At 72.6% G+C, this 50,742-nt stretch carries 52 protein-coding genes and 2 pseudogenes; 31 read left to right on the top strand and 23 right to left on the bottom strand.

Going from position 1 to position 50,742, the window contains the following annotated elements:
* Positions 1 to 556: pseudogene (locus IEZ00_RS36610) on the top strand (cytochrome bc1 complex cytochrome b subunit); the annotation flags it as partial.
* Between the two features lie 192 nt (positions 557 to 748).
* On the opposite strand, the gene IEZ00_RS14175 reads toward IEZ00_RS36610, so the two are convergent.
* Positions 749 to 2,554, bottom strand: a complete 1,806-nt coding sequence (locus IEZ00_RS14175; RefSeq protein ID WP_306344675.1) for a LamG-like jellyroll fold domain-containing protein — start codon at positions 2,552 to 2,554, stop codon at positions 749 to 751.
* Positions 2,555 to 2,842: 288 nt separating this feature from the next.
* On the opposite strand from IEZ00_RS14175, the gene IEZ00_RS14170 reads away from it, so the two are divergent.
* Together IEZ00_RS14170 and IEZ00_RS14165 are read left to right on the top strand one after the other, a co-directional pair.
* The gene (locus IEZ00_RS14170; protein ID WP_189223679.1) at positions 2,843 to 3,463 is read left to right on the top strand and encodes a hypothetical protein; all 621 of its coding nucleotides are present in this window, start codon (positions 2,843 to 2,845) and stop codon (positions 3,461 to 3,463) included.
* On the top strand, positions 3,463 to 4,695 hold the full coding sequence (locus tag IEZ00_RS14165) for an MFS transporter (protein ID WP_189223678.1): 1,233 nt from the start codon (positions 3,463 to 3,465) through the stop codon (positions 4,693 to 4,695). Before IEZ00_RS14170 ends, IEZ00_RS14165 begins: the two co-directional genes overlap by 1 nt.
* Before the next feature lie 19 nt (positions 4,696 to 4,714).
* Here the strand turns inward: IEZ00_RS14165 and IEZ00_RS14160 are convergent, their stop codons facing one another.
* The gene (locus IEZ00_RS14160; RefSeq protein ID WP_229795623.1) at positions 4,715 to 5,911 is read right to left on the bottom strand and encodes an Acg family FMN-binding oxidoreductase; all 1,197 of its coding nucleotides are present in this window, start codon (positions 5,909 to 5,911) and stop codon (positions 4,715 to 4,717) included.
* 365 nt (positions 5,912 to 6,276) lie between these two features.
* On the opposite strand from IEZ00_RS14160, the gene IEZ00_RS14155 reads away from it, so the two are divergent.
* Positions 6,277 to 7,209 carry a bifunctional DNA primase/polymerase gene (locus IEZ00_RS14155; RefSeq protein ID WP_189223677.1) on the top strand — a complete coding sequence of 311 codons (933 nt, stop codon included), beginning with the start codon at positions 6,277 to 6,279 and terminating at the stop codon, positions 7,207 to 7,209.
* Between the two features lie 172 nt (positions 7,210 to 7,381).
* Positions 7,382 to 9,865, top strand: a complete 2,484-nt coding sequence (locus IEZ00_RS14150) for a M6 family metalloprotease domain-containing protein (RefSeq protein ID WP_189223676.1) — start codon at positions 7,382 to 7,384, stop codon at positions 9,863 to 9,865.
* Positions 9,866 to 9,888: 23 nt separating this feature from the next.
* Here the strand turns inward: IEZ00_RS14150 and IEZ00_RS14145 are convergent, their stop codons facing one another.
* From IEZ00_RS14145 to IEZ00_RS14135, 3 genes are all read right to left on the bottom strand, one after another.
* The gene (locus IEZ00_RS14145) at positions 9,889 to 10,512 is read right to left on the bottom strand and encodes a TetR/AcrR family transcriptional regulator (protein WP_189223675.1); all 624 of its coding nucleotides are present in this window, start codon (positions 10,510 to 10,512) and stop codon (positions 9,889 to 9,891) included.
* Positions 10,513 to 10,584: 72 nt separating this feature from the next.
* Positions 10,585 to 11,448, bottom strand: a complete 864-nt coding sequence (locus tag IEZ00_RS14140) for an oxidoreductase (RefSeq protein ID WP_189223674.1) — start codon at positions 11,446 to 11,448, stop codon at positions 10,585 to 10,587.
* 103 nt (positions 11,449 to 11,551) lie between these two features.
* Complete coding sequence (locus IEZ00_RS14135) at positions 11,552 to 12,583, bottom strand: LLM class flavin-dependent oxidoreductase (RefSeq protein WP_189223673.1); 1,032 nt, start codon at positions 12,581 to 12,583, stop codon at positions 11,552 to 11,554.
* 96 nt (positions 12,584 to 12,679) lie between these two features.
* On the opposite strand from IEZ00_RS14135, the gene IEZ00_RS14130 reads away from it, so the two are divergent.
* Positions 12,680 to 13,162 (top strand): MarR family winged helix-turn-helix transcriptional regulator, encoded by a 483-nt coding sequence (locus IEZ00_RS14130; protein WP_189223672.1) that lies wholly within the window; start codon positions 12,680 to 12,682, stop codon positions 13,160 to 13,162.
* Here the strand turns inward: IEZ00_RS14130 and IEZ00_RS14125 are convergent.
* The gene (locus tag IEZ00_RS14125) at positions 13,159 to 13,539 is read right to left on the bottom strand and encodes an anti-sigma factor antagonist (RefSeq protein ID WP_189223671.1); all 381 of its coding nucleotides are present in this window, start codon (positions 13,537 to 13,539) and stop codon (positions 13,159 to 13,161) included. The two genes, IEZ00_RS14130 and IEZ00_RS14125, sit on opposite strands and share 4 nt — an antisense overlap.
* 516 nt (positions 13,540 to 14,055) lie before the next feature.
* Here IEZ00_RS14125 and IEZ00_RS14120 point away from each other — a divergent pair.
* The 5 genes from IEZ00_RS14120 to IEZ00_RS14100 all read left to right on the top strand — a co-directional run bounded on the left by IEZ00_RS14120 (position 14,056) and on the right by IEZ00_RS14100 (position 19,578).
* Positions 14,056 to 14,646, top strand: a complete 591-nt coding sequence (locus IEZ00_RS14120; protein WP_189223670.1) for a TetR/AcrR family transcriptional regulator — start codon at positions 14,056 to 14,058, stop codon at positions 14,644 to 14,646.
* An 86-nt stretch (positions 14,647 to 14,732) separates the two neighbouring features.
* Positions 14,733 to 15,278: a VOC family protein gene (locus IEZ00_RS14115; protein WP_189223669.1), complete on the top strand. Its 546-nt coding sequence runs from the start codon at positions 14,733 to 14,735 to the stop codon at positions 15,276 to 15,278.
* Complete coding sequence (locus IEZ00_RS14110) at positions 15,275 to 16,930, top strand: FAD-dependent monooxygenase (RefSeq protein ID WP_189223668.1); 1,656 nt, start codon at positions 15,275 to 15,277, stop codon at positions 16,928 to 16,930. The genes IEZ00_RS14115 and IEZ00_RS14110 overlap by 4 nt, the downstream gene beginning before the upstream one ends.
* Before the next feature lie 103 nt (positions 16,931 to 17,033).
* Positions 17,034 to 17,915, top strand: a complete 882-nt coding sequence (locus IEZ00_RS14105) for a fumarylacetoacetate hydrolase family protein (RefSeq protein WP_189223667.1) — start codon at positions 17,034 to 17,036, stop codon at positions 17,913 to 17,915.
* Between the two features lie 118 nt (positions 17,916 to 18,033).
* The gene (locus tag IEZ00_RS14100) at positions 18,034 to 19,578 is read left to right on the top strand and encodes a class I adenylate-forming enzyme family protein (RefSeq protein WP_189223666.1); all 1,545 of its coding nucleotides are present in this window, start codon (positions 18,034 to 18,036) and stop codon (positions 19,576 to 19,578) included.
* A gap of 93 nt (positions 19,579 to 19,671) precedes the next feature.
* Here IEZ00_RS14100 and IEZ00_RS14095 read toward each other — a convergent pair whose 3' ends face one another.
* Positions 19,672 to 21,057 (bottom strand): KamA family radical SAM protein, encoded by a 1,386-nt coding sequence (locus IEZ00_RS14095; protein ID WP_189223665.1) that lies wholly within the window; start codon positions 21,055 to 21,057, stop codon positions 19,672 to 19,674.
* A 107-nt stretch (positions 21,058 to 21,164) separates the two neighbouring features.
* Between IEZ00_RS14095 and IEZ00_RS14090 the strand changes: the two genes are divergently transcribed.
* Genes IEZ00_RS14090 through IEZ00_RS14075 form a run of 4 tightly spaced genes read left to right on the top strand, consistent with a single transcriptional unit; the run spans position 21,165 to position 24,460 of the window.
* Positions 21,165 to 21,644: an FxsA family protein gene (locus tag IEZ00_RS14090; protein WP_189223664.1), complete on the top strand. Its 480-nt coding sequence runs from the start codon at positions 21,165 to 21,167 to the stop codon at positions 21,642 to 21,644.
* Positions 21,645 to 21,683: 39 nt separating this feature from the next.
* The gene (locus IEZ00_RS14085) at positions 21,684 to 22,643 is read left to right on the top strand and encodes a TIGR03885 family FMN-dependent LLM class oxidoreductase (protein ID WP_189223663.1); all 960 of its coding nucleotides are present in this window, start codon (positions 21,684 to 21,686) and stop codon (positions 22,641 to 22,643) included.
* Entirely contained in the window at positions 22,640 to 24,202 is a 1,563-nt protein-coding gene (locus IEZ00_RS14080; protein WP_189223662.1) for an alpha-amylase family protein, read from the top strand. The genes IEZ00_RS14085 and IEZ00_RS14080 overlap by 4 nt, the downstream gene beginning before the upstream one ends.
* A 27-nt stretch (positions 24,203 to 24,229) precedes the next feature.
* A complete protein-coding gene (locus IEZ00_RS14075) occupies positions 24,230 to 24,460 on the top strand; it encodes a DUF2188 domain-containing protein (RefSeq protein WP_189223661.1) in 231 nt (76 codons plus the stop codon).
* 140 nt (positions 24,461 to 24,600) lie between these two features.
* On the opposite strand, the gene IEZ00_RS14070 is transcribed toward IEZ00_RS14075, so the two are convergent.
* From IEZ00_RS14070 to IEZ00_RS14055, 4 genes are all read right to left on the bottom strand, one after another.
* Positions 24,601 to 24,777, bottom strand: coding sequence for a DUF397 domain-containing protein (locus IEZ00_RS14070; RefSeq protein ID WP_189223660.1), 177 nt, complete (start codon positions 24,775 to 24,777; stop codon positions 24,601 to 24,603).
* The gene (locus tag IEZ00_RS14065; RefSeq protein ID WP_306344674.1) at positions 24,774 to 24,986 is read right to left on the bottom strand and encodes a DUF397 domain-containing protein; all 213 of its coding nucleotides are present in this window, start codon (positions 24,984 to 24,986) and stop codon (positions 24,774 to 24,776) included. The genes IEZ00_RS14070 and IEZ00_RS14065 overlap by 4 nt, the downstream gene beginning before the upstream one ends.
* Before the next feature lie 211 nt (positions 24,987 to 25,197).
* Positions 25,198 to 25,449, bottom strand: a complete 252-nt coding sequence (locus tag IEZ00_RS14060; protein WP_189223659.1) for a DUF397 domain-containing protein — start codon at positions 25,447 to 25,449, stop codon at positions 25,198 to 25,200.
* Between the two features lie 34 nt (positions 25,450 to 25,483).
* Positions 25,484 to 26,332, bottom strand: coding sequence for a helix-turn-helix domain-containing protein (locus IEZ00_RS14055; protein ID WP_189223658.1), 849 nt, complete (start codon positions 26,330 to 26,332; stop codon positions 25,484 to 25,486).
* Between the two features lie 276 nt (positions 26,333 to 26,608).
* Here IEZ00_RS14055 and IEZ00_RS14050 point away from each other — a divergent pair, with 276 nt between their 5' ends.
* Both IEZ00_RS14050 and IEZ00_RS14045 read left to right on the top strand, forming a co-directional pair.
* Positions 26,609 to 26,860 carry an HC3 family zinc finger protein gene (locus IEZ00_RS14050; RefSeq protein WP_189223657.1) on the top strand — a complete coding sequence of 84 codons (252 nt, stop codon included), beginning with the start codon at positions 26,609 to 26,611 and terminating at the stop codon, positions 26,858 to 26,860.
* 41 nt (positions 26,861 to 26,901) lie between these two features.
* Entirely contained in the window at positions 26,902 to 27,663 is a 762-nt protein-coding gene (locus IEZ00_RS14045) for a helix-turn-helix domain-containing protein (RefSeq protein ID WP_189223656.1), read from the top strand.
* On the opposite strand, the gene IEZ00_RS14040 is transcribed toward IEZ00_RS14045, so the two are convergent.
* The gene (locus tag IEZ00_RS14040) at positions 27,648 to 28,319 is read right to left on the bottom strand and encodes a response regulator (protein WP_189223655.1); all 672 of its coding nucleotides are present in this window, start codon (positions 28,317 to 28,319) and stop codon (positions 27,648 to 27,650) included. The genes IEZ00_RS14045 and IEZ00_RS14040 overlap by 16 nt on opposite strands.
* Entirely contained in the window at positions 28,316 to 29,890 is a 1,575-nt protein-coding gene (locus IEZ00_RS14035) for an ATP-binding protein (RefSeq protein ID WP_229795621.1), read from the bottom strand. Before IEZ00_RS14035 ends, IEZ00_RS14040 begins: the two co-directional genes overlap by 4 nt.
* A gap of 152 nt (positions 29,891 to 30,042) precedes the next feature.
* Between IEZ00_RS14035 and IEZ00_RS14030 the strand changes: the two genes are divergently transcribed.
* Genes IEZ00_RS14030 through IEZ00_RS14020 form a run of 3 tightly spaced genes read left to right on the top strand, consistent with a single transcriptional unit; the run spans position 30,043 to position 33,018 of the window.
* Positions 30,043 to 31,014, top strand: coding sequence for a Bug family tripartite tricarboxylate transporter substrate binding protein (locus tag IEZ00_RS14030; RefSeq protein ID WP_189223653.1), 972 nt, complete (start codon positions 30,043 to 30,045; stop codon positions 31,012 to 31,014).
* Positions 31,011 to 31,505 carry a tripartite tricarboxylate transporter TctB family protein gene (locus IEZ00_RS14025; protein WP_189223652.1) on the top strand — a complete coding sequence of 165 codons (495 nt, stop codon included), beginning with the start codon at positions 31,011 to 31,013 and terminating at the stop codon, positions 31,503 to 31,505. The genes IEZ00_RS14030 and IEZ00_RS14025 overlap by 4 nt, the downstream gene beginning before the upstream one ends.
* Complete coding sequence (locus tag IEZ00_RS14020; protein WP_189223651.1) at positions 31,498 to 33,018, top strand: tripartite tricarboxylate transporter permease; 1,521 nt, start codon at positions 31,498 to 31,500, stop codon at positions 33,016 to 33,018. The genes IEZ00_RS14025 and IEZ00_RS14020 overlap by 8 nt, the downstream gene beginning before the upstream one ends.
* 77 nt (positions 33,019 to 33,095) lie before the next feature.
* Here IEZ00_RS14020 and IEZ00_RS14015 read toward each other — a convergent pair.
* A pseudogene (locus IEZ00_RS14015) lies at positions 33,096 to 33,353 on the bottom strand (ArsR/SmtB family transcription factor); the annotation flags it as partial.
* Positions 33,354 to 33,558: 205 nt separating this feature from the next.
* On the opposite strand from IEZ00_RS14015, the gene kdd reads away from it, so the two are divergent.
* From kdd to kal, 5 genes are read left to right on the top strand one after another with little or no spacing between them, the layout of a single operon-like run.
* Positions 33,559 to 34,578 carry an L-erythro-3,5-diaminohexanoate dehydrogenase gene (kdd, locus tag IEZ00_RS14010; protein WP_189223649.1) on the top strand — a complete coding sequence of 340 codons (1,020 nt, stop codon included), beginning with the start codon at positions 33,559 to 33,561 and terminating at the stop codon, positions 34,576 to 34,578.
* The gene (locus IEZ00_RS14005) at positions 34,575 to 36,131 is read left to right on the top strand and encodes an amidohydrolase (RefSeq protein ID WP_229795620.1); all 1,557 of its coding nucleotides are present in this window, start codon (positions 34,575 to 34,577) and stop codon (positions 36,129 to 36,131) included. Before kdd ends, IEZ00_RS14005 begins: the two co-directional genes overlap by 4 nt.
* Positions 36,132 to 36,133: 2 nt before the next feature.
* Entirely contained in the window at positions 36,134 to 37,699 is a 1,566-nt protein-coding gene (gene kamD, locus IEZ00_RS14000) for a lysine 5,6-aminomutase subunit alpha (RefSeq protein WP_189223648.1), read from the top strand.
* The gene (gene kamE / locus IEZ00_RS13995; RefSeq protein ID WP_229795619.1) at positions 37,696 to 38,439 is read left to right on the top strand and encodes a lysine 5,6-aminomutase subunit beta; all 744 of its coding nucleotides are present in this window, start codon (positions 37,696 to 37,698) and stop codon (positions 38,437 to 38,439) included. Before kamD ends, kamE begins: the two co-directional genes overlap by 4 nt.
* On the top strand, positions 38,436 to 38,828 hold the full coding sequence (gene kal / locus IEZ00_RS13990) for a 3-aminobutyryl-CoA ammonia lyase (protein WP_189223647.1): 393 nt from the start codon (positions 38,436 to 38,438) through the stop codon (positions 38,826 to 38,828). The genes kamE and kal overlap by 4 nt, the downstream gene beginning before the upstream one ends.
* Before the next feature lie 43 nt (positions 38,829 to 38,871).
* Here kal and IEZ00_RS13985 read toward each other — a convergent pair whose 3' ends face one another.
* Positions 38,872 to 39,285, bottom strand: coding sequence for a permease-like cell division protein FtsX (locus tag IEZ00_RS13985; protein WP_189223646.1), 414 nt, complete (start codon positions 39,283 to 39,285; stop codon positions 38,872 to 38,874).
* A 160-nt stretch (positions 39,286 to 39,445) separates the two neighbouring features.
* Here IEZ00_RS13985 and IEZ00_RS13980 point away from each other — a divergent pair, with 160 nt between their 5' ends.
* Positions 39,446 to 39,799 carry a GntR family transcriptional regulator gene (locus IEZ00_RS13980; protein WP_189223645.1) on the top strand — a complete coding sequence of 118 codons (354 nt, stop codon included), beginning with the start codon at positions 39,446 to 39,448 and terminating at the stop codon, positions 39,797 to 39,799.
* 51 nt (positions 39,800 to 39,850) lie between these two features.
* Here IEZ00_RS13980 and IEZ00_RS13975 read toward each other — a convergent pair whose 3' ends face one another.
* Complete coding sequence (locus IEZ00_RS13975) at positions 39,851 to 40,039, bottom strand: PspC domain-containing protein (RefSeq protein WP_189223644.1); 189 nt, start codon at positions 40,037 to 40,039, stop codon at positions 39,851 to 39,853.
* Between the two features lie 283 nt (positions 40,040 to 40,322).
* Here IEZ00_RS13975 and IEZ00_RS13970 point away from each other — a divergent pair, with 283 nt between their 5' ends.
* A complete protein-coding gene (locus IEZ00_RS13970; RefSeq protein WP_189223643.1) occupies positions 40,323 to 41,114 on the top strand; it encodes a polyprenol monophosphomannose synthase in 792 nt (263 codons plus the stop codon).
* 69 nt (positions 41,115 to 41,183) lie between these two features.
* On the opposite strand, the gene IEZ00_RS13965 is transcribed toward IEZ00_RS13970, so the two are convergent.
* From IEZ00_RS13965 to IEZ00_RS13955, 3 genes are all read right to left on the bottom strand, one after another.
* Complete coding sequence (locus IEZ00_RS13965; RefSeq protein WP_189223642.1) at positions 41,184 to 41,528, bottom strand: RNA polymerase-binding protein RbpA; 345 nt, start codon at positions 41,526 to 41,528, stop codon at positions 41,184 to 41,186.
* Between the two features lie 445 nt (positions 41,529 to 41,973).
* A complete protein-coding gene (locus tag IEZ00_RS13960) occupies positions 41,974 to 42,504 on the bottom strand; it encodes an NUDIX hydrolase (RefSeq protein WP_189223641.1) in 531 nt (176 codons plus the stop codon).
* A 27-nt stretch (positions 42,505 to 42,531) separates the two neighbouring features.
* Positions 42,532 to 43,245: a thymidine kinase gene (locus tag IEZ00_RS13955; protein WP_189223640.1), complete on the bottom strand. Its 714-nt coding sequence runs from the start codon at positions 43,243 to 43,245 to the stop codon at positions 42,532 to 42,534.
* Between the two features lie 182 nt (positions 43,246 to 43,427).
* Here IEZ00_RS13955 and IEZ00_RS13950 point away from each other — a divergent pair, with 182 nt between their 5' ends.
* Positions 43,428 to 43,757, top strand: a complete 330-nt coding sequence (locus tag IEZ00_RS13950; RefSeq protein ID WP_306344673.1) for a PadR family transcriptional regulator — start codon at positions 43,428 to 43,430, stop codon at positions 43,755 to 43,757.
* Complete coding sequence (locus tag IEZ00_RS13945; protein WP_189223639.1) at positions 43,754 to 44,512, top strand: hypothetical protein; 759 nt, start codon at positions 43,754 to 43,756, stop codon at positions 44,510 to 44,512. Before IEZ00_RS13950 ends, IEZ00_RS13945 begins: the two co-directional genes overlap by 4 nt.
* Here the strand turns inward: IEZ00_RS13945 and IEZ00_RS13940 are convergent.
* Entirely contained in the window at positions 44,475 to 45,872 is a 1,398-nt protein-coding gene (locus IEZ00_RS13940) for an MFS transporter (protein WP_189223638.1), read from the bottom strand. The two genes, IEZ00_RS13945 and IEZ00_RS13940, sit on opposite strands and share 38 nt — an antisense overlap.
* Before the next feature lie 76 nt (positions 45,873 to 45,948).
* The gene (locus IEZ00_RS13935) at positions 45,949 to 46,797 is read right to left on the bottom strand and encodes a glycerophosphodiester phosphodiesterase family protein (RefSeq protein WP_189223637.1); all 849 of its coding nucleotides are present in this window, start codon (positions 46,795 to 46,797) and stop codon (positions 45,949 to 45,951) included.
* Between IEZ00_RS13935 and IEZ00_RS13930 the strand changes: the two genes are divergently transcribed.
* On the top strand, positions 46,796 to 47,179 hold the full coding sequence (locus IEZ00_RS13930; protein WP_189223636.1) for a hypothetical protein: 384 nt from the start codon (positions 46,796 to 46,798) through the stop codon (positions 47,177 to 47,179). The two genes, IEZ00_RS13935 and IEZ00_RS13930, sit on opposite strands and share 2 nt — an antisense overlap.
* Positions 47,180 to 47,312: 133 nt before the next feature.
* Entirely contained in the window at positions 47,313 to 48,008 is a 696-nt protein-coding gene (locus tag IEZ00_RS13925) for a VOC family protein (protein WP_189223635.1), read from the top strand.
* Between the two features lie 13 nt (positions 48,009 to 48,021).
* Here the strand turns inward: IEZ00_RS13925 and IEZ00_RS13920 are convergent, their stop codons facing one another.
* Together IEZ00_RS13920 and IEZ00_RS13915 are read right to left on the bottom strand one after the other, a co-directional pair.
* On the bottom strand, positions 48,022 to 48,483 hold the full coding sequence (locus IEZ00_RS13920) for a PPOX class F420-dependent oxidoreductase (protein WP_189223634.1): 462 nt from the start codon (positions 48,481 to 48,483) through the stop codon (positions 48,022 to 48,024).
* A 28-nt stretch (positions 48,484 to 48,511) separates the two neighbouring features.
* The coding region (locus IEZ00_RS13915; protein ID WP_229795614.1) for an ATP-binding protein at positions 48,512 to 50,742 on the bottom strand (2,231 nt) is incomplete at its 5' end.

The raw sequence follows: 50,742 nt of genomic DNA, 5'->3' as shown, positions 1-50,742 counted from the left end.
CGAGCCGTTCCTGCCGTTCATCCTGGGTCTGCCGCTGCTGACCGGCCTGGCCGCGGTGTACCCGTGGATCGAGCGCAGGATGACCAAGGACCACGCGCACCACAACCTGCTCCAGCGGCCCCGCGACGCACCGGTGCGGACCTCGCTGGGCGCCATGGCGCTGACCTGCTTCATGGTGGCGCTGCTGGCCGCCGCCAACGACGTCATCGCGCTGAAGTTCGACATCTCGCTCAACGCGATGACGTGGATGGCCCGGATCGGGCTGCTGGTGCTGCCGCCGATCGCGTACTTCGTCACCTACCGGATCTGCATCGGCCTGCAGCGCGCCGACCGCGAGGTGCTGGAGCACGGCGTGGAGACCGGCATCATCAAGCGCCTGCCGCACGGCGAGTTCGTCGAGGTGCACCAGCCGCTGGCAGCGCGGCCGCTGGAGTACCAGGGCGCCCCGGTGCCGAAGAAGATGAACAAGCTGGGTTCGGCGGGCCGCCCGGTGCCCGGCAGCCTCCTGACGCCGGACCCGCCGGAGGACACCGCGCCCGCCCCGTTCGCGAACTGACCAGCACCCCCACCGCGCCTGCAAGTACTACCCGTGCCACCTCAGCGGGCCGCTAACTACTACCCGCCCCGCCGGAGCGGGTAGTAGTTACGCGCTCGGAGAGGGCGCTCGGGTAGTACTTGCAGGCGTTATGGGGTGAGGTCCGGGCGGGCGGTGTGGCCGGACCGGGAGGCGGTCCGGCCACACCCGGCATCACCGCGACGGGGCGGTGAGGAACTGGTCGGGCCGCAGGGCCCGCGCGACGATCCGCGTGTCGCCGATCCACCCGTAGAAGCCCTGCCCGTAGCGCTCGGCGAACTGCGTGCCGCCCAACGCGAACGGCTTGCCCAGCGTGGAGATCCCCCTGGAGTCCTCGGCGGCGTTGCGGGCGATCTTCGAGCCGTCGACGTACATGGTGGTGCGCCGCCCGTCGTTGACCACCGCGACGTGGGTCCACCGGCCGGTGGGCACGGCGTGGCTCCACGAGGTCGGGTCCGAGTCCACCGGCACCGGGTAGACCACGAACTGCAGGAACCGCTCGCCGGAGACGTTCAGGCTGCACGTGGGCTCGTCGTCGGACCACCCGCTGGTCTTGCCCGCGTCGCCGCTGCGGCCCTCCCAGCTGAGGATGCCCATGAACGCGTGCTCGCCCTCGAACGGCTCGGGCAGCTTGATGAACGTCTCGATGGTGTAGCCGGACTCGAACTTCATCCGGTTCAGCGGAGCCGTCGCGGCGGTGCGCAGCACGGCGCAGCGGTCGGGGCCCTGGCCGCCGTCGAAGCGCAGGCTGGCGTGCCCCGGCTGGGCCTGGTGGTGCTCCCCGGACCAGGCCAGCAGTTCCGGCGCGGAGCCGTGGACCCGTTGCGCGGTCAGGTCGTTGCCGTTGCCGGACAGGTCGCGCGCGACCGCGCCGTCGGGCACCGGGCCGTCGGCGGCGGGGAAGCCCTCGCGGTCGAAGCGCCAGTACGCGACCGTGCCCTTGACCAGCACCTCGCGCGCCGGGCGCGGTGCCGGGGCGGGAGCGGGGAACCGCGCGGCGAAGTCCACCGCCACGGTGAACCGGTCGACGTCCCCGCTCAGCTCGCGGTTCTGCGCGCCCAGCGGCGAGCGGTCGGCGGCGCTGAGCCACGGGGAGAAGGTCTCCACGTCGATCACACCGCGCGCCAGGTCGAACGAGTACAGCCGGATCATCCCCGCGCCGCCGTAGTAGCGGTCCTGGTAGTTGGTGACGTGCAGGTGCACGGGGTTGCCGCGGTCGTTGGTCAGCGTGGTCCGGCCGGGCGGCCAGTAGTGGCCGTTGAGGGTCAGGAAGACCTGGTCGTTGCGGCGGATCAGGCGGTCCCACAGCGCCCGCCCGTAGGTGGACAGGTCGGCCTGCCCCCGCTCGTCGGCCCACACCAGGTCGTGCGTGGTCAGGATGGTCGGCAGGTCGCGGTGCCGGTCCAGGACCTGCTGCGCCCAGCCGAAGCCGCGCTCGGACAGCCGCCAGTCCAGCGCCAGCAGCAGCCAGCGGCGCCCGCCCGCCGGGATGACGTGGAAGCTGTTGTAGCCGTCGGGGGAGGAGCCGCCGTAGGTGGCCATCCGGCGGAACCGGTGCGGGCCGAACGTGCGCAGGTACGGGCTGTCGCCGCGCTGGTCGGTGCTGTTCGAGGCGATGTCGTGGTTGCCTGCCAGCACGCTGTAGGGCAGGGTCGCGGTGGCGAACACGGTGTCGGCGACGCGCATCTCGCGCTCGGTGCCGTGCTCGGTGACGTCGCCCAGGTGGGTCAGGAAGACCACGTTCTCCTCGTGCCGCTTGCGGGCCAGGTAGCGCAGGGTCTCCCGGACCGGCTCCTCGTCGGAGCCGCCCTCGTCGATCAGGTACTGGGTGTCGGGCAGCACCGCGATGGTGAACCGGGGGCTGTCGGCGTCCGGGCGTGCGGCGGCCGAGGAGGCCGGGGCGGCGAGGTGCGCCGCGCTCGTCATGGCCGCCGGTGTGCCGATGGCCGCTTGCAGGAGGGTGCGCCTGGCGATGTCCACGCCGCGGACCGTAGGCGGGTCCGGCGAACACCGCGTGAACGCCGGGCGGCTGTTCGGCCCAGTGCCGGGGACCGTTGGGGCGCAAGCGGACCGGACACGTCCGGCGGGCGTCTCATCCGGTGCGCCTGCCATCCGTCATCCGACCGATGTTTGCGCGGGCACGCCGGTGCACCGTGGACGCGGGCGAGTCGAGGGGACGGGGCGATTCGCCCCCTCGGCGCCCGCACCGAGACGGCCCCGCGGTGCCCGCGCCAGGACGTGCGCGGCCCCCATTGGAGGTGCACCCCGATGATCGACGTCAGCCCGCTCCCGCACCCCGACGAACTCGGCTCCCGCGCCGAGACCATGGCCAGGCTGCTCCGCGACGTCCCCGTGCCGTTCACCCGCGTGGTCTCGCTGTGGGTCGGCTACCGCGTGCGCCGGGAGCCCCGGTGCCCCGACCGCGTGCACCACCTCACCGCCCGCCAGGCGCAGCTGATGGGCGGCCTGCCCACGGGCACCCCGGTGACCCGGCGCGAGGGCTACCTCGTGCCGTACCTGGGTGGTGGCGGGCCGCGCCTGGCCGCGATCACCGCGCTGCTGCACACCTCGTCGCTGGAGCTGGACGAGCCGCAGCACTCCGAGCTGTCCAGGGGTTACCTGCCGCTGGGCCTGCTGCTCAACGACGCGCGGCGGGTCACCCACTACGCCTGCCCGGTCGCCGCCGGCGCCGCCGACCCGGACCTGGACGACCCGCTGCCCGACGAGCCGGGCGACGTGGGCGTGCTGCGCTGCCAGGCGACCCTGCTCAGCGCGGGCCGCCCGGTCGCGCTGGTCAGGGAGACCGTCTACGAGGTCACCCTGACCAGCCGCAGGCCACCGGATGTGCTGTCGCACCTGCACCCGCCCGCGCACGGCCTGGTGTCCTGATGCCCGTGGTGTCCGCGCGCACCCGGGCGCTGGCCGCGGCCTCGGTGGCGGCGGGCACCAGCGGCTACGTGGTGGCCGCGGTGCTGCCCGAGCTGGCCGCCGACCTCGACGTCACCCTCGCCTCGGCCGGGCAGGTGCTCACCGCGTTCGCCCTGGCCTACGCGGTCGGCTCGCCGGTGCTGGCGGTGCTGACCGCCCGGTGGGAGCGCCGCGCGCTGATCGTGGCCGCGCTGGTGGTGGCCGCCCTGGGCAACCTGGCCTCGGCGCTGGCGCCGGGCCTGGGGCCGCTGCTGGCCGCGCGGGTGGTCACCGCCTGCGGCGCGGCGCTGACCACCCCGGCGGCCACGGCCGTGGCCGCGCAGCTGCACCCGCCGGGCACGCGGGCGCGGGCGATGGCGGTGGTCACCGGAGGGCTGACCGCGGCGACCGTGCTCGGCGTGCCCGCCGGTCGGGCGGTGGTCGAGCTGGCCGGGCCCAGGGCCGCGTTCGCGCTGACCGCCGGGCTGTGCCTGCTGGCCGCCGCGGTGGTCGCCCTGGTCGTGCCCGCCACCCCGGCGGGCCCGCCACTGGGCCTGCGGCAGCGGCTGGCGCTGCCCGGCGGTGGCGCGGGGGCGCGGCGGCTGCTGCTGGTGTCGCTGCTGTCCTGCCTGGCCACCTTCAGCGTGTACGGCTACCTGACGCCGCTGCTGACCGCAGGCCCGGCGGCGCTGCCGGTGAGCCTGCTGCTGCTGGCCTACGGCGTGGGCGGGGTGCTGGGCAACGTGCTGGGCGGCCGGGCCGCCGACCGCCGCGGCCCGCGCGGTCCGCTGCTGGTGGCGCTGTTCGGGACCGCGGTGGCGTTGGTGCTGCTGCGACCCGCCCTGGGCGATCCGGTGGCGGTGGTGGCGGTGCTGACCGCGTGGGGCGGGTTGTTCTGGGCGTTCAACCCGCCGCTGTTCGCCGCGCTGGTCGCGGTGGACCCCGGCCGCGCCGGGGTGCTGCTGGCGCTCAACGCCTCGGCGATCTACCTGGGGATCGCGGGCGCGGGCGTGGTGGGTGGCGCGGTCACCGCGACGGCCGGGGTGCAGGCCGTTCCCGTGGTCGGCGCGGTCACCGCGGCGCTGGCCGCGTGCGTGGCGCTGTCGACGCGTTCGCCTGGGCGGCGGCGTGCCACCGCCCAGGCCGGGAGCCGGGCCGAACCGGAGGGGGAGGCCGAGCAGGTGCCCGCGGCCGCGGTCCCGCTGGACCGGTAGCCACGCGCCCACCCGCCGCTCACCGCGTCGTGGTCGGCTCCAGCAGCAGTTCGGCGACCGGGCGGCGGGGCGCGGGCGGCACCGGCGAGCCGAAGCCGATGCGCAGCACCGCCTGGGGCACCAGCGTCCCGCCCAGCGCGCGGCGCAGCTCCTCGCGGACCGGGCGGACCTCGACGGGCTGGGACAGGAAGGAGGCCGACAGGCCGAGCGTGGTCGCGGTCAGCAGCACCCGTTGCAGCGCCTGGCCTGCCTGGAGGTCGGCCAGCGGGCCGTCGTAGAACGAGCACAGCACCACGACCAGCGGGTCGGACTCGTAGTCCTTGCCCGGTGGGCGTTCCACGGCCTGGAAGTCGCGCAGCGCCCACTCGTCCTGCGGCGCGGGCCGCAACCCGGCCGACGCGGGCGGGACGCCGTCCCCGTCGCGGTCGGGACCGGTCCAGGCCGCCAGCTCGGAGCGCACGTCCGCGTCGGCGGACTGGATCCGGTGCGCCCGCGCCACGAACTCCTGCAACCTGGCCCGGTCGGTGGGGTCGCCCACCACGTGCAGCCACGACCGCTCGCGCTCGGCGGCGCGCACCAGCGCCTGGCGGTGGCCCACCGGCACCGCGACGTCGCGGAAGGGCTTGCGGTTGGACCGCCGCGCGGGCACCGCGGCGGCCAGCGCGCGGGTCTGCTCGTCGACCTGGAAGGTGCCACCGCGGCGCACCGCGGCCAGCGCGCCGGGCGCGTCGCTGCCGGGCAGCAGCGACACCAGCGGCCGGACCCCGCGCGCCTGCAGGGCGACCCTGAGGTTGAACAGCGCCGCGCCGCAGGCCAAGCGCAGCTCGCGGTCCTCCGGGTCGGTCGCGGGCAGCCTGCGGGCGGGATCGGCGTGCAGCTCGACGCGGTCGCCCGCCAGTCGGAACCGCCACGGCTGGGTGTTGTGCACAGACGGAGCCAGCGCGGCGGCGCGCAGGACCTCGGTCACCTCCTGCGCCGTCAGCCCCAGCACCGGCTTCACACCGTCCACCACGCCACCTCCGCTCCACCGACCCGGCGGGTCATCCGGACGAACCACACCCACTGTCCGTCGGGGCCACCGCCACGCCACACGGCCGAAGGTCCCGTCCGGGCCGGGGAGTTCGTCCCGCGTCCCGGCCACCCGCACCCCCGCGACCCCGGTCGTGCCCATGTCCTCCTCGGCGGTCACCGTCGCGCCGACGAACCGGCCGTCCATCCGCTGCTCCTCGCGCGCAGGCAGACCCGGCACGACGGCGATACCGCGCCGCGAGTTCGGCCCGGCTGGTCGTGGTCAACTCGACGGAATCATCGGTGAACAGCGCGACACGATCGGTCCACCGCCGCCACGGCCGCGCTTGGTGCAGCGAGGCCGCGCCGGGTGCGGCGCAAGAAGATCGCGGCATTCGGCGCAGTCCGGTCCACAGTGGACGTGTCGGAGTCGTGCGTAATTTACTTAATCTTTTCAGTGTTGACTAAAGAATAAATCATTCTGCGTTGGGCAGCTTGGTGCCATCGGGCCGGTAGTGGAAAACTGGCGGTGGCGCGCTTCCCCCGCGCCCGTAGTGGGGGAGGGGGCCGTCCATGTCCGTCACACCACCCAGGCTGGCCGCGGCGTTGGCCGCCGTGGAGCGGGGTTGGCCGGTGATCCCGCTGCGTCCCGGCGGCAAGGTGCCGGTGTGGCGGGAGTGGGACCGGCGGGCGACGCTCGATCCGGCGGTGGTGCGGTCCTGGTGGGCGCGTGCCCCGTACAACGTCGGGATCTCGTGCCGGGGCGCGGGGTTGTTGGTGGTGGATCTGGACGCCGGTCGTCCGCACGGTTGTCAGGTGCTGCGGGAGCTGGCGCGTGCGCACGGTGCGGACGACCCGCGGGAGACGTACACGGTGGAGACGCCGCGCGGAGGGCAGCACCGGTACTTCCTGGCTCCGGAGTGGCCCGTGCTGGGCAATTCGGTGGCGCGACTGGGTGTGCACGTGGACACGCGCGGGGTGGGCGGGTTCGTCACGGCGGCGGGGTCGGTGCGGCGGACGGCGCGGGGGCCGCGTCGCTACCGGGTGGTGCGGGACGGGCCGGTGGCGCCCGCTCCGGCGTGGTTGGTGGCGGCGTTGGCGCCACGGCAGGTTTCGGGGCCGCTGCTGGGGCCGGGGGTGGCGCGCGTGGTGTCGTCGGGGCGTCGGGTTCGCGCGTACCGGGCCGCTGTGGTCAGCGGTGAGGTGGAGCGGGTGCGCGAGGCCGCGCCGGGGACGCGGGCGCACGTGGTGTTCACCGCGGCGTGCCGGTTGGGGGAGTTGGTGGGGGCGGGGTGGCTGGACGAGGCGACGGCGGTGTCGTTGCTGTCGGCCGCCGCCGCGGTGCACGACGGGGTCGAGGGGTGGGGCGGGCGGGAGGCGTCGCGGCACATCGCGAACGGGGTGGCGCTGGGGCGGCGCAGGCCGCGGGTGCTGCCGGAGCGCCCGGTTGGCGCGAGCCGGGCCGACGGGGGCGACGAATTGCGATCGGACAATGACCGGAAGTAATTATTCGGATTGCCCTGGAATAGTGTCCAAAGGTGATTCTACCTACTTCGCCCAGGTTTTTCCGCCGGGGGTCCGGGCTGATTCTCGGATACACTGGTGGTAGCCCGCGCCGGGCCGCAGCAGGGGGTTGCGGTCAGGAATGGTCCGCGGGTCCTCTGGGGGAGGGGCGGCAATGCCTGTTCCATTTTTCGACGAAGAATTAACGTTCACCGAGCCGGACGGCTCGTCGATCAGGGTGCGCGGCTGGGGCAACCAGTGGACCGCCGTGTTCGAGGCGCTGGACGGTCACACCGTGGTCCGCCACCCCGGCACCGGCTACCACCACTACGCGGGGTTGTCGCCGGACCGGTCGGCCCTGGTGCCGCTGGAGGGCGCGCGGGTCGGCGAGGTCGACCCGGCGACCCTGGGCCTGCCCCGCCACCTGCGCCCGGTGGCCGGGGCGGGCAAGCGCGCGGCGGCCGCCGCGCTGGAGGCGATGCCGGGCAGGCCGCGCTGGATGCGCCGCCGGGAGGAGAAGTCGGCGCTGCGGGCCCTGGGCGAGGTGGGGGCGCTGGAGATCACCGGCAGCGTCACCGGGTTGTGCCTGCTCATCCAGTTCCCGGATGTGCCGGGGACGATCAGCGTCGGGCAGGTCGAGGACTACTGCAACCAGCTCGGTTACACCGGTTTCGGCAACAACGGCTCGGTGCGCGACTACTTCCGCGACATCTCCGCGGGCAGGTTGGACTACACCAACGTCGTCACCGCCTACTACACCACCACGCGCGAGCGCGCCTACTACACCGACCCCGCCGTCCCCTACGGCACGCGGGCGCGGGAGGTCATCGTGGAGGCGCTGACCGCGCTGCGTTCGCGGGGCTTCGACTTCTCCGGTCTGACCCCGGACGACCAGGGCTACATCCGGGCGCTCAACGTCTTCTACGCCGGTCCGGTGGTCAACAACTGGTCGGAGGGCCTGTGGCCGCACGCCTGGGCGCTGGCCGAGCCCTTCGAGGCCACCCCGACAACCCGGTTCAGCGATTATCAGATCAGCAACATGGGTGATGCGCTGACGCTGGGCACGTTCTGCCACGAGAACGGCCACATGGTCTGCGACTTCCCCGACCTGTACGACTACGGTGGTGAATCCGCTGGCACCGGCAGTTACTGCCTGATGAGCGCCAGCGGTGGCACCAATCCCGTGCAGGTCTGCGCGTTCCTGAAGAACGAGGCCGGGTGGGCCGAGGAGACCGCCGACATCGTCCCCGGCAGCACCTACACCCTCGACGCGGGGCGCAACGACTTCCTGCTGCACCGCAGGAACGACCGGGAGTACTTCATCCTGGAGAACCGGGCGCGCTCCGGGCGCGACGCCAACCTGCCCGACGCAGGGTTGGCGATCTGGCACGTGGACGAGGACGGCAGCAACAGCAACGAGCAGATGACCCCCAGCCTGCACTACATGTGCTCGCTGGAGCAGGCGGACAACGCCTTCGACCTGGAGCGGGGCTTCAACCAGGGTGACGCCGCGGACTTGTTCGGCGCGCCGTCGGCCACCAGTTTCAGCGACTTCACCGCGCCGTCGGGTCGCTGGTGGGACGGCAGCGCCTCGGGGTTGCGGCTGGAGCGGATCTCCGCCCCCGGTCCCAGCATGACCCTGCGCGCCGCAGGCGGTCTGCGGATCACCACCGTCAGCGCGGTGGCCGACCGCAGCAACAACGCCTACGCCTTCGCCCTGGACACCGAAGGCGTGCTCCACCTGGCCTCGTCGACCGGACAGGGGGCCTGGAGCCGCTGGGAGGCCGGTTGGAACGGCGCGCCCGCGCTGCGTGACGTCACCGCGGTCAACGACCGCAGCAACGCGCTGTTCGTCTTCGGTCTCGCCCCGGACGGCACCGTCCACCACAGCGCCCGTGACACCGCGGGCGCTTGGGGGCCGTGGCGGACGAACTGGAACGGCGCTCCGAGGCTGCAGTCGATCACCGCGCTGGTCGACCAGGCCAACGAACTGCACCTGTTCGGCATCGCCTCGGACGGCACCGTCCACCACAGCGCCCGCAACGCGGCGGGCACCTGGGGGCGGTGGCAGGCGAACTGGAACGCCGCGCCCCGGCTGGGCTCGGTCGCCGCGGTGGCCGATTTGGTCGGCAACGTCCTGGTCTTCGGCGTGGCCCCGGACGGCACCGCCCACCTGGCCTCCCGCGACGCCTCGGGGTCGTGGACGCCGTGGCAGGCGGGCTGGAGCGGTGCGCCCCGGCTGACCGCGATCACCGCCGCGCACGACCGCACCAGCGCGGTCCACGTCTTCGGCGTGGCCGCCGACGGCACCGTCCACCTGGTCGTCCGCGACGGGCAGGGCCGCTGGAGCCCCTGGCAGGCGGGCTGGAACGGTGCGCCCGCGCTGCGGGCCGTCGTCCCGGTGGGCGATCTGGCCAACGGTCTGCACGTGTTCGGCGTGGCCCCGGACGACGTGCTGCACCTGGCCTCCCGCGACGCGTCGGGGGCGTGGACCGCGTGGCAGGCGGGGTGGAACGGCGCACCCGAGTTGACCGCGGTGGTGCCGCTGGCGGTGGGCGACGACACGCTGCACGTCTTCGGCATCACCGGGGAGGGGCAGGTGCGGCTGGCCTCCCGCACTCCGCTGGGGGCCTGGTCGGGCTGGACGGCGCTGGGCTGAGCCGCCGGTCCGCGTCGGGTCGGTCAACCGGTCGGGTGGCGCGGGGCCGCGTCACCCGACCGGTCGATGACGCGCAACCAGATCTCGGTGCAGGTCAGCGTCGCGGCGTCCAGGTCGCCGGTCCCCGAGGCGTGGTAGAAGGCGCGTTCGGTCATGTGGCACAGCGCGCGGGCCAGCGCCGCGGCGCCGGTCGGGCCTTCGCCGTCGGGGATGCCCGCCCGCACCAGCACGCGGGCCATGGCCTGGGCGTAGGCGGTCACGGTGTCGTTCCACAGCGCCGCGATGTCGGGCACCGAGGGGGAGAAGTCCACGGCCGCGCGCATCACGCGGCCGTGCTCGCGCCACATCTTCCCGGTGCGGGACACCGCTTCGCGCACGGTGTCCTCCGGTGAGGAGCCCACGGCCTCGGAGGCGCCGAGGGCGTCCTGCCGCAGCACGGCCACGGTGCGCGCCACCAGGGCGGTCAGCACCTCCTGCTTGGAGCCGAAGTAGAAGTACAGCGAAGCGCGGGAGATGCCCGCGCCCCTGGCGATGGTCTCCACCGTCATCGGCTCGGTGCTCTCGCGCTCCAGCAGCGCCTCGGCCGTGTCCAGGATGGCCTGCTCCCGCAGGTCGCCCTTGCGCGGTGTCTCCCGCCGCTTGCCCATCGCCGTGCCGCCTCCTCCGACCGCGGCGCAGTGTAGTGACCTGCGCGGTGGTGACCCGCGCGCGGCCGGGCGCTACGAGGTGATCTGGTGGCCTTCGGGGAAGTCGGTCGAGCGCGACAGCTCCGCCCACTCCCGCAGGTCGGCCTCCACCGCCGCGCGGCCCGCCGCGACCAGGCGCAGCGCGTCCGAGCCCAGCACCAGGTGCACCGGTGGTCGGGGCGCGTCCAGCACCGCGAGCACCGCCGCCGCGGCCTTGGCGGGGTCGCCCAGCTGGTGGCCGCTGGCCGCCTGTCGGGCGGCGCGCAGCGGCTCGAACAACTCGTCGTAGTCCGCGATGGACCGCTCGGAGCGGATCATGGACCGACCCGCCCAGTCGGTGCGGAACGAGCCCGGTTCCAGGATGGTGACCCGGACGCCGAAGGGGGCGACTTCCTTGGCGAGGGCTTCCATCATGCCCTCCACGGCGTACTTGCTGCCGCAGTAGAACGCCAGGCCGGGCACGGTCATCAGGCCGCCCATCGAGCCGACCGCGAAGATGTGCCCGGCCCGGCGCCGCCGCATGAACGGCAGCACCGCCTGCACGGTGGCGGCCAGGCCGAAGACGTTGGCGGCGAACTGCGCCCGCAGCTGTGCCAGCGGGGACTCCTCGAACACGCCTTCGTACCCGTACCCGGCGTTGGCGATCAGCACGTCGATCGGGCCGACGTGCTCCTCCGTCTCCCGCACCGCGGTGAACACCGCGTCGTCGTCGGTGACGTCGAGCAGCCGGGCGTGTGCGCGACCGGGTGCCAGTGCCTCGAACGCCGCTCGGTCCCCGTCTTTGCGCACGGTGCCGACGACCACGTGGCCCGCTTCCAGCGCCCCCGTGGCGAAGGCGCGTCCCAGGCCGCTGCTGACGCCGGTGATCAGGAAGGTCCGGCTGGTGGGTGTGCTCATGCGGGTGCCACTCCAGTCCCTGCGGGGCAGCCGGTCCGCGCGGACCGGGCGCATGTCTCTACATCGCGTAGATTTAAATCTACACGACGTCGAGAATCGGGCGTCAGCCCAGCTCGGCGCGCACCCTGGGCAGCACCTCGGTGCCCAGCAGCTCGATGCCCTCCATCACCAACCGGTGCGGCACTCCGGACCAGTCCATCTGCATGGCGTAGCGGTCCGCGCCCACCAGCCTGCCCACCGAGATCATCCGCTCGGCGACCTCGTCGGGGCTGCCCGCGAAGATCGACCGCGCGCCCTCGGCCCAGGCGTCGTAGTCCGACCGCGAGGGCACCGCCCAGCCGCGCGCCCGCGCGCCGTACTTCATCGTCTCCAGCCAGTACGGGTAGAAAGCGTCCTTGGCCCGCTGGGACTCGCGGGCCACCAGCCCGATCCCGCCCATCGTCACGTGCAGGTCCTCGGGGGTGTGCCCGGCCGCCTCACCCGCCCTCCGGTACAGGTCCACCAGCGGCGCGAAGCGCTCCGGCTCGCCGCCGATGACGGCGTAGACCACCGGCAGGCCCAGCACGCCCGCGCGGATCGAGGACTCGGGGTTGCCGCCGGTGCCCACCGAGACGCGCAGCCTGCCCCGGTAGGGCCGGGGGAAGACCGAGACGTCCTCCAGCGGCGCGCGGAACCTGCCCGACCAGGTGATCGGGTTCTCCCGGTCCAGGCGCAGCAGCAGTTCCAGCTTCTCCTCGAACAGCTCGTCGTAGTCGCGCAGGCTCGCGCCGAACAGGGGGAAGGACTCGGTGAACGAGCCCCGGCCCGCCAGCAGCTCCGCGCGGCCGCGGCTGAGCTGGTCCAGCGTGGTGAACTGCTGGTAGAGCCGCACCGGGTCCTCGGTGCTGAGCACGGTGACGGCGCTGCTGAGGGTGATCCGCTCGGTGACGCTCGCCGCCGCGGCCAGCACCGTGGCGGGGCTGGAGATGGCGAAGTCCTCCAGGTGGTGCTCGCCCAGCCCGTAGAAGGCCAGCCCCAGCTCGTCGGCGAGCCTGATGCGCTCCAAGGTCTGGGCCAGCGCCGTGGCCACCGGGACCTGCTCGCCGGTCGACGGGTCGCGGTGGCGGTCGGCGAAGCTGTAGATCCCGAGTTCCATGACGCCTCCATTGTTGATGCGTCACCAAAGTAATCCGCTCGGCGTGACACGTCAACAAACCTTTGGTGATGCATCAACAACCGCTACCGTGGAGGCATGGGCGAACCGCGGTGGCTGGACGAGCGGGAGGCGCACGTGTGGCGGGCCTTCCTCGCCCTGCAGCGCGAGCTGACGGGCGCGCTGGAACGCGGGCTGGTGCGCGACTCGGGGCTGTCCAACGCCGACTACTCACTGCTGGTGCCGCTGTCGGAGGCCCCCGACGGCCTGCTGCGCGCCCGCGAACTGGGCATGCGGGTCGGTTGGGAGCGCAGCAGGCTGTCCCACCAGGTCAAGCGCATGGAGAAGCGCGGGCTGGTGGTCCGCGAGGAGTGCGCGGAGGACGCGCGCGGCTCGATGGTGCGGCTCACCCCCGCCGGTCGCGCGGCGATCGGGGCCGCCGCGCCGGGGCACGTCGACAGCGTGCGGCGCTACCTGTTCGACGTGCTCTCGCGGGAAGAGCTCGACGTGCTGGGACGCGCCTTCGACCGGGTGCTGGCCCGCATCGCCGCCGACGACGACGAGGCAGATCCGACTCGCTAGGCGTCCAGGGCGTCGGTGAGCGTGGGGTAGAGGTCCAGGAGCTGGTTGAGCGTGGTGGCGCGCAGCGCGCGCAGCATGGTGCGGGCCGGTGCGACCACGCGCAGGGGAGTGCCCTGCCGCTGACCCTGCTGGTGGTGCTCCACCAGCAGCGACAGCCCCACCGAGGCGAAGAAGCTCACTCCGCTCAGGTCGACCACCACCGGCAGCCTGCTCGTCCCGGCGTCCTCGAACGCCGCGGTGAGCTGCTCGCGCAGCAGGGGAGCGGTGGACGGGTCCACCTCGCCGGTGGCGTGCACGAGCACCGCGCGCTCGCGCTGCTCGCGGCCGACCCGGAGCGGCTCGGTGTAGTCGGGATCGGGCTGGTCGTTGGAGACCACGCTTCCTCCTTCCGAGATACCCCTATCAGGAATGGTAGTCACCCGTTCCCGGAGACGCATCACGCTGCGTTACCCAGAGCCCTGGGCCGTGATTGGAATCTTAACTCTATCGATTATTTCAGTGTTGACTAAAATTAATCAACCGTGCTCCGCCGGCCAGGCACGCCGGAACTCGGGCGGCGTGGAGGCCAGGTCGCAGCAGGAGTGGTGGCGCTCCAGCGCCTCGGGGTCGTCGGCGGTGACTGTCGTGGCACGGTCCCGCATTTCGACCGCGGCGGCGAGTGCGCGGCGAACCTGACCGCACAGGCCTGTTTCCGGCACGGGCTGCGCCAGTCGATGGGCGCGACCGGTAACTGCCGGGACAACAGCCCCGCGGCGTCGTTGCGGTCGACGTTCAGGCATGGGCACCACTGCCGGCACCTCTGCGGCACCAGGACGGAACTTGTTGGCGCGGTTGACAATTCAATCCGGCGACGACGGCCGCGGGCGCACCACTCGTAGGTCAGAATTGTGCGCATGCCGAAGAATAGCCAGGAGATCCCGCACGCCGAGCGCCGTGCGAAGGTGCTCGACGAGGCAATCCGCCAGTTCGCCGGCAACGGGTACCGCGCCACCAGCATCACGGCCATCGCGAAGGTGCTCGGGCTCTCCTCCGCTGCTGTCCACTGGTACTTCCCGACCAAGGACGACCTATTCGCCGAAGTGCTCACGAGCATGTTCCACGCCGCCACGGAACGGGCGTCCGGTGATCCCGATTTGGGTGGTGATCCGCGCGCCGAGCTCATCAGCGTCCTCGAGGAGCTCGATCCCCACAAGGCGCTCGTGCGAGAGGCGTACGAGCGCCTGAACACCTCCTCGACGCTGCGGGAGGCGTACGCCAAGGTGCTGCAGTGGGCCGACGACCGCCTCATCCGGGCCATCGCCCAGCGCGTGTCCGAAGACGCCGACGTCGATCTCCTGGCCGAGACCGCGCACGTCCTGTTGGAGGGCCTCCTCGTCAGCGTGCGCACGAGGGACCGGTCGATAGCCGACATGATCGACCTCCTCATCGATCCGCTGGCGGCCGCGGCGGCCGCGCGCCCCCGAGGCGGCACAACGGGCTCTTGACCGTGCGCCCGGTCCCGTGCCACCATCTCTTAATCGCCAGTTAAGAGATGGTGGCACGGCAGTGCCGCCGCATGAGAGGAACCCCCGTGGTCTCACCCGCCAAGCTCGCCCATGTCGTCCTGCGCACCGGCGACCTGCAGACGATGATCGACTGGTACGTCGCCGTCCTGGACGCACGCGTCGTCCACGCCAACGAACAGCTGGCCTTCCTCACCTACGACGACGAGCACCACCGCGTGGCCCTCGTGAACGCGGGTGCGACCGAGCGGCCCACCTCCGCGCACTCCGGACTCGAGCACGTCGCCTTCACCTACGCCGACCTCGGTGACCTGCTGGACAACTACCAGCGTCTGAAGGCTGCCGGCACGACGCCCGTGTGGAGCGTCAACCACGGCCCGACGACGTCTCTCTACTACGCGGACCCCGACGGCAACAAGGTCGAGCTGCAGATCGACAACTTCGACACCGACGAGCAGATGGAGGCGTTCTTCGCCTCCGGTGCCTTCGCCGCCAACCCCATCGGGGTCGAGTTCGACCCGGACGAGCTCCACGCGCGTCTGAAGGCGGGCGAACCCAGGAGTGAGTTGATCAAGCAGACGGGCAGCCCGGCGACCGTGAGCCAGCGGCGGTGAGCGGCTCGGCCGATGCGCCGGTGCTGATCGTCGGCGCCGGGCCGGCAGGTCTCGCCACCGCTTACGTCCTCGGCCGCCACGGCGTGGCGAGCGTGGTCTGCGAGAAGTACGAGGGTGTCAATCCGCACCCGCGCGCCCACGTCGTCAACACCCGATCGATGGAGATCTTCCGGGACTGGGGCATCGCCGATGCCGTCCTCCGCGAGGCCGTCGGTCCCGCGTGGGGCAACGTCGTGTGGAAGCACACGTTCACCGGTGAGGAGCTCGGCCGGCTCCCGCTCGCCCGCGACGAGGAGGAGCACTTCGGGAGCGTCTCCCCGGTGACGGCGGCGTCCTGTGCCCAGGACCGCGTGCAGCGGGTGCTGCTGGACGCGCTGCGGCAGCAGGGGACGGCTACCGTGCGCTTCGGGGTCGAGGTCGTGGAGCTCGACGAGGACGAGAGCGGGGTGTCCGCGGCGCTCCGCTGTGCGGACGGTGCCGTCGAGCATGTGACGGCGCGCTACGCCGTTGCCGCGGACGGAGCCTCGGGGGCGCTGCGCTCGAGGCTGGGCATCGAGATGGACGGCGTGCCGGAGTTCGGTCGGCAGATCAACGTCTACTTCCACGCCGACCTCTCACCGTGGACGGACCGAGACCCCGCCCTGCTCGTGTGGCTGATCAACTCCGCCGCGCCCGGCGGGATCATCGGCATGGACGGTGGCCGCCGATGGACCTACAACTTCGGCTACGACCCCGAGGCCGAGACCGTCGCGGACTACACCCCCGAGCGCTGCGCCGAGCTGATCCGCAGGGCACTGGGCGTCGACGAGGTCGAGATCGAGGTGAAGTCCGTCGGCACGTGGCGGCTGGCCTCGCGGATCGCGCGGCACTACCGCCGCGGCAACGTCTTCCTGGTCGGGGACGCGGCCCACCAGTTCCCGCCCACCGGCGGCATGGGGATGAACACCGGCATCGCCGACGCCGACAACCTCGGGTGGAAGCTGGCAGCCGTGCTCGCCGGCTGGGCTCCCGAGTCCCTGCTGGACAGCTACGAGACCGAGCGACGCCCGGTGGCCCGCAGCAACGCCGGGTTCAGCGTCGACAACGCCATGAAGATGGCCGAGTGCGGGCTCGGACCCACCACGGCGGCGATCGCCCAACTCCTCGAAAGCGACGACCCGCAGGTGGCGGCGGCGGAGCGCGCCCGGCTGGCCGAGGTGATCCCGCACCAGCGTGGACACTTCGGTTCGATCGACCAGGAGATCGGCTACGTGTACGGTGCCGACCGCCCGCCTGTCGCACCGGTCTACCCCCGCTCCAGGGGAGCCGAGGGCGGACGTCCACCGCACCGCTGGATCAGCCGATCCGGTCAGAGGATTTCGACCCTCGACGTCGTCGCGCGAGGGTTCACGCTGATCGCGGCCCCGCACGGGCGGCGCTGGCTCGAGGCGCTCGACCGCGTCGCGGGCGACATCCCCTGCTCCCCGGTCCTCGTCGGCCGTGACATCGACACCGCCGACGAGGATCCGTTCGGCCTCGGCGAGCACGGCGCCGTGCTGATCCGTCCCGATGGGCACATCGCATGGCGAGCGCCCGCGGGCTCGCCCAGCCCGGAGGACGATCTCGAGCGCGCACTGCGGACCACGCTCGGGGCGGTCCCCGCCGAGCGCTAGCCGGGGCAGCGAGCAGCACCCGCACGCGAACGGGCGCACGGTCCGCGGCGACCTGCGGTTCTCGGTCCACAAACACGAACCGACCGGAAGAGATACGAGGTCAATGCGGATCTACAGCACCGAACGAGGCATTGCCAGGCAGGCGGATGCGGGCAGCCTCGACCTGCTCGACCTCGCGTGCGCGGACGTCGCGGAGCTCCTGCTCGGGCCGGGGCTGGAAGCCGCGCGGGACGCACCGGTGACCGCGACCGTCCCGCTCGACGACGCACGGGTGCTCGCCCCGGTGGCTCGTCCGGGAAAGGTCCTGGTCATCGGGTACAACTACCCGAGCCACGCTGACGAGGTCCGCGAGGCACGGGGCGAGGTGCATCTGCCGGAGGTCCCGAACTTCCAGATCGTCGCCGGTGCGGCCGTCGTCGCGCCCGGTGCGGCCGTCGTCCTGCCGAAGGTCGCCGACGCGGAGGTCGACTACGAGGGCGAGGTCGCCGTGGTGATCGGCCGCTCGGCGAAGGAGGTTTCGGTCCACCGGGCCTGGGAGCACGTCGCGGGCCTGACCGTGGTCAACGACGTCTCCGCTCGTGACATCCAGGCCAGGGCGATGGCGGGGGACCTGACGGTCTCGATCAGCACGGCCAAGAGCTTCGACACTTTCAAGCCCATGGGCCCGTGCCTGGTCACCGCCGACGAGGTGGGCGCGCAGCCCGACCTACGGCTGATCACCCGAGTCAACGGAGAGGTGCGGCAGGACGACCGCACCGGCACCTTCGTGCACAGCATTCCGGAGCTCGTCGCCCACCTCTCGGAGTTCATGACACTGGAGCCGGGTGATGTCATCTGCACCGGAACCCCCCGCGGGATCGGGTTCTTCTCGGAACGGTTCCTGAGGGAGGGCGACGAGGTGGAGGTCGAGGTCGAGGGGATCGGATGCCTCCGCAACCGCGTCGAGTCGGCGTCATCCGCTCCCCGCCCACCAGGACGCCGATGATGCCGCCGGTGACCTGGTAGGTGCGATCGACCACCCGTTCCACGAATGGCGGTACGTCCACGCGCCGGACGACGTAGTGCCGCCGATTCGCCACCCCGATCCAGAAGGAGGAAGCCCCGTGAGCGACTCGTCGACGCCGAGCGTGCTGGCGCGCATCCCGTTCCGCCGCGAACACCGTTCGGCTCGAGCACCCTGCGTCCAGGACAGGGATCGTGCCCTCGACAACGCGGATTTCGCCGAAGTCGTCCGGCGTACGGCGAGAAGGCTCGAAGGCCTCGGCGTCGATCGCGGTGACACGGTGGCGGTGCTGCTGCCCAACCGCGCCGAGATCGTCACCGTCATGTTCGCCGCGTGGTGTCGGGGCGCTGCGCTGACCCCGATCAATCCGGCTCTCACCGATGACGAGGTGCGGTACCAGCTGCGGGACTCCTGTTCCGCCGTCGTCGTGGGCGGGGAGCGCGCCTGGGCGCTGGCCTCGTCGGTCGGCGCGTCCTGGGTCGACGCGGAGACGCTCCACCGCGACAGCCACGAGCCGCCTGTCGGACCCGGCGCAGAAGTGCTGCCGCTGGCCGACGCCTCCGACGTCGCGCTGGTGATCTACACGAGCGGGACCACCGGCAGGCCCAAGGGGGTGCTCCTCGACCACTCGAACCTGGACGCGATGAGCACTTCGCTCATCGAGCACTTCGAGCTCACCGCCGCGGACAGGAGCCTCCTGGTCCTGCCGCTGTTCCACGTCAACGGGCTGGTTGTCAGCGTGCTGTCCCCGCTGCGCGCAGGCGGGGACGTCGTCGTCGCCCCGCGGTTCTCACCCGACACGTTCTGGGACGTGGTCGAGGTGAACCGACCGACCTACTTCTCCGCTGTGCCGACCGTCTACTCCGTGCTCGATACGCACACGGACCGCGCGGTGGACACGTCCTCGCTGCGTTTCGCCATCTGCGGAGCGGCTCCCGCCCCGGCCGAGCTCGTCTCCCGTTTCGAGAGGCGGTTCGACGTTCCGGTCGTCGAGGGGTACGGGCTCTCCGAAGGCAGCGTCGCGTCCACGATCAACCCGGTCGCGGGTCCGCGCAAGCCCGGAACCGTCGGTGTCGCGCTGCCGGGTCAGGAAGTCCTGGTCGTCTCCGACGATGGGAGGCCCCAGCGCCCAGGGGAGCGCGGAGAGGTCGTCGTGCGTGGCGCCAACGTGATGCGGGGCTACCTCGGGCGGCCGGAGGAGACCGCCGCGGTCCTTCGCGCGGGCTGGCTGCACACCGGTGACGTGGGAATTCTCGACGAGGATGGTTACCTGCGCATCGTGGACAGGATGAAGGACATGATCATTCGGGGTGGGGAGAACATCTACCCGAAGGAGGTCGAGGACTGTCTCCACCGTCATCCCGGCGTGGTCGAGGCCGCGGTCGTCGGCAAGCCCGACGAGAAGTACGGCGAGGTCCCCGTCGCGTTCGTCGTCGTTCGGCCGGGGAGCGCGGTGACGGCCGAGGAGTTGATCGGGCACTGCGCGGCGTCGCTCGCTCGCTACAAGACCCCCGCCGAGATGCACGTGCGGGACCAGCTGCCCAAGAACTCGGTCGGCAAGCTGGTCAAAGGTCCTCTGCGCGCAGCCGTGAGCGCGACGACTCCGATCGACGCATCGCCCGGAAACCGGCGATGCGCGACTTGATCGACCGCGCAGGCAGGCTCAACTCGGCAGCCGGTCCCCGACCGGTGCGTCGCGGCCGCCGTCCTTCGCTTCCGCGAGTCCGCGCGCGACCTGTCAGCTCTGGTCGGACCACCACTTCTGGCCGGACTCGGGCAGCGTGGAGATCGGGTCGTAGTAGGGATAGCGGCGCTCCAGCGCCTCGGGGTCGTCGAGTTCGATGCCGGTGCGGTAGTTCTTGGTCCAGTAGGAGATGCCCAGCTCGCGGTCGTACTCGTTGAGCTGGTGCACCCACCGCTTGCCCACGTAGGGCACGTCGCAGACGATGCGCGGGGTGGCGTAGCCGGGCAGGTAGCCCATGATCGCGTGCTGGAGCTGCTGGGCCTCCCACACCGCGACGCGCCAGTGCTCGGCGTTGGGGATCATGTCGCACATGTAGAAGTAGTAGGGCAGCACGCCCGCCTCGCCCTGCAGCGCGAAGCACAGGTCCAGCAGGTCGTCGGGGGTGGCGTTGACCCCGCGCATGAGCACCCCCTGGTTGCGCACGTCGCGCACGCCCGCCTCCAGGGCGGTGCGGGCGGCCTCGGCGACCAGCGGGGTGACCGACTGGGCGTGGTTGACGTGGGTGTGGATGGCCAGGTTGACGCCGCGCCGGGCGGCGGTGCGGGCCACCCGCTCCAGCCCTTCGACGACCTTGGGCTGCAGCCAGTGCTGGGGCATGCCCGCCAGGGCCTTGGTGGCCAGGCGGACGTCGCGCACGGTGGGGATGTCGAGCAGGCGCATCAGGAACGACTCCAGCTGCGGCCACGGCACGTTGGCCACGTCGCCGCCGGAGACGACCACGTCGCGCACGCCGGGGGTGCGCTTGAGGTAGTCGATCATCCGGTCCTGCCGGTCCGCGGGTTTGAGCGCGAGCTTGTGCTTGGCCACCTGCGGGGTGGAGTTGCCGACCAGGTCCATGCGGGTGCAGTGGCCGCAGTACTGGGGGCAGGTGGGCACCAGTTCGGCCAGGACCTTGGTGGGGTAGCGGTGGGTCAGGCCCTCCACCACCCACATCTCGGCCTCGTGCAGGGAGTCGCGGGCCGAGTGCGGGTGGCTGGGCCAGCGCGGGTCGCGGTCGGAGCGGACGGGGATCATGTAGCGGCGCACCGGGTCGGCCAGGAACGCCTCGGTGAACGCCTCGGGGGTCAGCGGCGCGTCGGGGGCCATGGTGTTGAGCATCTGCGGCGGCACCAGCATCGACATGGTGGCCAGTTGCTGCTGGTCGGCGGCCAGGTCGTCGTAGAACCGCTCGGTGAGCAGGTCGCCGACCAGGGCGCGCAGCTGCTTGGCGTTCTTGACGCAGTGGGCGCGCTGCCACTGGGCGTCGCGCCACTGGGCCTCGGTGACCTCCCGCCAGCCGGGGAAGCGCCGCCAGTCGGGTTCGACCAGTTCCCGACGTCGGTAGGTGTAGGGCTGCAGGTCGGGCCGCAGGCCGGGCGTGGTGTCGTGCAGGGCAGTCATCCATGCTCCCTACTGGCTAGGTGGCGTAAAGATATGCTGCCAGAAGGGGGGATTGACGTAAATATTCCGGCCGGGGACGTTTTGCGGGGTCGGTGCGTTGAGGGGGTATGCGCCTGCTCGTCGTGCTGCTGACCGCCATGGCCGTGGAGATCGCCGTCCTCGCGGCCGTCACCGGTTCCCTCGGCTTCCTGCCCACGCTGGGCCTGCTGATCGCGGGCGGTGTGGTCGGGTCGCTGCTGATGCGCCGGGAGGGGGCGCGCACCCTGGTCGCGTTCAACGAGGCGCTGCGCACCCGTCGCGCGCCGCACCGCGAGGTGGCCGACGGGGTGCTCATCGCCGCGGCCGGGTTCCTGATCGTGGTGCCCGGCTTCATCAGCGACGTGCTGGGCCTGTTCCTGCTGTTCCCGCCGACCCGAGGACTGATCAGCAGGCGCATGGCGCGCGGCGCGGAGCGGCGCGAGCGGGCCTTCGTGCTCAACCACCGCTACGGCAGGCCCCCGACGGCGGGCGGTGTCGTGGTCGAGGGCGACGTGATCGACGTCCGCCCGGACCGGCCCGGCACGACCGAGCGACCCGAACTGCGCTGAACCGGTGTCGCGCGCACGCCGGGCGGGTAGTGGAAGGTCATGACCGTCTACGGGGTGCACGCTTCCCACGAGCAAGTTCACCCGACCCGGTTGCTCGCCGCGGTGCGGCGGGCCGAGGAGGTCGGGTTCGACGCGGCCATGAGCTCGGACCACTTCTCGCCGTGGAGCAGCAGGCAGGGCCAGTCGGCGTTCGCCTGGTCCTGGCTGGGCGCGGCGCTGCAGGCCACCTCGCTGCCCTTCGGCGTGGTCAACGCGCCCGGCCAGCGCTACCACCCGGCGATCATCGCCCAGGCCATCGGCACGCTGGCCGCGATGTACCCCGGTCGGTTCTGGGCGGCGCTGGGCACCGGTGAGGCCAGCAACGAGCACATCACCGGCGCCGGTTGGCCGCGCAAGGACGTGCGCTCGGCCCGGTTGCTGGAGTGCGTGGAGGTCATCCGCGCGCTGCTGCGCGGCGAGGAGGTCAGCCACGACGGCCTGATCACCGTCGACCGGGCCAGGGTGTGGACGCTGCCGGAGGAGCCGCCGCCGCTGATCGGCGCCGCGGTCAGCGTCGCCACCGCCCGCTGGTGCGCCCAGTGGGCCGACGGGCTGATCACCGTCAACGCGCCCGCCGAGCACCTGCGGCGGATGGTGGAGGCCTACCGGGAGGCGGGCGGGCGCGGCCCGCTGCACCTGCAGGTGCACCTGAGCTGGGCGCCCGACGAGGACACCGCCACCGCCATCGCCCACGAGCAGTGGCGCAGCAACGTCTTCCCGCCCCCGGTGTGCTGGGACACCGAGACCGCCGAGCAGTTCGACATCGTCTCCGAGCGGGTCACCCCGGCCCAGGTGGCCGAGGTGGTCAACATCTCCGCCGACCTGGGGTGGCACGCCAAGACCCTGCGCGAGTACGCAGACCTGGGCTTCGAGCAGATCTACCTGCACCACGTGGGGCAGGAGCAGCAGCGGTTCCTCGACGCCTTCGGCGAGCGCGTGCTGCCCGAGGTCCGGTCGTGAAGCTGACCCGCACCGCCGACGTGTGGTGGAAGAACGCGGTGGTCTACTGCCTGGACGTGGAGACCTTCCACGACTCCGACGGCGACGGCCACGGCGACTTCCGCGGCCTGATCCAGAAGATCGACCACCTGCACGCCCTGGGCGTGACCTGCCTGTGGCTCATGCCGTTCTACCCCTCGCCCGACCGCGACGACGGCTACGACATCACCGACTTCTACGGCGTGGACCCGAAGCTGGGCTCGTTGGGCGACTTCGTGGAGTTCGTGCGCACCGCCCGCGACCGGGGCATGAGGGTGATCGCGGACCTGGTGGTCAACCACACCTCCGACCAGCACCCGTGGTTCCAGTCCGCGCGCAGCAGCCCCGACTCGCCCTACCGCGACTGGTACGTCTGGCGCGACCAGCCGCCGCCCGACGGCGACCAGGGCGTGGTCTTCCCGGACAAGGAGAAGTCGGTCTGGCAGTACGACCGCAAGGCCAAGCAGTACTACCAGCACAAGTTCTACAAGCACCAGCCCGACCTCAACGTGGCCAACCCGGCGGTGCGCGACGAGATCGCGCGGGTCATGGGGTTCTGGATGGAGCTGGGCCTGTCCGGGTTCCGCGTCGACGCGGTGCCCTTCCTGCTGGAGACCGACCGCGTGCAGGCGGTGGACCTGCCCGACCCGCACGACTACCTGCGCGACCTGCGGGCGTTCCTGTCGCGGCGCAACGGCGAGGGCGTGCTGCTGGGGGAGGTCAACCTCCCCTACACCGAGACGATGAAGTTCTTCGGCGACGGCGTGGGCGACGAGCTGCACCTGTGCTTCGACTTCATCGGGATGCAGCAGATGTTCCTGTCGCTGGCGCGCGAGGAGGCCAGCCCGCTGACCCACGCGCTCAAGGAGCGCCCGCAGCCGCCGCGCGACTGCCACTGGGCGACCTTCGTGCGCAACCACGACGAGCTGACCCTGGACAAGCTCACCGAACCCGAGCGCCAGGAGGTCTTCGCCGCCTTCGGCCCCGACCCCGACATGCAGCTCTACGGCCGGGGACTGCGCCGCAGGCTGCCCGCCATGCTCGGCGGTGACCTCAGGCGCGTGAAGATGGTCTACAGCCTGCTGTTCTCGCTGCCCGGCACCCCGGTGCTGTTCTACGGCGAGGAAGTGGGCATGACCGAGGACCTGTCCCAGGAGGGCAGGCTGGCGGTGCGCACCCCCATGTGGTGGGACGCCGCCGCCGAGCAGCGGCGCGACCCGGACTCGCTGCTGGCGTGGACCCGCAAGCTGGTGGAGCGCTACCGGGAGTGCCCCGAACTGGCGTGGGGCGCTTTCCAGGTCATCGACACCGCCGAGCCCGCGGTGTTCGCCCACCGCTGCGACATCGACGGCGGCACCGTGGTCGCCGTGCACAACCTGGCCGAGGCCGAGGTCTCGGTGCAGCTGCCCGGTCTCGGCGGTATCGCCGCGCTGACCGACCTACTGGTCGACGGCACCGTGGAGGTCTCCTCCGACGGCGTGGCCGAGGTCGACCTCGGCGCGTACGGCTGCCGGTGGTTCCGGGCGCGGAGCGGTTCGTGAAGTCCATCGAGGAAGGAGAGGTGGCCAGTGGCCAAGGGTGACGTCGAAACCCAGTTCGAAGACGGTCGGTGGAAGAACCAGGTCGAGGGCGGCGAGCGCGCCTCCAACACCGCCGCCACCAAGGCCGAGGCCGTGTCGGAGGGCCGTCGCATGGCGTCCGACCGCGGCGTCGAGCACGTGATCAAGAAGCAGGACGGCACCATCGGGGAGAAGAACACCTACCCCCGCGACCGCGACCCCAACCCGCCCAAGGGCTGACCCGCGTGCCGTGGCCCCCGCCTCCCGGCGGGGGCCACCCCGCGAACCGAGCGTTCCGACACCGCGAGTCGAACCTCCGGACACCCCGAGTTCAACGTTCAGGACGTCCGAACTCCACACTCGTGCGTCGTGGGCCGGCATCAACCACCCGATCGACCTCTGCGCACCGCAGCGATGAACTCGACGATCGCCCGGTTGTCGAACCGGAGTACTGAGCCTTCCGGGCTCTTCGAATCGCGCACCGCGCAGAGGTCCCGGCGAACTTCCACGCAGTTAGTCTGAGCACTGCTCCTGCTGGACTTCCGCCATTGAGTCATCGGGTAAAGCACCCCTGCTTCGCGGCTTCGAGGAACACGGCGAGCCCCGCAGGGCCGATGGTGAGCTTGAGGACGGGGTTCTTCGAGTCGCGCAGGGCGGTGTGGGAACCGGCGATCTCGACACAGTCGGTGTTGGGGCCTGAATGACTTGATTTTCGCCAGTGGCGAGTCATGGTGGTCTCGATCCTTCTCACCTCTTCCGCGATCACTACCGGCTACTGCTCTGCGGTGGCGGAGGTGGCCCTGGGCATCACCCGCAGCCTCGCTCACTGTGGCGCAAGGGGCGACTCGCGCACGAGCACTCCGCCGGATGTTCCCCCAATTGCCCACGGTGCACGGCAGTTCAAGATCACGAACTTGACGATGACACGCCGGGGGGTTCGGCGGCGCGGTCCGCCGAACCCCCAGTACGGGCTGCGGCTAGCGCTCCTGACGATGTCCGGCTGCGTGCGAGATGAACTTCCGCCATGCACTACCGGAGAACACCAATGTGGCTGCGGTGCGGTTTTTGGTATCGCGCACACCCACCACGTGCGCGGCGGTGTTGTAGCCGACCTCGACGCAGGACTGGTTGGGGTCGCTGTACGCGGCCTTGTGCCACCCGGTGAGCTGATCGGCTCCCTGCGGCAACACGCCTGGGAACTGGTGTCCTTGTCCCAATGGTCTGGTCATCGTTTCTTCTCCCTCGTATGCCATCAGTCCATCACTACACGCGCAGGACGTCGCGGGACTGCTCGGGACCGAGTGCTGCGGCCCGCTGGTGCTCCCACACCGTCAGGTAGTCCGTCACCTCCTCCTGGTTGGAGGTGACGTAACCGTCCTTGAGCCCTTCCATGTGCACAAGTTCCACGCGGGGATCGCTGTCGTATCCGAAGATCGTGTAGGTGAACGCCTGCCCGAAGTAGTAGCCGACACTCCACGGAACGACCTGCACCTCGACGTTGGGGCGGTCGATGGCTTCGGCGAGGACCTTCCTCTGATCCCGCTGGATGGTGGAGCTGCCGTTCATGTTGGCCATGCGCTCGAGGGCAGCTTGGTCGATCACGAACCAGAATCGCTGGTCAAGGTTGTCCAAGATCGCTTGCCGTCGCAGTCGCAAGGCGATCGCCACCTCGATCTGGTCGGCACTCATCGACGGTCGGGCCGCGCGGAACAGCGAGTGCATGTAAGGCTCGGTCTGCAGCAGTCCGGGGATCGTCATGCTGTTGTGCTGCCACAACCGGTGGGCACTGGTCTCCAGATCGACCACCTCGCGCATCGTGCCCTCGAAGCTGGCGCGCAAGGCGGTACGGGAAGCTCGCTTCTCTCGACTTCGTGCCAAGCGCAGCAGGCGTTCGCGCGTCGGCTCGTCTGCCCCATAGCCCTCGAACAGGGCTTTCAGGTCCGGCAGAGTCACACCGCTGTCGCCGCGCTCGATGTTGCCGATCTTATTCTGCGTGCAGTCCAAGATCTTGCCCGCTTCGGCCTGGCTCATCCGGCACGCGACGCGCAGTTCCGCCAGCTTGCGACCGATGATGACGTTAGCCACCCGTTTTGGGATTGCGGCGGTGATCATCTCGCCTCCGGTTCGCATGCTCTCCTCTGGCAGCGGAACGTAGCAGCCATGTTCACCCTCTCGATTGACTAGCGAACTTGTTTAAACATGTCTAGCTTTTGCGGCAGGTCGACAGCACTTGCGAAGGACTTTCATGACAACGACTAAACAAGCTAGTGGTGGGCAAGGTCGTTCCGCCGGTGACACTCCGTACCAGAAAGTGCAAACAGACGGTTGCTCCGGGCCTGCGCCCACTGAGGGGGCAGTGGCACAGTCCGGTGAAGTACGGCGGCTGCGATGACCGACGTACGCGAGTTCCGCTGGCTTCCCCACGCCGGGCGGCGGCACGCCATCCCGACCGAGCTGGCCGCGTTCGACGAGGGCCGGACCCTGTGCGGCATCGCGGTCACTGTCCCCAACCGGCCGCTGCCCCGCATCCCGGACTGGTGTTGGCCCACCTGCGCCGGCTGCGACCTGGCCTGGCGCACCAGCGAGGGCATACCGGCCTACCCCAGGTCGGGGCGATCGCCCTCGGGGAAGGCGTCGTGAACCACCCCGACAACGCCGCACCGCAGCAGGAGGAAGACTCCATGACCAGGTTCCGCGAGTTCGTGGCGGCGGAGTACGCCCAGGGCAGGACCATCCGCGCGCTGGCGGCGCTGACGGGCCGCTCCTACGGGACGGTGCGCAGCGCGCTGGTCGCCGAGGGCGTCGCGCTGCGGTCGCGCGGCCTGCGGGCGCGGGAAGCGGCAGGCGATCCCCAGCGCGAGGAGTTGGCGGTGCTGCTGCTGTCGTTGCGCCTGAGCGCGGGCCTGACCGGCCGGGAGGCGGGCGAGCGGGCGGGCATGAGCCAGTCGAAGGTCTCCAAGCTGGAGACCGGCCGCCTGGCCCCGAAACCGGAGGACGTCGCACGGCTGGCCGACGCCTACCGCGTCCCGCCGGACGTGCGCGGGCGCATGACCGCGCTGGCCGCCGAAGCCCTGGCGCGGAAGCGCCGCCGTCCGGTCCTGCTGCGCACCCGAGCCTGCCACAGCCCGCGTGTGGCCCGCGCCGAACAGGCCGCCACCGCCGTCCGCGTGCTGAGCCTGGGGCGGCTGCCGGACCTGGAGGCCTACCGGGGGCGGCTGAGCCTGCTGGTGCCCGAGCGGGCGGCGTGGCCGGGTCTGCCGCCGGGCACCGGTGTCATCCCCTGCGCGGTGCCGCTGCCCGACACCGGCTTCCGCGTGCTCGACGACCGCGTGGTCGTGGTGGAGCTGCTGTCGGGCGACGTGGTCCTCACCGATCCCGACGACGTGCGCGCCCACGTCGAGCGGTTCGAGGAGCTGCGGGCCCGCGCTCAGGTCAGCCGGTAGCCGTGCGCGGGCCGGTTGGCCATGCCGTAGCGCGGCTGCACCTCGGCCTTGCCCACCGACACCAGGTGCTCCAGGTAGCGCCGCGCGCTGACCCGCGACAGCCCCACCCGCTCGGCCACCTCCTGCGCGGACATGTCCTCCTGGCAGGACCGCAGGGTCTCGGTCACCAGCTTCAGCGTCACCGCCGAGAGCCCCTTGGGCAGGTCGCTGGTCCGCGGCCGGTGCAGCAGCAGCTGGTCGACGTCCTCCTGGTCCAGCCACGGCCCCAGCCGCTGCACCTCCGAGCGCCGGGCCAGGTACTCGCGCATCCGGTCCAGGAACGCCGCCCTGGTGAACGGCTTGACCAGGTAGTGGTCCACGCCGCGGGACATCGCCTGGCGCACCGTCTCGCGCTCGCGCGCCGCGGTCACCGCGATCACGTCGACCTGCGGGCCGCTGCGGGCGCGCAGCCGGGCCAGCACCTCCAGACCCGACATGTCGGGCAGGTGGATGTCCAGCAGCACCAGGTCCGGTTCCAGCTCGTCCACCGCGCGCAGCGCCTGCCCGCCGCCGTGGGCCTCGCCGACGACCTCGAACTGCGGCAGCGACTCCAGGAAGGCCCGGTGCACCGCGGCCACCGCGAAGTCGTCGTCCACCACCAGGGTGCGCACCGTCACCGCGCACCCGCTTCCGGCAGCCACACGTCGAACGCCGCCCCGCCCAGCTCCGACTCCGAGACCCGCACCCGACCTCGTCTTCGGGTGACCACCCTGGACACCAATGCCAGTCCAATCCCTCGTCCGTGCGCCCCTCGGGGCGCTTTGGAACTCACACCCAGCGTGAAGATCCGGTCCCGGTCGGCTTCCGCCACGCCGGGGCCGTCGTCCTCGACCACCACCCGCACGCCCTCGCCGTCCGAGCGCACCAGCACCCGCACCGTCCCGCCGGTGTCCACCGCGTCCACCGCGTTGTCCACCAGGTTGCCCAGCACGGTCAGCGCGTCGTCCCCGGCGCGGGCCACGACCCGCGAGTCCTGGGCCAGTCGCAGCGCCACGCCGCGCTCGTGCGCGGTGCTGGACTTGGCCAGCAGCAGCGCCGCCAGCGCCGGGTCGGCCATCGCGCCACCGATGATCTCGGAGGTCACCGACCCGGCGCCACCGACCCGCTCGATGTAGCGCACCGCCTCCTCGCGGCGGTCCAGCTCGACCAGGCCGCTGATGACGTGCAGGTGGTTGGTGAACTCGTGCGCCTGGGCCCGCAGCACCTCGGTGACGGTGCGCTGGCCGTCCAGCTCGCGCAGCGCGTCGTGCAGCTCGGTGCGGTCGCGCAGGGTCAGCACCACCCCCACCCGGCGGTCGTGGGTGCGGGCGGTCATCCGGTTGGCCACCAGCACCCGCTCGCCCGCCAGCACCAGCCGGTCGGCCACGTCGTCCACGCCGCGGGCCAGGTCCAGCAGGCCGCCGTCCTCCAGCACCTCGGCGGCGGGCCGCCCGGTCGGGTCGTCGGTGAGCCCCAGCAGCCGCACCGCCTCGTCGTTGACCAGCGCCACCCGCTCGTGCTCGTCCACGGCCACCACGCCCTCGCGGATGCCGTGCAGCATCGCGTCGCGGGTCTCCAGCAGCTGGGCGATCTCCGCGGGTTCGAGCCGGAACGTGCGCCTGCGCACCATCCGGGTCACCAGCGCCGAGCCCAGCACCCCGACCAGCGCGGCGGCCGCCAGCCAGCCGATCAGCTCGGGCAGGTCCTCGGCGAGGTCGTCGTCCAGGGCGCTCTCCAGGATGCCCACCGACGCCATGCCGATGATCTCCCCCGACGCGGACCGGATCGGGACCTTCGCGCGCAGCGAGGTGCCCAGCGTGCCGGTCTCGGTGCCCACGAACACCTGCCCGGCCAGCGCGGTGCTCGGGTCGGTGGAGACGTGCTCGCCGATGCGCGCCGGATCGGGGTGGGAGTAGCGCACGCCGTTGCGGTCGGTGACCACCACGTAGGTCACCTGGGAGGCGTTGCGGATCAGCTCGGCCAGCGGGTGGATCGTCTCCGAGGGGTTCGGGGAGTCGAAGGCTTCCACGACCGTCGGCAGCCGTGCCACGCTCTCGGCCACCGACAGCATCCGCTCCATGTACGACTGCCTGATCCGATCGCTCTGCAACTTGGCCGCCAACAGCCCAGCGGCGCAGGTGGTGACCAGCACGATGGTCACCTGCAACACCAGCAGGGTGACCCCGAGCGGGACCGATCGGCGGCGCATGGGGGGCATTCTGGCGTACGGCCTGTGAACGCTTCCACGACCTAAACGACCAATACGCTCGTTACGACCAGTGTCTTACCCAGTACAGTCCGTCCTCCTACCGTTCCCGGCCACCGGAGCGCGTCGCTCCGATGAAGGGTGGAGGACCCGAGATGTCGAGAAAGCACACCCGACTGGCCGCGGCCGTCGTCGCCGCAGGACTGGTGCTCGCGGGGTGTGGAGGATCGAGCCAGGCGGGCTCGGTCAACAAGTTGGAGATCATGGCCCCGGCCGACCCCGGCGGCGGTTGGGACCAGACCGCGCGCGCCATGCAGGCCGCCATCACCGGGGCCGACCTGGTCGACTCCGTCCAGGTCAGCAACGTCGGCGGTGCGGGCGGCACGGTCGGCCTGCAGAAGCTGGCCACCGAGAAGTCCGAGAGCTACATGATGGTCACCGGCCTGGTCATGGTCGGTGCGGTGGAGACCAACGGCGCGGACAAGCGCCTGGAGGACACCACCCCGATCGCCCGGCTGACCGCCGAGGACGAGGTCGTCGTGGTGCCGGCGGAATCGCCGTACCAGACCATCGACGACCTGCTCAAGGCCATCGAGGAGCAGGGCAAGGCCATCTCGATCACCGGTGGCTCGGCCGGCGGCACCGACCACATCCTGGCCGCGATGCTGCTCAAGGCGAAGAACATCTCGTCGGACAAGCTCAACTACGTGCCCTACTCCGGTGGCGGCGAGTCGCTGGCGGCGCTGCTGGGCGGCCAGGTCACCGCGGGCATCTCCGGCATCGGCGAGTACAAGGAGCAGATCAAGGCGGGCAAGCTGCGCGCGTTGGGCACCTCCGGCCCGACCCCGCACCCCGACCTCAACGCGCCGACGCTCAAGGAGGTCGGCACCGGTGTGGAGCTGATCAACTGGCGCGGCGTGGTGGCCCCCGGCGGCATCTCGGTGGCCGCCAAGGACGAGCTGGTCAAGCTGGTCACCCAGATGCACGACAGCCAGGCGTGGAAGGACGAGCTGACCAAGAAGGGCTGGACCGACACCTTCCTGACCGGCCACGAGTTCTCCAAGTTCCTGACCATGGAAATCGGCCGCATCAAGCCGGTGCTCGAGGAAATCGGCCTGGTGAAGTGATCAGCGAGAAGGTCGAGGAGTACGTCTTCGGCGGCCTGGTCGCGGCGCTGGGGGTCTTCACCCTGGTCGACGCCACGACCATCGTCGTGCGCGGCTCGGCGAACACCGTCGGGCCGCGCGCCTTCCCCTACGCCGTGGGCGCGCTGCTGGTCGTGACGGGGATCGCCGCGATCGCGGCCACCGCCCGCGGCAAGCTGGGCGAGGCGGAGGAAGCCGAGGACATCGACACCCACGTGCGCACCGACTGGCTCACCGTGGCCAAGCTGGTCGCCGTGCTGGTGGCCCACCTGGTGCTCATCGACGCGGTCGGCTGGCCGGTCGCGGCGGCGGTGCTGTTCGCCGGTGCCGCCTGGACGCTGGGCGCGACCTGGTGGCGGGCACTGGTGGTGGCGGTGGTGCTGGCGCTGGTGGTGCAGGTGGTCTTCGCCTCCGGCCTGGGCCTGTCGCTGCCCGCGGGGATCTTCGAAGGGGTGCCGCTGCTCGATGGGTAGCTTCAGCGCGCTCCTGGACGGCTTCGCCACCGCGGCGCAGCCGGAATACCTGCTCTACGCCCTGCTGGGGGTCACCCTCGGCACGGCCGTGGGCGTGCTGCCGGGCATCGGCCCGGCCATGACGGTGGCGCTGCTGCTGCCGTTGACCTACACGCTGGAGCCCACCGCGGCGCTGATCATCTTCGCGGGCATCTACTACGGCGGCATGTACGGCGGGTCGACCACGTCGATCCTGCTCAACACGCCGGGGGAGTCCGCGTCGATCGTCACGGCGCTGGAGGGCAACCGGATGGCCAAGGCCGGGCGCGGCGCCGCGGCGCTGGCCACGGCGGCGATCGGCTCCTTCGTGGCGGGCACCATCGCCACGCTGCTGCTGACCGCGCTGGCCCCGACCATCGCCGACCTGGCGGTGCAGTTGGGCCCGGCGGACTACGCGGCGCTGATGGTGCTGGCCTTCGTCACCGTCGCGGCGCTGCTGGGCTCCTCGCCCGTGCGGGGCCTGGCCTCGCTGGCGCTGGGCCTGTTCATCGGCCTGGTCGGCACCGACACCCTCACCGGCCAGTCCCGCTTCACCCTGGGCGTCGACACCCTGGCCGACGGCGTCGACGTCGTGGTGGTGGCCGTGGGCGTGTTCGCCGTCGGCGAGGCCCTGTACGTGGCCTCGCGGCTGCGGCACGGCCCGGTCGAGGTGGTGCCGGTGGGCGGCAAGTGGTTCACCCGCGAGTTCTGGTCGCGGTCGTGGAAGCCGTGGCTGCGCGGCACGTTCATCGGCTTCCCGATCGGCACCGTCCCCGCAGGCGGCGCGGACGTCTCGACGTTCCTGTCCTACGCCGCGGAGAAGAAGCTCTCCAAGCGCCCCGAGGAGTTCGGCAAGGGCGCGATCGAGGGCGTGGCCGGGCCGGAGGCGGCCAACAACGCCGCCGCCGCGGGCGTGCTGGTGCCGCTGCTGACCCTGGGCCTGCCGACCACGGCCACCGCCGCGGTGATCGTGGCGGCGTTCCAGAGCTACGGCATCCAGCCGGGGCCGTTGCTGTTCACCAACAACTCGGCGATGGTGTGGGCGCTGATCGCCTCGCTCTACATCGGCAACGTGATGCTGCTGGTGCTCAACCTGCCCCTGGTCAAGATCTGGGTGAAGGTGCTGCAGATCCCGCGGCCCTACCTGTACGCGGGCATCCTGCTGTTCGCCGCGCTGGGCACCTACGCGGTGAACTTCGTGGTGGACGACCTGGTGGTGCTGCTGGTGATCGGCGTCGTCGGGTTCTTCATGCGGCGGCACGGCTACCCGGTCGCGCCGCTGGTGGTGGGCCTGATCCTGGGGCCGATGGCCGAGGAGCAGGTGCGCCGCACGCTGCAGATCAGCGAGGGCGACCTGTCCGCGCTGGTGACCAGCCCGTTCGCCGCGGTGGTCTACGCGGTGCTGGCGGTGGTCGTCGTCGTGGCCGCGGTGGTGCGGGTGCGCCGACCCAAGGCCGCGGCGGCGGTGGAGGACAAGACGCCCACCGCGGTGTGACGCGGGGGACTTCCGGGTGGCCGGGCGGGGTTGGTCTCCCGCCCGGCCACCCTTTTTCGCGTGATGTCTCAGCGGGTGCGGAAGCGGTCCAGCCACGCGTCGACCTCCCGCAGCGGCGCGGCGTCGACCGCGTAGAGCCGCCGGGTGCCCTCGGCGCGGACCGTGGCGAAGCCGGTGTCGCGCAGCACCCGCAGGTGCTGGGAGACCGCGGGCTGGGAGATGCCGAACTCGGCGGTGATCACCTCCGTCACCGCGCCGGAGGTCCGCTCACCCTCGGCGAGCAGCTCCAGGATGCGCCTGCGGACCGGGTCGCCGAGGACGTCGAACGCGCGCACCCCGCCACTGTATCGGCCACTGTGCCTGCCGCCGCTTGTGCCGCGGCCGTGCGTGACGCGGCGGTGCCGGGCGCGGGTGGTGGTCAACGGCGCTCGGGGGAGGGGCGGGTGGTACTTGCGGGCGCGGATGCTGAACCTTGCGCCGAGGTGACCTTGCGCGTGAAGATATCCGGGCCGTAGCTCGACGGACGGGAGGATTTCCAGCGTGACGGTTTCGCCGTACGGACTCCACCGCGTCCTGGAACCCGCCGGGGTGCTGCCGCAGCAGGCGTGGCGGCTCGACGCCGATCCCACGCCGCGCGCCGACGAGGTCGTGCTGGACGTGCGGCGGCTCAACCTCGACGCCGCGTCCTTCCGCCAGCTGCGCGAGGCCCACGGCGACGGCGTGCGCCAGGCCGTGCTGGACATCGTGGCCCGGCGCGGCAAGATGCAGAACCCGGTCACCGGCTCCGGCGGGATGCTGCTGGGCACCGTCCGGGCGGTCGGCCCGGACTCCCCGCTGGGCCTGCGCGTGGGCGACCGCGTGGCCAGCCTGGTCTCGCTCACCCTGACCCCGCTGCGCATCACCGACGGCCTGGCCGACTGGGACGGCCGCACCGAGCAGGTGCCCTGCCGCGGCACGGCGGTGCTGTTCGGCCGCTCCATCGCCGCGGTGCTGCCCGACGACCTGCCCGAGGAGCTGGCGCTGTCGGTGCTGGACGTGTGCGGCGCGCCCGCGCTGACCGACCGGGTGGTGCGCGGGTGCGCCCAGGCCCCGGCGGTGCTGGTGCTGGGCGGCGGCGGCAAGTCCGGGTCGCTGTCGCTGGCCGCGGCGCGGCGGGCCGGGGCGCGCAGGCTGGTGGCGCTGGTGCCCACCGATGACGAGGCCGCCGCGGTGCGCGCGGCCGGGCTGGCCGACGAGGTCGTCGTCGCCGACGCCCGCGACCCCGTCGCGGTGGCGCGGGCGGTGGGGGAGCGGGTCGAGGTCACCGTGGTGTGCGTGGACGTGCCCGGCTGCGAGCACGGCGCGATCCTGGCCACCGCCGACGGCGGCACGGTCGTGTTCTTCTCCATGGCCACCTCCTTCAGCGCCGCCGCGCTGGGCGCGGAGGGGCTGGCGGCGGACGTGCGGATGCTCATCGGCAACGGCTACGTCCCCGGTCACGCCCGGTTCGCGCTGGACCTGCTGCGCGCCGAGCCCGCGGTGCGGGCGCTGTTCGAGCACAGGCAGACTCACCAGGCGTGACTACCACCCTTCTCGTAGGCGGGCGCGTGCACTCGCCCACCGCGCCCGACGCCACCGCGATGGCCGTCACCGACGGCACCGTGGTGTGGCTGGGCCAGGACTCCGTGGGCCGCGCCCTGCACCCCGACGCCGAGGTGGTCGAGCTGGACGGCGCGTTCGTCGCGCCCGCGTTCGTCGACGCGCACGTGCACGCCACCTCGGCCGGGCTGCTGCTGACCGGCCTGGACCTCACCGGCTGCGCCTCGCGCGCCGAACTGCTCGACGCGGTGCGCGCCGCGCCGGGGTCGCTGGTCTGGGGCCACGGCTGGGACGAGACCCGCTGGCCCGACCAGCGCCCGCCCACGCGCGCCGAGCTGGACCGGGCCGCGGGCGGCGCGCGCGTGTACCTCTCCCGCGTCGACGTGCACTCGGCCCTGGTCTCCACCTCCCTGGTCGAGCTGGCACCCGGCGCGCGCGAGGCCGACGGCTGGTCCGACACCGGGCCGCTGACCCGCGCCGCCCACCACCACGTGCGCGGCGCGGCCAAGGACGCCCTGCCCGTCGAGCAGCGCCGCGCCGCCCAGCGCGCCTTCCTGCGCCACGCCGCCTCCAAGGGCATCGCCGCGGTGCACGAGTGCGCGGGGCCCGACATCTCCGGCCGCGACGACCTGGCCGACCTGCTCGCGCTCGCCGACGGCCCCGAGGTGGTGCCCTACTGGGGCTCGCTGGAGCACGTGGACCTGCCCGTGCGCGGCCTGGCGGGCGACCTGTTCGTCGACGGCGCGCTGGGCTCGCGCACCGCCGCGCTCAGCCACCCCTACCACGACCGCCCCGACACCAGCGGCGCGCTCTACCTCGACGCCGAGGCCGTGGCCGCGCACCTGGTGGCGTGCACCGAGGCCGGGCTGCAGGCCGGGTTCCACGTCATCGGCGACGCCGCGGTGGCCGCCGTGGTCGAGGGCTTCGAGCGGGCGGCCGCCGCGGTCGGCGTGCCCGCCCTGGCCGCCCGCAGGCACCGCCTGGAACACCTGGAGATGGTCACCCCCGAGCAGGCCGCGAAACTGGGCTCCTGGGGCGTGGTGGCCTCGGTGCAGCCGCTGTTCGACGCCGAGTGGGGCGGCCCGGAGGGCATGTACGCCCAGCGCCTGGGCGTGGCGCGGGGCACCGCCCTCAACCCCTTCGCCCACCTGGCCGCCGCGGGCGTGGTCCTGGCCTTCGGCTCGGACGCCCCGGTCACCGCGGTCGACCCGTGGGCGGCGGTCCGCGCCGCCGTGCACCACCGCACCGACGGCCTGGGCATCTCCCCGCGCGCGGCGTTCAACGCCCACACCCGCGGCGGCTGGCGCGCGGCGGGCGTGGACGACGGCGTCACCGGCACGCTGCAGCCCGGCGCCCCCGCCACCTACGCGGTCTGGGACGCGGGGCAGCTGGAGGTCGCCGCGCCCGACAGCCGGGTGCAGCGCTGGTCCACCGACCCGCGCTCGCGCGTCCCGGCGCTGCCCGCCCTCGACGGACCCGCCCCGACCTGCCTGCGCACCGTGCTGCGCGGCCGGACGATCTACGAGAGGGAGTGAGCATGCTGCTCGACCTGGACCCGGAGGTGGTCGCCACCGCGCGACGGCTGGCCGCGCGGGCGGCCGAGCCGGTGGTGGCCATCGCCAAGGCGCACACCACGGTCTCGGTCGAGCGCGCCACCCTGCGCCTGGCGGGCATCACCGGCGCGGACTCCACCCACCGCGCAGGCGACGTGCCGTGGGTCAACCGGGTGGTGGACACCGTGCGCGAGCACTGCGGCCTGGAGCACGGCGCCGCGCTGCCGGTCTTCCACGCCCTGCGGCAGCACGACCTGGGCACGCTCACCGAGCTGGCCGAGGCGTGCGCCGCGGGCCAGGTCCGCTTCACCGTGCCCGAGGGCCGCGACCGCGCCCGCGCGGAGAAGGCCGCCCGCGCCGCGGTCGCCAGGGGGCTGCGCACCGTGGACCGCAACCGCGCCCAGCGCGAGAAGCTGGTGGCCAGGTGGGGCGACCCGCCGCAGCGCCCCTGGATCTACCTCATCGTGGCCACCGGCGACATCGACGAGGACGTGGTGCAGGCGCGCAACGCCGCCCGCGCCGGGGCCGACGTCATCGCCGTGATCCGCTCCACCGGCCAGTCCCTGCTGGACTACGTGCCCGAGGGCGCCACCCACCACGGGTTCGCGGGCACCTACGCCACGCAGGAGAACTTCCGCATCATGCGGGCCGCGCTGGACGAGGTGTCCAAGGAGGTCGGCCGCTACGTGCGGCTGACCAACTACGCCTCGGGGCTGTGCATGCCCGAGATCGCGGTGCTGGCCGGGCTGCAGCGGCTGGACATGATGCTCAACGACTCCATGTACGGCATCCTGTTCCGCGACATCAACCCCATCCGCACCTTCGTCGACCAGCGCTTCTCCCGCCAGGTCCACGCCCGCGCGGGCATCATCATCAACACCGGCGAGGACAACTACCTCACCACCGCCGACGCGGTGCAGGCCGCCCACACCGTGACGGTGTCCCAGCTGCTCAACGAGCACTTCGCGCACGAGGCGGGGCTGCCCGACCACCTGCTGGGCCTGGGCCACGCCTTCGAGATCGACCCGAAGGTGCCCGAGTCGTTCCGACTGGAGCTGGCGCACGCGCTGCTGGCCCGCGAGCTGTTCCCGGACGCGCCGCTGAAGTGGATGCCGCCCACCAAGCACATGACCGGCAACGTCTTCGACGGCTACCTGCTCGACGGGTTCTTCAACCTCGCCGGGGTGCTCACCGGCCAGAGCATCCTGCTGGTGGGCATGATGACCGAGGCCGTGGTCACCCCGTTCCTGTCCGACCGCGACCTGGCGCTGGCCAACGTGCGCTACGTGCTGGGCGCCGCGGGCGGGCTGCGCGAGGACTTCCGGCCCGCCCCGGACGGCTTCATCGTCAAGCGCGCCCACCAGGTGCTGGGCGAGGCGGTGGACCTGCTGGGCCGCATCGTCGACGACGGCCTGCTCAACGCCATCGCCGACGGCACGTTCGGCCTGATGAAGCGCCCCGCCGACGGCGGCAAGGGCGCCGAGGGCGTGGTGGAGAAGGCGGCCGGGTACTGCAACCCGGCCTCGGAGCTGCTGGAGGTCCCGGCGTGAAGCGGCACGTGCGCCCCTACGGCGACACCACCGGCGACGGCATGGTGCAGACCTCGTTCACCCTGCCGGTGCCCTTCGGTCCCAAGGCCGACGGCGCCGCGCGGCAGCTGGCCAACCGGATGGGCATCGACCCGGCGATGGTGGTGCACTCCCACGCCATCGGCGAGGAGTTCACCTTCTTCGTCGTCTACGGCCCGGTCCGGCACGTGGTCGACCTGGAGCAGGTGCGCGTGGTCGAGCGGGAGTACCCGCTGCTGTCGCCTGCGGAGGTCAACGCGGCGGTCCGCAAGCTGCTGCGGCGCAAGCTGGTCGTGGTGGGCGCCTGCATCGGCACCGACGCCCACACCGTGGGCATCGACGCGATCCTCAACATCAAGGGCTTCGCGGGGGAGAAGGGGCTGGAGTACTACCGCGAGCTGAAGGTGGTCAACCTCGGCGCCCAGGTCCCGGTGCCCGAGCTGGTGCGCCGCGCCCGCGCGGAGAAGGCCGACGCGGTGCTGGTCTCCCAGGTGGTGACCCAGCGCGACGCGCACCTGCTCAACACCCGCGAGATGGCCGCGGCCTTCCGCGAGGCCATGGGCGCCCGCCGCCCGCTGCTGATCGCGGGCGGACCGCGTTTCGACCCGCTGGCGGCGGGGGAGTTGGGGGTGGACCGCGTGTTCGGCCGGGGGACCACCCCCGGCGAGGTCGCCAGCTACCTGGTGCACGCCGTCCGGTCCAGGAAGGAAGTCGCCGCGTGAGCCTGTACGAGGGATTCTCCGTCACCCACCGCCGCTACGTGCCGCGCTCGCACGCCCACTACGGGGGCGACCTCGTCGACGGCGCCTACGGGCTGGGGCTGTTCGGGGACGTGGCCACCGAGCTGCTCATCCACACCGACGCCGACGAGGGCCTGTTCGCCGGGTACAGCTCGGTGGAGTTCGTCGCGCCGATCCAGGCGGGTGATGTGATCGAGGCGACCGCGACGCTGGTGCGCATCGGCAACCGGTCGCGGGAGATCGAGTTCGAGGCGCGCGTGGTGTGCCGCTCGGCCCCGCTGCGCGGGCCCTCGGCGGCCGACGTGCTGGACCCGCCGCTGGTGGTGACGCGGGCCAGGGGGACCGTGGTGGCCCCCAAGGCCGCGGACTGAGCGGCCGAAGCGGCGGCGGGCGGGTCAGCGCTCGAGCGCGTGTTCAGCGCGGCAGGTTGGCCATGACGCGGCAGTAGTCCTCGTAGGTGGCGCGGCCGTAGCGCTCCAGGTCGTCGCGCAGGGCCCTGGGGTCCACGCCGAAGGACTCGACCACCCGCAGCGAGGCGGGGACCTTGTCCGGGCGGGCGCCTGCGACGACCTCCGCGCCCAGGCTCTCCTGGAAGGCCGCGAAGTTCTCCTGCTTGGTCCGCGCGGTCAGCTCGCGGACCCTGGGGTCGGCGCGCAGGGCGCGCTCGGCCTCGCGCATCGCCTCGTCGGTGTCGGTGAAGACCAGCAGGGTCGTGCAGTACGGGGTGGGGGAGCCGGGCACGCGCTCGGCGGGCAGCAGCGCGGCGACGGTCACCGCCGCCGCGGCGGCGACCACCGAGGTCAGTAGCAGGAGCGATCGGCGGTCCACTGCGGAATGGTGGCACAGCGGGCGTGGTGGCGCGCAGTCCGACCACCGTCGTCTGATCAATTGATTCTATGACTTCAGTGTGGAATAAAATAAACAATCGGACCCGGTACCGGTCACAACCGGACGAGCAGGGGTTGCGCCCTCTGCCAGGATCGGTGGGGTGATCACCCTCGACCCCGGTTCCGCCGTCCCCCCGTACGAGCAGGTGCGCTCGCAGTTCGCCCGCAAGATCACCGACCGGGAGCTGGCGGTGGGCACCCGGCTGCCCACCGTGCGGGCGCTGGCCGCGCAGCTGGGCATCGCGGTCAACACCGTGGCGCGGGCCTACCGCGAGCTGGAGGAGGCGGGGCTGATCGAGACGCGCGGACGGGCCGGGACGGTGGTCAGCGCGGCGGGGGAGCAGGGCAGGGAGCGGGTGCTGCGCGCGGCGCGCGCGTACGCGGCCACCGCGCGGGAACAGGGTCTGACCGCGCAGGAGGCGCTGGAGATCGTCCGGGCCGCGCTGGCCGACTAGCGCGTCCTCCCGCCCGGTCGCGGGCCGGAGGACGCGGGGGAGCGGCCCCGGTCAGTACGCGCGGGCGGGCATCATGATCCACAGCGCCAGGTAGACGACGAACTGGGGGCCGGGCAGCAGGCAGGACAGCACGAACAGCAGCCGGACGGTGCCGGGCTTCCAGCCGTAACGGGCGGCCAGGCCCGCGCACACGCCCGCGATGACCCTGCGGTCCATGGGCCTGCTCAATGTGGTGGTCATGTGTTCCACACTCCTTGTCACCGGGGTGCCGCGCATCGGTGGAAACCCTGATTTCGCGGCCTCGGGGTTCCCGGCGGGGGTGGTGTCCACGCATCGTGATCGGGGGGAGGGGCGCTGGTGGCGCGGGTGCCCGCGCGCGGGGGGCTACGCTGACCACCCGGCTCGGTCCGCGGTGCGCGGACGAGGGGCGCGCCGGGCCTTGCGGCCCCGGCCCCGAGCCGGGCAGTGACACGACGACGATCGCGCCCGGTGCCCTCGGTGGGTGCCGGCGAGGAGGAAACGGATGGCGGACCAGCAGGCGCAGCCTGACCGCGAGCTCGGGCCGGTGCTGGTGGTGATCCCGACCTACAACGAGCGGGACAACATCGGCAAGATCGTGAAGCGGCTGCACTCGGCCCTGCCGGAGGTGCACGCCCTCGTGGTCGACGACGGCAGCCCGGACGGCACGGGGCAGCTGGCCGACGAGATGGCCGCCGCGGACGAGCGCGTGCACGTGCTGCACCGCACCGAGAAGGCGGGGTTGGGTGCGGCCTACATCGCGGGCTTCGGCTGGGGGCTGGAGCGCGGCTACGGCGTGCTGGTGGAGATGGACGCCGACGGCTCGCACGCGCCGGAGGACCTGCCGCGGATGCTGGACGCGCTGCACGACGCCGACCTGGTGATCGGCTCGCGGTACGTGCCCGGCGGCACGGTGGTGAACTGGCCGAAGAAGCGGGAGTTCCTGTCGCGGGGGGCGAACCTGTACTCGCGGCTGGCGCTGGGGGCGAAGGTCAAGGACATCACGGCGGGGTTCCGCGCCTACCGGGCCGGGGTGCTGGGCAGCCTCAAGCTGCACAACGTGGCCTCGGCGGGCTACTGCTTCCAGATCGACCTGGCGTGGCGGACCATCGAGCTGGACTACCGCGTGGTGGAGGTGCCGATCACGTTCACCGAGCGTGAGATCGGTGTGTCGAAGATGAGTGGCGACATCGTGCGGGAGGCGTTGATCCGGGTGACCAAGTGGGGTCTGCGGCGGCGCTACACCCAGCTGCGGGAGCTGTTCGCGCCGAAGACGAAGACCGGGGCGGCGCGCTAGGGCGCGGCCCCAGGCACGGTTGAGGGGGCCCGCCGCGCGGCGGGCCCCCTCAAGTGCGTTGGGTGGTGCTCAGGCGGTGCGGGTGCGCCTGCCCCTGAGCTCTTCCAGCCGCTCGTCGAGCAGCTCCTCCAGTTCGGGGATGGAGCGCCGCTCCAGCAGCATGTCCCAGTGGGTGCGCGGCGGCTTGACCTTCTTGGCCTCCGGCTCGGACCCGTCGATGATCTTGGACTCCTGGCCGTGCAGGCGGCACTCCCAGGTCGGGGGGATCTCGGCGTCGTCGGAGAAGGGGACCTCGAAGTCGTGGCCCTTCGGGCAGGCGTACCGCACCGACCGGCGCGGGGCGAGGTCGTGATTGCGGTCGGTCTCGTAGCTGACTGCTCCGAGCCGGCTACCCCGTAGAACGCGGTCGGCCATGGCGGTGTCCTTTCGCTCGGCTCAGGGCCGGGGCCCAGGCGGTGGTGCTTACCGAGTGCAACGTCCGGATTGCTCCGTTCGTTCCCGGTTCGACGGTCATGGTCGCCCACAGTGACGTCTTTCACCCGTCAACGAAGGCTTCCTCCTAAGGGATGCAATCGCGGCGGGATCGTGACGCGTTATCAGGCTGCTGGACTACATCATCACTCGGATGGAGTAGCAGTGGCCCGTAGTGTGCGGTTGCGACAGCTTAGACCGACCACGGTGGGCGACGACACTGCGGGCTTTACGCGGCAGTAGTGATGTCCGTAACGACTTGGATTACGGAAAGTTACATTGCTCATGGGAGACGACGGACCTACTGTGCGTGGTTGTTCGGTGGTTGCCGATGACGGCATCCTGAATGGGTTCACCCATCCGGCAGGCGGTTAAACCCGGCTTTCGGTCACGATTCGGCTTCGGCGTCGGATGGCCCGCGCAACAGCGCTTCGAGCCGGTCGAGGAACTCGCGCTGGGCGGTGACCAGCCTGCTGCGCGCCTGGTCGGGCGAGACCCAGGCGACCCGGTCGAGCTCGGGGTAGCTGCGCCAGTGGCCCGAGCCCCTGGGCCACTCCACGCGGAAGGTGCCGGGCACGACCCGCGCCGGGTCCAGGTCGCCCTCCAGCGCCCAGACCTCGACCACCTTGCCACCGGCCTGGCGCACCTGGCCCAGCGGCCGCGGCCGTCCCTCGGGCACCGGCAGGCCCAGCTCCTCGGCGAACTCCCGACGGGCGGTGTCCAGCGGCTGCTCGCCGTCGACGGGCTCGCCCTTGGGGACCGACCAGGCGCCCTCCTCGCGCTGGGCCCAGAAGGGGCCGCCCATGTGCCCGATGAGCACTTCCAGTCCGTGCGCGGCGCGCCGGTAGAGCAGGATGCCCGCGCTGCGCCTGCCCGCACCCCGCCTGCCCGTGCGCCGACCGGTCCGCCCGTCCGTCATCGCTCCAGTGTGCGGGGTTGCCGGCGATCAGGTCAGGCTGAGCTGCTCCCCGCGCACGGCCGCGGGTCCCAGGTCGCCGGTGCGGTAGTGCTTGCGGCACAGCACCTGGTAGCGGACCTCGTCGGCCACCGGCGCGGTGTCGGCGACCAGCACGGTGCTGCCCGCGCGGACCACCTCGCCGTCGTGCACGCGGGCGTTGAAGCGGCCGGACAGGCCGCACCAGCACAGCACCTCGACCTGGATGGCGTTGAGCTCGTCGGCCAGTTCGAACAGCCGCTGCGAACCGGGGAACAGGGTGCTGCGGAAGTCGGTGGCCAGGCCGAAGCAGTAGACGTCGAGCCGGGCCTCGTCGGCCAGCTCGGCCAGCTGGTCGACCTGCTCGGCGGACAGGAACTGGGCCTCGTCGACGATCAGGTAGTCCACCCGCGCGCCGCGCGCCCAGTGCTCGCGCACCAGCGCGCACAGGTCCATCCCCTCCTGCACCTCCAGGGCGCGGCGGGCCAGGCCCATGCGGCTGGAGATGGTGGGGGTGCCCGAGCGGTCGTGGCGCACCAGCAGCAGGCCGCTGCGGCCCTGGCGGGCCTGGTTGTGGTCGATCTGCAGGGCCAGTGTTGACTTGCCGCAGTCCATGGGCCCGAAGAAGAACCTCAGGCTGCCCACCGCCGCGGCGCGGCGTGCCCCGGCGGTGGGCACCGAGGACAGCGCGTCGGTCGGGTCGAGGGCGGGGTTCGAGGGTTCCACGGCGGGCCACCTTAGCGCCGTGGCCGATCACCGCCACACCTCGGTGTTGTCGATGCTCTCAGTGTGGATCAAATATTCACCTCAACGGTGGCATCAAAGCACGCAGAGCAGGCCGGACAACCCGCCTCGAAGAAGAACCCCAGGCTGGACCGAATATCATGCTTTCCGATATAACATGGGACATGAGTGGTAGGGGGTTGTCGGAGCAGGCGTTCCTGGTGCTGACCGCGCTGGCGGAGCAGCCCCTGCACGGGTACGCGATCGTGCAGGCGGTGGAGTCGCTGTCGCAGGGGCGCACGCGGTTGCGGGTGGGCACCCTGTACGGGGTGCTGGACCGGTTGGTCGCCGACGGGTTGGCCGAGCGGGACCGCGAGGAGGTGCACCAGGGGCGGCTGCGCCGCTACTACCGGCTCACCGACGCCGGGGTGCGGGCGCTGTCGGCGGAGGTGGCGCGGTTGTCGGCCCACGTGCGGGCGGCCTCGGCGGTGCTGCGGGCCAGGGAGGCGCGGTGAGCGCGCCGATGCCGGACGGGACCGCGGCGGACGGGGTGGACCCCGGCGGGTCGAGCACAGGCGGGTCGAACCTGGAGCGCCGGTACCGGGCACTGCTGCGGGTGCTGCCCGCCTGGTACCGCGACGGCCGCGAGGAGGAGATGGTCGAGGTCTTCCTCGCCGACCGGGTGGACGAGTTGGACCACGAGCACGGCTGGCCGGGGTGGGGGGAGGCGGCGGCGACCGCGGCGCTGGCGGTGCGGGTGCGCCTGGCCTCGGGCAGGCCCGCCGGGCGGGTGGTGCGCGGGGTGGCGCTGGCGGGTCTGCTGGGGCACGTGCTGCTGGCCGCGGAGTCGGTGGCGTTCGCGGTGCGCTTCGGCCCGGTGCGGCCCTCGGTGTTCGACCTGCTGCTGGTGGTGGCCTTCGCGGCGCTGTTGGCCGGGCGGCGGGGGGTGGCGCGGGCCGCGGTCGGGGTGGTGGCGGTGGTCGCCGCGGCGCTGGTGGTGGTGAGCGGACCGGGCGCGGCGGGTTGGTGGTCGCTGGTGACCAACACCGCGCTGGTGGTGACTGCGGCGGCGGTGCTGCTGGGTTTCCACCGGGAGGCCCCGCCAGTGGCGGCGGCCCGGTGGTGGTGGGCCGCCGCGCTCGGCGTGGTGGTGTCGGTGGTGTGGGCGGCGGTGACGCCCACGCTGGTCTACTTCTCCGCGTGGCTGGTCACCGCCGCGGTGGTGGCGGTGTTCAGACCTTGGCGGGCACCGGGTTGCCCGCGGCGCTGATGGCGCGCCGCACCGGCACGAACGCCATCAGCGTCAACCCGACGACGAAGAACACCACCAGGGAGATGATGGCCAGCCGGAACGAGCCGGTGGCCTGGCCCACGCCCGCGAACACCAGCGGTCCCAGCCAGGAGGTGGAGCGCTCGCCGACCTCGTAGAGGGAGAAGTACTGGGCTTCCCGGCCGGGCGGGATCATCTGGCTGAACAGCGACCGCGACAGCGCGTTGGTCCCGCCCAGCACCAGGCCGATGCCCGCGGCCAGCGCGTAGAACTGGCCCTGCTGCCCGGCCTGGACGAAGAAGGCCGCGCCGACCACGGCGATCCACACCAGCAGGCTGACCATGATGGTGCGCTTGGCGCCCCAGCGGCGGGCGGCCAGGCCGTGCAGCACCCCGCCCAGGAACGCCACGAACTGCACGATGAGGATGGTGGTGATGAGCACGGTCTCGTCGAGCCTGAGCTCGTCGCGGCCGTACTGGGCGGAGACGTTGGCGACCGTGGCGATGCCGTCGGTGTAGATCAGGTAGGTGCCCAGGAAGGCCAGGGTCAGCGGGAACATCCGGGCCTGGCGGGCGGTGGAGCGCAGCTCGGCGAACCCGGCGGTGAGCACCGAGGCGCCGGTCTCGGTGCCGTGCGGGGCCTGGTGGCGCTTGAGGCGGGCCAGCGGGATCAGGGTGAACCCGGCCCACCACAGGCCGGAGAAGACGAACCCGACGCGCACCGCGGCGGACTCGGACAGCCCGATCGCGTCGTGGCCGATGAACAGCGCCAGCTGCACCGCCAGCGCCAGCCCGCCGCCCAGGTAGCCGAAGGCCCAGCCGCGCGAGGAGACCGCGTCGCGCTCGTCGGGGCCCGCGATCTCGGGCAGGAAGGCGTAGTAGACCACCACCGAGGCGCCGTAGCAGATGTTGCCCAGGATGAACAGCGCCACGCCCAGGCCCCAGTCCGCGCCGCCGACCAGGGCCAGCGCGGCGGTGGCGGCGGAGCCGGTGAAGGCCAGCCCGCCCAGCATGCGCCGCTTGTTCTGGGTGCGGTCGGCGATGGCGCCCATGACCGGCAGCACCAGCACCTGCACCACGGTGGCGATGGACAGCAGGTAGCCCCACAGCGATCCGGCGGGGAAGTGCAGGCCGAAGGCGGAGATGTCGCAGTCGCGCAGGGCGCTCTCGGCGCAGGCGGCGGGGCCGTTGCGGGCGGTGTCCTGGCGGGCGGACTCCTTGGCCACGGCGGTGAGGTAACCGGAGAGGAACACCGTGATCACGGAGGTGGGGAACACCGAGTTCGCCCAGTCGTACCAGGTCCAGCCCCGCTGTTCGCGGCGTCGTTCGGCGGTGGGGGCTGTGCTGTCGGCCACGCTCATGGGGGCGGACTGTATCCGGGCGGTATCGATCCGTCCTCCGTCCGGGTGGCATCACTGCCAAGCTGTTGCTCTGCGTTCACCTGCCGGGCGACCAGGCGTCGCGGGTGCGCAGCACGTGGCGCAGCGTGTCGGGGCGGTCGGTGACCAGTCCGTCGACGCCCAGTTCCAGCAGGGCGCGCATCCGGTCCTCGGCGTCGACGGTCCAGACGTGCACCTCCAGGCCGCGCCGGTGCGCGGCGCGCACGAACCGCCGGTCGACCACGGTCAGCGCGCCCTGCCGCACCGGCACCTGGGCCAGCGCGCCGCGCACCGGCAGCCGCACGGGCAGTCGGGGCAGCCTGCCCGCGGCCCACAGCGCGCCCACCGAGCGCGGTCCCATCGAGGTCAGCAGGTCGGGGCCTGCCAGCGCGCGCAGCCGCGCCAGGCGCCGCTCGGAGAACGAGGCCAGGCACACCCGTGTCAGCGCGCGGGTGCGGCGCAGCACCTCCAGCACCGGCACCACCGCCGAGTCGGCCTTGACGTCGATGTTGACCAGCGCGTCGGGCAGCTCCTCCAGCAGGTCCTCCAGCCGCGCCACCGGCTCGCGCCCGCCCACGCGGGCCCGCCGCACCGCCGACCAGGGTTGCGCGGCCACCGGGCCGGTGCCGTCGGTGGTGCGGTCGAGCACGTCGTCGTGGTGGACCACCACGACCCCGTCGGAGGTGGCGTGCACGTCGGTCTCCAGGTAGCGGAAGCCCTCGGCGACCGCGCGGCGGAACGCCGACAGCGAGTTCTCCATCTCGGCCAGGTCGTCGAGGTGCCAGCCGCGGTGGGCGAAGGCCCTGGGGTGCGGGCCGGACAGGTAGGGGTGGGTCACGGCCGTAGTGTGCCCCGGCGGCGTGGCGTCGTGGTGACCGATGGGTAGCCGGATACCGTCGCCGCCCATGGAGCTTCTGACCGGAGCGGCGGCGGGTGGGCACGTCGCGGCGGGTGCGTCGGGGCGGCGGGAGGAGGCCAGGCACTGCGCCTGGTGCGGGCGCAGGCTGCCCGACTCCGGCCGGATCGGTCGTCCTCGTCGCTACTGCGCCCAGCCGTGCAGGCAGCGCGCCTACGAGCGGCGTGCCGCGGTGCAGCGCGGTGGTCTGCCCGAGGACGCGGTGGTGCTCTCCGCCGCCGAGCTGGCCGACCTGCAGGACCGGTTGTTCCAGCTGCGCTGCGCCGCCGAGGACGTGGCCACCGCCGCGGACGACGGCGCGGACGCCCCGGAGCTGGGCCGGTTGGCCCGTGAGCTGGCCGCCACCGCGCGCGGGTTGGAGCGGCTGCGCTGACCGGCAGGGCCACTCCGGCGCACGGACTCCGATCGGCCCATCCCGTACACCCGAATGGAGCATTGTCGCAGGGGTTGTGCGCTGCGCAGGATGGGGCGCGTTCTTCCTGATCACCGCCGGATGGGAAACCCTCGTGTCCACACCCGCCACACCCGTGCCCGCCGCGCGGGGGCTGCGCCGCCTCGAGCGCGGCACCGCCGAGCCCGAGCAGATCGCCGACTTCTACGCCCGGTGGCTGGGCTGGGCGGTGATCGCCGAGCCGGACGGGACGTTCACCGGGTGGGTGGGTGACCGCCTGGCCGCCCGCGTGCGGCCGGGACGGGAGGGCTGGCAGGTGGTGTTCACCGGTTCCCCCGCCCGTGAGCTGCGCGCCGGTGCCCTGGTCGATACCGGGCGCGCCCTGCACGGCCCGTGGGCGCCGCCTCCCCGGCAGGGGGAGCCCTGCTGGGTGGAGCTGGTCGACCCGGCCGATCCCGACGAGTACTGGACCGGTGAGCTGGGCTGGGCGGCGCGGACGCCGGGGGAGGGGTTCACCCTGCTCGACGTCGCGGGCGGTGACGCCGCCGGGGGCCCGGCCGAGGGCGGGAGCAGGCCGGTGGCCGGGCGGCTGCGGGGTACCGGGGAGCTTCCGCCGGGGTGGCTGTGCTACTTCGCCGTGCCCGACCTGGCCGGGGCGTTGACGGCGGCGGGGCGGCTGGGGGCCACGGTGGTGGCGCCCGCCCGGCAGGTGCCCACCGGCCTGGTCGCGGCCGTGGCCGATCCGGCGGGCGCGGTGTGCGCGCTGCTGCAGGACCCGCCCGCCTGGGGCGGTGCCCTGGCCGGTTCCTGATCCCGGTCGGGCCTCAGTCGGCCAGCTCGGGCGGGAAACCGCCGGTGGCGATCGGCCCCCACCGGTCGATCGTCACCCGGATCAGCGACTTGCCCTGCCGTCGCATCGCCGCGCGGTAGTCGTCCCAGTCGGGGTGCTCGCCCGCGATGCAGCGGTAGTAGTCCACCAGTGGCTCCAGCGCCTCGGGCAGGTCGAGCACCTCGGCGCGGCCGTCGAGCTGCACCCAGGGACCGTCCCAGTCGTCGGAGAGCACGCACAGGCTCACCCGCTCGTCGCGGCGCGCGTTGCGGACCTTGGCGCGCCGCGGGTAGGTCGAGATCACCACCCGGCCCTCGTCGTCGATCCCGCAGGTAACCGGGGAGACCTGCGGGCGGCCGTCGGCGCGGGTGGTGATCAGCAGCGCCCGGTGGCGGGGCCGCAGGAACTCGACCAGCCCGGCGCGGTCGACGGTGGTGTTGGTGGCGATCCTCGGCATGATCCCCAGCGTAGGGGCCGCGCACCGCTCACGCGCGCAGCACCGCCAGCACCTGCTCCCGCGACATCCCCGCGCCCTGGGCGAACAGCGCCTCGAAGTCCCCGCCCAGCCGCCGCCGCGCCCACCGCAGCACCCACCGCACCTCCGGATCGGCCGGATCGGCCGCCCCGCGCAGGGTGGCCGCCGCGCCCAGCAGCACCGCGACCCGCCGCGCGTCACCCCCGGCCACGACCCCCTCCTCGACGCCGGACTCCGACTCGACGCCGGCGTCGGAGTCGATGTCGATGTCGGAGTCGGGGGAGGGCGGCGGACCCGCCTCGGCCGCCGCCCGCGCCTCGGCGACCCCGGCCAGCACCACCCGGTTGCCCCACCGGACCGCCGAGTCCAGCGCCGCCGCCCACTCCCGCCGCGCCCCTTCCACCTCACCGCGCGCCGCAGCCAGCCGCCCCAGGCACACCCGCGCCTGCGCCCGCACCTCCGCGGGCCCGAACCAGTCCGACGGGCACACCCGCAGCGCCTCCCGGCACCACCGCAGCGCCTCCCGCGACCGGCCCCGCCTGCGCGCCAGCTCCGCCAACCCCAACCACGCCGCCGCCAGAGCCTCCACCGACCCGGCGCGACGCGCCAGCTCCGCGGCCCGCTCCAGGTCCCGGCGAGCCGACGAGCAGGCCCCCACGCGCTCCAGCCAGCACGCCCGCTGCCCCAGCAGGGCGGCCACGTCCTCGGTGGCCCCCAGCTCCTCGGCCAGCGCCAGCGCCCGGCCCACCAGCTCCACCGCCCGCCGCGGCTCACCCCGGCCCGCCGCCAGGTCCGCCAGCCGCGACAACGCCAGCGACGCGCCCCACCGCTCACCCAGCTCCCGGAACCCCGCCAGCGCCCGCCGGTGCGCCTGCCACGCCTGCTCCACCAGCCCGTTGTACTGGTGCTGCATCCCCGCGCCCAGCTCCACCAGCGCCCGGCTCCACGCGTCCTGCCCCACCAGCGCCCGCCGGTAGCCCTCCAGCTCCTCGCCCTCCAGCTGCGGCGCGCCATGCGCCATGCCCCACAGCAGGGTCAGGAACGGGTACCGGGGCGGATCGGGGAAATCGGGCGCACCCCAGCGCTCGGGCACCCCCGCCAACTCCACCCGCGCCCGCCCGTCGGAGACACCGATCAACCGGCACAGCAGGTGCTCCTGCTCCGCCCCCAGCGGCGCGCGCGGCCCCACCGCCGCCAGCACCTCCTCGGCCAGCGCCGAACCCTGCGACCGCATCCCGCGCAGCCAGAAGTACCAGCCCAGCTCGGCCACCAGCCGCAACGCCAGCACCGGGTCGTGCCGCGCGGCCCACCGCGCCGCCGCCCGGAAGTTCTCGTGCTCCCCGGCCAGCCGCCCCAGCTGCACCACCTGCTCCGCGCGCCGCAACCGCGGCCCCGACCGGCCGATGAGCTCCAGGAAGTACTCGGCGTGCGCGCGCCCGGCCCGCTGCGACTCCCCGCAGGCCACCAGCTCCCGCGCGCAGAACTCCCGGATCGTCTCCAGCATCCGGTACCGGTCGCCCGCCAACTCCACCAGCGACTTGTCCGCCAACGCGGACAGCAGCTCCTCCGCCTGCGCACCGCACACCGCCCGCACCGCCGCCGGGGTCGCCCCGCCCCGGAACACCGTCAGCCACCGCGCCAACCGCCGCTCCGGCTCGTCGAGCAGCTCCCAGCTCCACTCCACCACCGCGTGCAGCGTCCGGTGCCGCGCCGCCGCGCCCCGGCTGCCCCGCGACAGCAGTCCGAACCGGTCGTGCACCCGACGCGCGAGCTCGGCCACCGGCAGCGACCGCACCCGCGCCGCCGCCAGCTCGATCGCCAGCGGCAACCCCTCCAGCGCCCGGCACACCGCCACCACCGAGGCCACGTCGTCGGCCACCCGGAACCCCGGCCGCACCGCCGCGGCCCGCTCGGCGAACAACCGCACGGCGGGGGAGTCCGACCACCGCCCGTCGTGCTCGGGCAACCCCAGCGGCGGCACCGGCCGCACCACCTCGCCGGTCACGCCCAGCGCCTCCCGGCTGGTGGCCAGCACCCGCACCCGCGCGCACCCCGCCAGCAGCCGCGCCACCAGCACCGCCACCGACTCCACCACGTGCTCGCAGTTGTCCAGCACCAGCAGCACCGAGCCCCGCGACAGCGCCGCCACCACCCGCTGCGCGGGCTCGGTCACCGGACCCGTCCCGTCCTCGCGCAGCCCCAGCGCCGCCAGCACCGCCCGCGCCACGTCCTCGCCCCGCC

This window comes from Saccharothrix coeruleofusca (genome assembly GCF_014648515.1).
GTDB lineage: Bacteria > Actinomycetota > Actinomycetes > Mycobacteriales > Pseudonocardiaceae > Actinosynnema > Actinosynnema coeruleofuscum.
This window is presented reverse-complemented; position numbering and strand designations above follow the sequence as displayed.

What these genes read in the sequence shown, in the direction of transcription:
- IEZ00_RS14170 (WP_189223679.1), top strand. Translation starts at nt 2,843, where the DNA reads ATGATCGACGTCAGCCCGCTCCCGCACCCCGACGAACTCGGCTCCCGC.
- IEZ00_RS14165 (WP_189223678.1), top strand. Translation starts at nt 3,463, where the DNA reads ATGCCCGTGGTGTCCGCGCGCACCCGGGCGCTGGCCGCGGCCTCGGTG.
- IEZ00_RS14160 (WP_229795623.1), bottom strand. Translation starts at nt 5,911, where the DNA reads ATGGACGGCCGGTTCGTCGGCGCGACGGTGACCGCCGAGGAGGACATG.
- IEZ00_RS14155 (WP_189223677.1), top strand. Translation starts at nt 6,277, where the DNA reads ATGTCCGTCACACCACCCAGGCTGGCCGCGGCGTTGGCCGCCGTGGAG.
- IEZ00_RS14150 (WP_189223676.1), top strand. Translation starts at nt 7,382, where the DNA reads ATGCCTGTTCCATTTTTCGACGAAGAATTAACGTTCACCGAGCCGGAC.
- IEZ00_RS14145 (WP_189223675.1), bottom strand. Translation starts at nt 10,512, where the DNA reads ATGGGCAAGCGGCGGGAGACACCGCGCAAGGGCGACCTGCGGGAGCAG.
- IEZ00_RS14140 (WP_189223674.1), bottom strand. Translation starts at nt 11,448, where the DNA reads ATGAGCACACCCACCAGCCGGACCTTCCTGATCACCGGCGTCAGCAGC.
- IEZ00_RS14135 (WP_189223673.1), bottom strand. Translation starts at nt 12,583, where the DNA reads ATGGAACTCGGGATCTACAGCTTCGCCGACCGCCACCGCGACCCGTCG.
- IEZ00_RS14130 (WP_189223672.1), top strand. Translation starts at nt 12,680, where the DNA reads ATGGGCGAACCGCGGTGGCTGGACGAGCGGGAGGCGCACGTGTGGCGG.
- IEZ00_RS14120 (WP_189223670.1), top strand. Translation starts at nt 14,056, where the DNA reads ATGCCGAAGAATAGCCAGGAGATCCCGCACGCCGAGCGCCGTGCGAAG.
- IEZ00_RS14105 (WP_189223667.1), top strand. Translation starts at nt 17,034, where the DNA reads ATGCGGATCTACAGCACCGAACGAGGCATTGCCAGGCAGGCGGATGCG.
- IEZ00_RS14095 (WP_189223665.1), bottom strand. Translation starts at nt 21,057, where the DNA reads ATGACTGCCCTGCACGACACCACGCCCGGCCTGCGGCCCGACCTGCAG.
- IEZ00_RS14090 (WP_189223664.1), top strand. Translation starts at nt 21,165, where the DNA reads ATGCGCCTGCTCGTCGTGCTGCTGACCGCCATGGCCGTGGAGATCGCC.
- IEZ00_RS14085 (WP_189223663.1), top strand. Translation starts at nt 21,684, where the DNA reads ATGACCGTCTACGGGGTGCACGCTTCCCACGAGCAAGTTCACCCGACC.
- IEZ00_RS14070 (WP_189223660.1), bottom strand. Translation starts at nt 24,777, where the DNA reads ATGACTCAATGGCGGAAGTCCAGCAGGAGCAGTGCTCAGACTAACTGC.
- IEZ00_RS14060 (WP_189223659.1), bottom strand. Translation starts at nt 25,449, where the DNA reads ATGACCAGACCATTGGGACAAGGACACCAGTTCCCAGGCGTGTTGCCG.
- IEZ00_RS14055 (WP_189223658.1), bottom strand. Translation starts at nt 26,332, where the DNA reads ATGATCACCGCCGCAATCCCAAAACGGGTGGCTAACGTCATCATCGGT.
- IEZ00_RS14050 (WP_189223657.1), top strand. Translation starts at nt 26,609, where the DNA reads ATGACCGACGTACGCGAGTTCCGCTGGCTTCCCCACGCCGGGCGGCGG.
- IEZ00_RS14045 (WP_189223656.1), top strand. Translation starts at nt 26,902, where the DNA reads ATGACCAGGTTCCGCGAGTTCGTGGCGGCGGAGTACGCCCAGGGCAGG.
- IEZ00_RS14035 (WP_229795621.1), bottom strand. Translation starts at nt 29,890, where the DNA reads ATGCGCCGCCGATCGGTCCCGCTCGGGGTCACCCTGCTGGTGTTGCAG.
- IEZ00_RS14030 (WP_189223653.1), top strand. Translation starts at nt 30,043, where the DNA reads ATGTCGAGAAAGCACACCCGACTGGCCGCGGCCGTCGTCGCCGCAGGA.
- IEZ00_RS14020 (WP_189223651.1), top strand. Translation starts at nt 31,498, where the DNA reads ATGGGTAGCTTCAGCGCGCTCCTGGACGGCTTCGCCACCGCGGCGCAG.
- kamD (WP_189223648.1), top strand. Translation starts at nt 36,134, where the DNA reads ATGCTGCTCGACCTGGACCCGGAGGTGGTCGCCACCGCGCGACGGCTG.
- IEZ00_RS13975 (WP_189223644.1), bottom strand. Translation starts at nt 40,039, where the DNA reads ATGACCACCACATTGAGCAGGCCCATGGACCGCAGGGTCATCGCGGGC.
- IEZ00_RS13970 (WP_189223643.1), top strand. Translation starts at nt 40,323, where the DNA reads ATGGCGGACCAGCAGGCGCAGCCTGACCGCGAGCTCGGGCCGGTGCTG.
- IEZ00_RS13965 (WP_189223642.1), bottom strand. Translation starts at nt 41,528, where the DNA reads ATGGCCGACCGCGTTCTACGGGGTAGCCGGCTCGGAGCAGTCAGCTAC.
- IEZ00_RS13960 (WP_189223641.1), bottom strand. Translation starts at nt 42,504, where the DNA reads ATGACGGACGGGCGGACCGGTCGGCGCACGGGCAGGCGGGGTGCGGGC.
- IEZ00_RS13950 (WP_306344673.1), top strand. Translation starts at nt 43,428, where the DNA reads ATGAGTGGTAGGGGGTTGTCGGAGCAGGCGTTCCTGGTGCTGACCGCG.
- IEZ00_RS13940 (WP_189223638.1), bottom strand. Translation starts at nt 45,872, where the DNA reads ATGAGCGTGGCCGACAGCACAGCCCCCACCGCCGAACGACGCCGCGAA.
- IEZ00_RS13930 (WP_189223636.1), top strand. Translation starts at nt 46,796, where the DNA reads ATGGAGCTTCTGACCGGAGCGGCGGCGGGTGGGCACGTCGCGGCGGGT.
- IEZ00_RS13935 (WP_189223637.1), bottom strand. Translation starts at nt 46,797, where the DNA reads ATGGGCGGCGACGGTATCCGGCTACCCATCGGTCACCACGACGCCACG.
- IEZ00_RS13920 (WP_189223634.1), bottom strand. Translation starts at nt 48,483, where the DNA reads ATGCCGAGGATCGCCACCAACACCACCGTCGACCGCGCCGGGCTGGTC.